Genomic DNA, 57671 nt, shown 5'->3' on the forward strand with positions numbered 1-57671 from the left:
AGCGCATCGGATTTGAGCTTGATCACGCCGTCGGCCGTGCGGTCCGCCCAGCGAAAATCGGTGTCGAGCCGCAGCCCGGGCGCGGTGAGTCGCTCGACCGGACCCTGCAGGTACAGGCCGGGATGCGTCATGCCGCGGACCTGGAAGCGGCCGTTATCTGCGGTCACGTCGAGGTCGGCGAGGCTGCCCCCGCCCAGCGTCGCGACGCCCTTACCCGCCCAGTGCTTCCAGTCGCCCTTGCCCTGCACCGTCGCCACCAGCGGCGCCTGCAGCTTGGCGAGGCCAGCGACGAGCCCGCCCTTGGGGGCGTTCAGCCGCAGGTCGATGTCGAGCCGATTGGCGGCAGGGACCGCGTCGAGCTTGAGGGTCACCCGGTCGCCGCCGGCGACGCCCCGTGCCGCGATCGTGCCCGCATCGGCGACGAGCTGCGCGCGACCGTCCGACAGATGTGCCGATCCACGCAACTGCGCGATGTGGCGCTGGCCATCCACCGCCGGGGCGATGTCGATCCGTGCGACGTTCAGCCGCGCAATGTCGATGTTGAGGTCAGGCAGCAGCGGCGCGTTGGGGTCGCCCGAGGGTTTGAGTTCCGGCAGGCGCGCGAGCCGGATTTCAGGGCTCTCTAGGTTGCGAATATCGATCCGGTTCTTGAGATAGGACAGCGGCCGCCAGTCGAGCCTGATCTCCTGCGCGGTGGCGAACACGCCCTTGGTGTCGCTCACCCGCACGTCGCGCAGCACCATGCCGCCATAGATCGATCCGTCGATCCGGCCGATGCGGAACCCGAGCCCGGACTCCAGCTTGAGCCGGGCAAGCTGATCCGCGATCAGCCGCCGCCCGGGCTGGGTATCGAGCCCCAGCACCGCCAACCCCGCCAGCGCGGCGAGCGAGACCAGCCCCAGCGCCACCCACTGGGCGATCTTCACCCAAAGCGGCTTGCCGGCACGCACGACCGTCACGGTCTCGGTTTCAGGCACTTCGTCCACCATCAGAATGCCTGTCCGATCGAGATGTAGAGCGCGATCTTGGATTCGTTCTTCTTGCGCGCGATAGGCGTCGCCACGTCGATGCGCAGCGGGCCGAAATTGGTGTAGAGCCGGCCGCCGATGCCCGCGCCGAAGCGCAGGTTGCTCCCCGTGGGCGCGGTGCCTTCGTAGACCTGCCCGGCATCGAGGAACGGCACGATGCCGTAATTGCCGAAGCGATAGCGCGCCTCGATCCCGAACTCGTTGAACGAGCGACCGCCGACCGGCTTGTCGTCGGGCGAGCGGGGGCCGAGTTCCTGATAGCCGAAGCCGCGGACCGATCCGCCGCCGCCGCCATAGTACCGCCGCGAGGGCGGAAGATCATCGCGTGAGATACCGCTGATCGAACCCACCCGCGCTCGTCCGGCCAGCACGATGCTGCTGGTGATCGGATAATAGCCGTCCACCTCGAGCATCGCCCGTGCATAGGGCCGCACCGAGCCGCGTACCGAGGTTTCGGCGCTCAGATTGCCCTTGATGCGGTAGCCGCGCGTCGGGTTGAGCAGGTCGTCCGAGGTGTCATAGCCGAGGAAGGTCGGGATCGCGGCGATCAGCCAAGTGCCGCGATCGCGCTTGCCGAGATTGTAATTGTACCGGTCCTCGTTCGAGCCGACCAGCTCGGCACCGTAATAATAGGTCCAGCGCTTCTGCCAGATCGGCGTGGAATCGCGCGAGATTCGGGCCGACAGCGTGCTGGTGAACGCTTCGAACGCGTCATAATCCTGGTGGTTGAGCGACGCGGTGACCAGGAAGGTGCGGTCGCGCTTGCCGGCATTGGAGCGGCGGAAGGTCGTGGTCAGCGCCTGCTCCTGCGTGCCGAGGATGCCGCTGACGGTCAGCGCGCCTTCGGGCGGGAACAGGTTGCGGTGCGCCCAGCTCGCCTGCAGTTTGACGCCCTGGCCGGTGCTGTAGCCGAGTTCTCCGGCCAGCGTGCGCGCCTTGCCCGCGACCTGGCGGACCAGCAGGTCGACCTGCTCGGTGCCGTCCGGACCCGGCTTGCCGGTGCGCTGCGGCTCGACCGAGACGGTGGAGAACAGCCCCGTCGCGATCAGCGCCTGGCGCAGATCGTCGACCTTGCGGCTGTCATAGATCTGGCCCTCGCGGTAGCGGCGGAAGATGTCGATATGCTCGGGCGTGAACACCTGCCGGCGCCCGGTCGTCTGGATCGCGCCGAAGCTGGCGCGCGGGCCGAGCGTTACCGGGAGCGTATAGTCGCCGGTGTGGGTGGCATCGTCGAGCACGATGTCGCGCTGGCCGAGCTCGATGAACGGATAGCCCTGTTGCGGCATCCGCAGCGACACATTGGCCTCGGCGCCGAGCACGCGATCGGCCTGGATGGGATCGCCCGGGTTGAGGTTCAGCTCGCGATCGAGCAGCCCCGGCGGGTTCGTGGGGTCGCTTTCGATCCGCACCGAACCCAGACGGTACAGCTTGCCCGGCGAGGCGATGATCGTCGCGCGCAGGTTGCCCGAATTGGGCGGATTCTGCGCGATCGAGGAGGTCGCGGTGCCGTCATAATAGCCGAGCGACTTCATCAGCCGGAGCGCCAGCTTCTCGTCCTCGCGGGCGCGGGCGGTGACCATCGCCGCATTGGCCGCCTTGCCCTTGCCGTGCTGGAGCGCGGACAGGCTGCGGAACTCGTCGTCGAGCCGCAGTTCGGCGAGCCCGTCGACCTCGGTGGTGTAGCGGATCGCGGGCGCCTTATCGCCTTCGTCGGCGGTGTCGGCGACCGGCTCCACCTTGAATTCGGCGAGCGGCGGCAACGGTGCGGCCATTTCGGGCGCTTCGGGTCCCGCCGGCGCAAAGCCCTGCGCGTCGCCGGCCACGGGCGGCTGCTGCGGCGAAGTGGCAGGCGTGGTCGAGGCCCCGGCGTTCGGCGTGGCTTTGGCGGGCTTCTGGAAACCGCCGATCGGCTCCAGCGGCGCGTTGATGTCGTCGCTCAGCTTGGGCAGCGCATCTTCGAACGCCTTGTCGGTGACGATCGGCGCGGCCTGCTGCGGATCGCTGGGGCTAGCATCCTTGGGCGCTTGCGGCGCGGATTGCGGGGCGCCCTGCCCCGGCTTGGGATCGTTCAGCTGGGCATGCGCAACTGCTGGCACGAACCCCGCCCCGGCCAGCGCCGCGACCCAAACCACCCGAACCCCTTTACCCACGCGCCTCCTTCGGGAGCCGCGATTGCGTCCGGCCCTCCCGTCTCCGTAACGGTCCGATGCCGATTTGGCTCCCCGCTTGCTGCGTTCCAAGCAATGGTTGCGATCAAACGCAAGGTTCAAGCGCCTTGGCGCGCGCTCGATAGCGGTGCAGCAAGGGCTCGGTATAGCCGTTCGGCTGATCGACGCCCTCGAAGATCAGCGCGCGTGCCGCCTGGAAGGCCAGGCTCTGCCGCTCCCGCCCGGCCATTGGCCGGTACAGCGGATCGCCGGCATTCTGCGCATCGACCTTCGCCGCCATGCGACGCAGCGCCGCGTCGACCTGCTCGGGCGTGGCGACCCCGTGGAGTAGCCAGTTGGCGATATGCTGCGAGGAGATGCGCAGCGTCGCGCGGTCCTCCATCAGCCCGACATCGTGGATGTCGGGTACCTTGGAGCAACCGACGCCCTGGTCGATCCAGCGGACGACATAGCCGAGGATGCCCTGGGCGTTGTTGTCCAGCTCGCGCTCGATTTCCTTGGCGCTCCAGTTGCGCCCCTCCGCAAGCGGCACGGTCAGAAGGTCGGTGAGCGGCGGCACCGCGGCCGGCAGCGCCCGCTGGCAGGCGGCGACATCGACCTGATGGTAGTGCGTCGCGTGGAGCGTCGCGGCGGTGGGGCTCGGTACCCAGGCGGTGGTGGCGCCGCTCTTCGGATGCGCGATCTTCTGCGCGAGCATGTCGGCCATGCGATCAGGGGCCGCCCACATGCCCTTGCCGATCTGTGCGCGCCCGGCCAGCCCGCAGTCGAGCCCGATGCGGACGTTGCGCGCCTCATAGGCGGCGATCCAGCGCGCGGCCTTCATCTCGCCTTTGGGCACCATCGCGCCCGCGCGCATGCTGGTGTGAATCTCGTCGCCGGTGCGATCGAGAAAGCCGGTGTTGATGAAGAACAGCCGGTGCCTCAGCGCATGGATGCACGCGGCGAGGTTCGCGGAGGTCCGCCGCTCCTCGTCCATCAGACCGATCTTGATCGTGTTCGGTCCAAGACCCAGCAGTCCCTCGATCGCGCCGTAGAGCCGATCGGCGAAGGCGCATTCCTCCGGGCCGTGCATCTTCGGCTTCACGACATAGATCGAGCCTGCGCGGCTGTTGCGATAGCGCCCCAGACCCCGCACGTCGTGCAGCCCGATCGCGCCGGTGACGATCGCGTCGAGAATGCCCTCCGGCGCCTCGCTGCCGTCGGGCAGCAGCACCGCGGGCGTGGTCATCAGATGCCCGACATTGCGGACGAGCAGCACCGCCCGCCCGGGCAACGTGGTACCGTCGCCCAGCACGCGATCGGGCGACAACGTGCGGGTGAGGTTGCGGCCGTTCTTCTCGAACATCTCCGCCAGTTCGCCGCGCATCAGCCCCAGCCAGTTGGCATAGCCCAGCACCTTGTCCTCGGCGTCGACCGCAGCGACCGAGTCCTCGAGGTCGACGATCGCGGTCAGCGCCGATTCGAGCAGGACATCCGCCACATGCTCGGGATCGTCGCGGCCGATCGGATGGCCGGGGTCGCGCACGATCGCGAAGTGCAGGCCGTTCGCGCCGCGATAATAGATGGTCTGCCGCGCGCCCTCCGCCGTGCTGCCGATCTCGACGGCGGACGGCAGCACCTGGTCGAGGAACGCCCGCGCCCAGGCGATCACCTGCGCACCGCGCGCCGCATCATAGCCGCCGGGGCTCGTCGCGCCCGGGACCGCATCGGTGCCGTACAGCGCATCGTACAGGCTGCCCCAGCGCGCATTGGCGGCGTTGAGCACGAAGCGGGCATTGAGCGCCGGGACCACCAGCTGCGGCCCGGCCAGCGTCGCGATCTCCGCATCAACATGGTCGGTCGCGATGGCGAACGGCGCCGGTTCGGGCACCAGATAGCCGATCTGTCGCAGAAAGGGCTCGTCCGCCGCCGCGCCGCTCGCCAGCCGCGCATCGATCGCCGCCTGGAGCGCATCGCGTGTGGCCAGCAGCGCGCGATTTACCGGGGCATGCTCAGCGAAGATCGCAGCGGCACCGGCCCAGAAGGCGTCCGCATCGATGCCGAGCGGTGGCAGCACCGCCTCCTCGACGAAGCGCACCAAGGGCGTGGCAACCTGCAGTCCGGCGCGATCGGCATAGTCAGTCAACGGAGTCCTCCTTGCGGTTCTTCGCTACACGCCTGGGGAGGGCCCGCTTTGCTTACGCGAGGCGACGCGGCGCGATCAACCCCCGTCGAATGCCGTAGCCGCCGCTTCGATCCGCGCGAGCATCGCCGCCAGCTGCACCTTCTCCTCTTCGGAGAAGCTGGCGAACAGCCGCCGCTCGAGCTCCAGTGCCTTGGGCGCGACCTGCTCGTACAGCTGCCAACCCTCGGGCGTGAGCGCGACGAGGTGCGAGCGCTGGTCGATCGGATTTGCCGCACGTGCGATCAGCCCGCGCTCGACCAGGCCGATCGCCGCGCGACTCACCGTCACCTTGTCCATGCGCGTCCGGCCGCACAGCGCCTGCTGGCTCATCGCCCCGCCCTCAGCCAAAACGGCGACGAGGCGCCACTCTGGAATGCGCAAACCGAAAAGGTTCCGATACGCGGTGGCCACCGCGTCCGACACGGCATTGGAGGCAATCGACATTCGATAAGGAAGAAAGTCGTTTAATTTCAATGCAGTCATCTAGCCCCCTAAGATCTGGTTAACCTTTACGCATGTGACAACGCTGGCAGGTTGCAATTTTTGCAATGATACCGGTAACAGTTCGCACTTGCAGCAGATACCCCTGCGGTGCAGAAAGATCGGGCCTTTCAGGCATCCTCTCCTAAGACTTTCAAAGGCCGCCCTTCGGGGCGGCCTTTTTTTTGCCCGCGTCGACACGCCGATCAATGCTCGATCGGTGCCAGCTGCCACGCCACCCCCTCCCCTGCCGCCGTCGGAGGCGGCACAAGCTGCGGGACGAGCCACACCGCCCAAGCCCCCAGCGCCAGCATCACGCCGAAGGGCAGACGGTCGCTGGCGCGCACGCGCCGCCCCGCCACCAGCATCGCCAGCACCGCCATCAGGCCGATCAGGCTCGCGGCCAGCAGCACCATCGGCAGATTTTCCCATCCGAGCCAGCAGCCGATCGCTCCGAACAGCTTGGGGTCTCCCCCGCCCAGCCCCTGCCGGCCGCGCAACACCTTGTAGCCCCGCGCCACCAGCCACAGCACCGCGAAGCCGGCAACCCCGCCGATCACGCGATCGAGCAGCGGCGCGCCTATGCCGGCCGCTCCGACGCCAAGCCCGACGACGGCGAGCGCCGCATTGAGCCTGTTCGGCAACCAGAAGGCCGCAAGATCCAGTGCTGCCAGCGCTAGCAGCAACCACCCGAACACCGCGCCCGCGGCCCCGTCGAGGCCCGGCGCGGCGAGCCCGGCGATCCCGCCGATCGCCAGCCCCACGACCTCGGTCAGCCAGTGGCTAGGCGCGATGCGTGCCGCGCAATGGCGGCACCGCCCCCGCTGCACGAGATAGCTGAGCACCGGCACGAGCTCGGCAGCACCCAATGTCGTGCCGCAGGAATCGCACGCCGAGCGCCCACGGGCGACGCCCCGTCCCTCGGGCCAGCGGATCGCGATCGTGGCGATGAAGCTGCCGAACACCGCGCCCAGCACGCCGAGCAGAATCGGCCCCCCCCAGAGTTCCAGCGGTGTCACGCGAAGGGCGCGCGCCGATCGGGGCGTCCCATCTGAAGGGGGCGGCAAGCGGTATGCACGGCGCCTTCCTGCGGGAACACCCCGGCTTTTGCAAACCCGCCGCCAACACCCTAGATCGGCGCCAAACATCATGAGAGGAACCTGCATGTCCGCCGACCCCATCGTCATCCTGTCCTATGCCCGTACCCCGATGGGGAGCTTCCAGGGCAGCCTGGCGGACGCCTCCGCGACGGATCTCGGGGCTACCGCGGTGGGCGCCGCAGTCGAGCGCGCCGGGCTGAAGGGCGAGGCGATCGAGCGCATCTATATGGGCTGCGTGCTCCCCGCCGGGCTCGGCCAGGCCCCTGCCCGCCAGGCCGCGCTCAAGGCCGGGCTGCCGCAGCACATCGAGGCGACGACGATCAACAAAATGTGCGGATCGGGCATGCAGGCGACGATCATGGCAGCCGAGGCGCTCGCCGCCGGATCGGTCGACCTGCTGATCGCCGGCGGCATGGAGAGCATGACCAACGCGCCGTACCTCTCGATGCGCCACCGCAGCGGCGCGCGGATCGGGCATGACGTGCTCAAGGACCATATGTTCCTCGACGGGCTGGAGGACGCTTATGAGCCGGGCCGGCTGATGGGCAGCTTCGCCGAGGAGACCGCCAAGGAATATCAGTTCACCCGCGAGGCGCAGGATGCCTTCGCCATCGCCAGCCTCGAGCGCGCCAAGGCCGCGCAGACCGGCGGCGCCTTCGATCGCGAGATCGTCCCCGTCGAGCTGCAGGGCCGCAAGGGCGTGGTGACGGTGGCGCTCGACGAGCAGCCGACCAAGGCCGATCCTGCCAAAATCCCGACGCTCAAGCCCGCCTTCGCCAAGGACGGCACGATCACCCCGGCCAATGCCTCGTCGATCTCGGACGGCGCGGCGGCGCTGGTGCTGGCCCGCGCCTCGGTGGCGGAGAAGCTGGGGCTTACGCCGATCGCGCGGATCGTCTCCCACGCCGCCCATGCCCATGCACCGGCACGCTTCACCACCGCGCCGGTGTTCGCGATGCGCAAGGCGCTGGAGAAGGCGGGCTGGGAAACCGGCGATGTCGACCTGTTCGAGGTCAACGAGGCGTTCGCCTGCGTGACGATGATCGCGATGCAGGAACTGGGCTTAAGCCATGACGCGGTGAACGTGCATGGCGGCGCCTGCGCGCTCGGCCACCCGATCGGCGCGAGCGGCGTGCGGGTGCTGGCGACACTGCTCTCCGCTCTCGAGACCAAGGGCCAGAAGCGCGGCTTGGCCTCGCTGTGCATCGGCGGCGGCGAGGCGACCGCGGTAGCCGTGGAGCTGATGGACTAGGTCGCGGCCTTGGCTGATCCTCGATAGCGCATGGCGACGTCGCATCGCGCATACCGTGCGCCATAGGTCGCCATGATTTCGGCATCATGCGAGAAGCCCAGCTTCTCGTAGAGGTGGATCGCCGCCACACATTGGCTGTTCGTCAGCAGATACAGCGGATCGGCGCCGAGCGCTGCTGCACGCTCAATGGCCGCATTAAGCAGGAACTCCCCTGCCTTGAGCCCCCGTGCCGACGAGCGGACACCCATCTTGGTTAGTTCGAAGCCGGTCGCGCTCGTCTTCTGCAGCGCGCACGTTCCGATAATCCCAATGCCCTTGGCCTCGACGAACAGGATCGCCCCTCCCCCATTAAGGATGCTGGCGCGCGGGTTGTCCAGGACATGTCTGTCGGTTGCTTCCAGACGGAACATGGCGCTGATCCACTCGGCGTTTATGTCGTGGAAATCACGAGCAAGCTCGTCAGAGAAGTCGCGTACGAAAAGGATTTCGGGATCGGTACGCGCTGCCAGTTGATCCAGCGGCGTCTCCGCGAGCGTATCTTCGATCTCGGTCAGCATCGCCAGCAACACATCGCTGCGCCCTGCGAGCAGGCGGTCGACTGCCTCACCCATCTGCGGCAAGACGTACATCTTCGCGCGTGCGATCGCGGCGGTTCCGGCTGGTGTCAGCGATATCGCGCGATGACGCTGATCCGCGCCCGGCTTCACCCGCACCAGGCCCATGCCGGAAAGCTGCGCCACAACCCGTGTGACGCCGGGCTGGCTCGTGCCGACCGCCTGCGCCAGCTGAGTGATCGTCAGGGTTCGCTCGTTGAGCGCAATCAGCACCGGCATCTGTGCAGGCTGCACCTCAAGCCCAGCATGCGCGAGCAGCTGCGCTGCGCCAGCCTGCATCCGCTCGCCCAAGCGCTTCAGGCGGCTGCCCAGAAAGACGGGACCTAGATCGCGGAGAACGTCACTCATGGCCACCCCATAACCGTGTATATATCCGGCTATACGATGCGTTACCGATGCCCTCAAGTTGCGCCATGCGGTCGCGTATGAACTCGCATTGGGGTTGGCCGGGGAGATTCAGTTAGAATTCGGTCCTACCGCACCGTCTCGCCCGGCTCGGTCCCCCAGATCCGCGCCTGTTCGACATAGCCTGCACGGCCACCGGCATCGAACCAGCACCAGCCGCCGCTGCATCCGCTGATCTTGCCGACCACGCCCGGCGCCGCGCGCCAGCTGATGTGCGAATCGCCCGAGGGGCTGCTGTGCAGCTCCGCCACCCCGCCGGCGACGATCGCGGTGCGCTTGTCGTCGAGCAGGTTCGCCTGCATCCAACCCTCCGCCCCATCGGGATCGCGCACCTTCACCCAGGCGCCGTAGCTGGCGAGCACCTTCACCGGCAGACCGCGCCGCTGGTAGAACCAGTTGGTGGGATAGTTGCGCCCCGGCCCGGTGCGCATCCGCGCCTTGCTCGCCTTGAGCGAGGCGTAATAAGGCGGCTTGCGCTCCGCATGCGCGGGGGTGGCCAGGGCGACGAGCGCCAGGGCTGCGATACCGATCGAGAAACGCCGCTGCTGCATGCGCCGTCTATCGACCAGCCGGCCCTGCGCTTCAACCGTTGACTGTACCCGCGCCACCGGCCAATCCTTTGCCATGGCCGATCCCAAGCGACCGTCCCGCCCCCGGGTGATCCTCACCCGCGCGCTGCCGCAAGCCAGCGAGGCGCGGATGGCGGCGCTGTTCGATTCGGTCGCCAATCCCGACGACACGCCGATGGACGCCGCCGCGCTTGCCGTTGCGATCGCCGATGCGGACGTGCTGGTACCGACCGTCACCGATCGTATTACCGCCGACCTGCTGGCCGCCGCGCCCGAGCGGCTGCGGCTGATCGCCAATTACGGCGCGGGCGTCGGCCATATCGATCTGAAGGCAGCGCGGGCGCGCGGGATCATCGTCACCAACACCCCCGGCGTGCTGACCGACGACACCGCCGACATGGCGATGGCACTGATCCTCGCCGTGCCGCGCCGGCTGGTGGAGGGCGACAAGCTGGTCCGCTCAGGCGCCTGGCGCGGCTGGAGCCCGACCAGCATGCGCGGCCATCGGATCGGCGGGCGCAAGCTCGGCATTCTCGGCATGGGCCGGATCGGCCAGGCGGTGGCGCAGCGTGCCCGCGCCTTCGGGTTGCAGATCCATTATCATGGGCGGCACCGCGTCCACGAGGTGCTCGAGCACCAGCTGGGCGCCACTTATCACGAGGATCTCGACGCGATGCTCGACGCGATCGACATCCTGACGATCCACACGCCGCACACCGCCGCCACCAACGGGCTGATCGATGCCCGGCGGCTCGACCTGCTCGGGCCCGACGCCTGGCTGGTCAACACCGCGCGGGGCGAGATCGTCGATCCGGAGGCGCTGGTGACGGCGCTGCAGGAGCGCCGCATCGCCGGGGCGGGGCTCGACGTCTATGTCGACGAACCCAGGGTCGATCCGCGGCTGATGGCGCTGGAGAACGTCGTGCTGCTGCCGCACCTCGGCTCGGCGACCTTCGAGGCGCGCGAGGCGATGGGGATGAAGGTCATCGCCAATATCCGCAGCTGGTCGGACGGGCACCGCCCGCCGGACCAGGTGTTCGAGGGGTGGTTGTGATCCATTATTTCTAAGCCCCTCCCCTTTAGGGGAGGGGTTGGGGTGGGGCAGGGTCTCGTAGAGACCGACAGGCGTTCTGGAATCCCTCCACCCCCAACCCCTCCTCCAAGGAGGAGGGGCTAGAAGTGTGTTCCTCAATCCCCGGTCAAAATCCGGTCGACCAGTTGCTTCACCGTCGGCACGAACCCGTTCGAATAGAAGGGATCGCGCTTGAAGTTGTACGCGGCGTGGCCCGCGAACATCAGGTTCTGGTCGGTATCGCCGCCATGGGCGATGTCCTGCAGCGTCTTCTGGATGCAGAAGCTGCGCGGATCGGCCAGGCGTCCGGTCGAGTTGGTCTCGGTATCCGCCCAGGACGAGAACTGGCACTGGCTGAGGCAGCCCATGCAGTCGGCCTGGTCCTTGCGGATCACCTGCTGGTCCTCGGGCGTCACGAACACCAGCGTGTTGTCCGGCGTCTTGAGCGCGCTGGTGAAGCCCAGGCCATGCCATTCGCGTGCGCGCAGCAGGTCGTTGCGGGTCACCCAGAAATTCTTGCCCTTCACGCCCACGTCGAGCTGGAAGGTGTGATCCCCCGCCGCCTCGGTCGAGTACGGAATCTGGCGCTCCGAGCGCGCTTCCAGATGGCGCAGGAACGGATTGCGCACCGCGCTGGAATAGAAGCCGGTGGGCGAGAAGCGGTGCAGCAGCACGTCGCCTTCCTCGATCTCCATCAGCTTGGCCTTCCAGCCATCGGGGATTGGGCTTTCCTTGGTGAGCAGCGGACGGGTGCCGAACTGGAAGGCGATCGCGCCCAGCTCGGGATTGTCGATCCAGTCGTTCCAGTCGCGTAGATACCAGACGCCGCCGGCCATCACGATCGGCACGCTGTCCGGCAGGCCGCCTTCTCGCATCACCTCGCGCAGCGCCTTGACGCGCGGATAGGGATCCTGTGGGGCGCGCGGGTCCTCGGCGTTGGACAGGCCGTTATGCCCGCCGGCGAGCCAGGGATCCTCATAGACCACCGCCGCCAGCCACTCCTGCGCCTTCGAATAGGCCCGCTTCCACAGCGCGCGGAAGGCGCGGCCGGAGCTGACGATCGGCAGGTAGCTCACCTCATGGTGCGCCGCGATCTCGCTCAGCTTGTAGGGCATGCCCGCGCCGCAGGTGACGCCCGCCACCATGCCCTTGGTGCGTTCCAGCACGCCCTGGAGGACGCGCTGCGCGCCGCCCATTTCCCAGAGCACGTTGATGTTGATCGCGCCCTTGCCGCCGGCGATCTCGAAGGCGCGCTTCACCTGCTCGACGGCGCCTTCGATGGCGTATTGGATCAACTCTTCATGGCGCTCGCGGCGCGTGAGGGCACGGTAGATCTGCGGGATGATCTTGCCATCCGCATCATAGCTGTCGGCGTTGACCGCGCTGACCGTGCCGATGCCGCCGGCGGCCGCCCAGGCCCCCGCACTCGCATGGTTGGTCGCTGCGACGCCCTTCCCGCCCTCTACCAGCGGCCAAACTTCACGGCCGTTGTAGCTGATGGGCGAAAGACCCTTGAACACATTGCCTCCACAAAAATTGCCGCGAGACGCTAGCCGGATTGGCTGCGACAAGCGAGTAACAAATCAACGCGGCCCGGTCTGCCCGGTCTCAGCCCAGCGCGCCCGGCCGCCCCATCGCCTGGGAATAGAGCCGCGCATAGGCCGCAACCATCTCGGCCTCGTCATACAACGCGGCAACCCGCAGCCGGTTCGCCTCGCCCAGCCGCTTCCGTTCGTCCGGATGCTGCGCCAGGATGTCGAGCCGATCCCGCAGCGACACTTCGGTGCGATCGGCCGAAAGATACGTGTGATTGGGTTCGGACACCATTGCCGCAATATCCCCTACCTGCGGAGCGACGATCGGCAGCCCCGCCGCCATCGCCTCCAGCACCGAAACCGGTGCCTGCTCGCTCTTCGACGACAGGGCGAAGATGTCGAACAACCCCAGATAGCGATGCGGATTGGCGATGAAGCCCGGCAGGAAGACCTGGTCTTCGATCGCCATCGCCTCGGCCTGGTCGAGGATCGCCTGGCGCTCCGGCCCCTCGCCCAGGATCACCAGCTTGAACCGCGACGACATGCCCGCCGCGGCGCGGACCAGCATCGGCAGGTCCTTGACCGGCCGCAGCCCGGCGAGACAGCCGATGAACACCTCGCCCTTGCGACGCTTGTCCAGCATCGGCAGCAGCGTCGGGTCGAGCTGGCCGGTGTAGCGCGCGGTCGGTACGCCATTGGCGATGCGGACCAGCCGCTCGGCCGGCTGCTTCCAGAACTTGGTGGCGACCTGCTCGAGCTTCTCGGAGGGAACCACCAGCGCATTGGCAGCGGGCAGCGCCATCCGGCGATACATGTTGCGGACGGTGCTCAGCTTCTCCGCCTCGTCGGCGTTGAACCCGTCCTCGTGGTGGATGATCGGCGGCAGGCCCTTGCCGAACACGCGCGCCGCCATCACCCCGTCGATCGCCCCCCAATTATAGGTGAGCACCAGGTCGAAGCGCCGCATGAAGCGCGCGATCTGCTCGTACCGCTTGACCGAGGGCCTGCCGGTGAGCGGCGGCGGGTCTAGCGCGATCTCGTACTTGATATGCTTGTCGATCGCCTCGCGGGCGCCGAGCTGGTCGGGCATCGCCGAGACGATGGTGTGCCGCGCGCGGTCCCCGAACGCGTTCATCAGCTGCACCGCCCGCGCTTCCTTGCCGCCGAGCGCGAAGGTGGAATGAAGATGGAGGATGTGGATCGACATGGGGGCCGGGGTGTAGCGGGCGATTGCGGCGGCGTCATCGGGGAAAGATCCTCCCCGGCCCGGGGAGGGGGACCAAGACGCGCAGCGGCTTGGTGGAGGGGGAGTGCGGCAAGGGGCACCCCTCGTGGTGAGCCCCCTCCACCACCGCCTTCGGCGGCGGTCCCCCTCCCCGTACCGGGGAGGATCTTAGCCTATCTTCGCCAGCAGCCGCTCGATCCCCGCCACCGCCTCCGGCTCGTCGAGGGTCGGCGCATGGCCAACCCGCGACACCGTCACCAGTTCGGCGCCGGGCACCCGCCCGACCATCTTCTCGGCCGTGTCGGCGCGCAGGATGTCCGAGCGCTCGCCGCGGACGACCAGCAGCGGTCGGCCGGCGAGCGCGTCGATCGTCGGCCACATGTCGGGACCCGCCTCGTTGCCCGGCACGCGAAACGGCTCGGCGATCTTCATGTCATAGTCGAGTACGATGCGGCCCTGGCTGTTCACCCGGTGGAGCCGCTTGGCCATCGCGAGCCAGTCCTCGATCGCATAGTCCGGGTACACGTCCGCATTCGCCTCGGCGACGCCGCGCGCCGCGTGCATCCAGGTCGGGTACCAGACCTGCTTGCCGACATAGGTGCGGATCCGCGCCAGCCCGGCCGGGTTCAGCTCCGGCCCGACATCGTTGAGCACCGCGCCCGCCAGCTTGCCGCCGTCGGTCGCGGCGAGCAGCATCGTCACGATGCCGCCCAGCGAGGTGCCAACCGCGACGAACTTCTCGATCTTCAGCTCGGCGAGCAGCGCCTCGACATCCTGCAGATAGACGAGCGGCACATAGCTCATCGGGTCCTTGGCATAGGCGCTCTCGCCGCGCCCCCGGAACTCGACGCACAGCACCCGCCACTCGCCCGAGAAGCGCTCGGCGAGGTCGGCGAAGTCGCGTGCGTTGCGGGTAAGGCCGGGAAAGCAGAGCAGCGGCGGACGGTCGTCGCGCCCCGGATAGTCGCGATAATGCAGTCGCAGGCCGTCTTTCGACCACCAAACGCCATCGGAGTAGTTGCGCCGATCACCCATCGCGCCCCATATCGCCGCATGGCCTTCGCTCCGCAACAGGCGATCCTCGAACTCGGGGATGGCTTCTACGATCCGGTGGCGCCCGCGCGCTTCCCCCAGACGATCCTCCGCTTCCGCAACGATCGCGCCGCCGCGACGGTGGGGCTGGAGGGGCTGAGCGACGAAGAATGGTTGGCCCATTTCGCCCGCTTCGAGCCGCTCAAGGGCAGCCTCCCCCAGCCGCTGGCACTGCGCTATCACGGCCACCAGTTCCGCGTGTACAATCCCGAGATCGGTGACGGCCGCGGCTTCCTGTTCGCGCAGATGACCGACGACATGGGGCGGCTGATGGACCTCGGCACCAAGGGATCGGGCCAGACACCGTACAGCCGCTTCGGCGACGGTCGCCTGACGCTCAAGGGCGGCGTCCGCGAAATCCTCGCTACTGAGATGCTGGAGGCGCTGGGCGTCGAGACCAGCCGCACTTTCTCGCTGGTCGAGACCGGCGAATCGCTGAACCGTGGCGATGAGCCCTCCCCCACCCGCTCCTCGGTGCTGGTACGGCTCAACCATGGCCATATCCGCATCGGCGTGTTCCAGCGCCTCGCCTATTTCCAGGACGTGGAAGGGCTGCGGAAGCTCACCGCCTATGTGCTGCGCCACTATTTCGGCGAGGAAGACGGGCCGGATGCGCCGGAGCGGCTGCTCGCCCATGTCGTCGCCCGCACCGCGCGACTGGCGGGGCAGTTCATGGCCGCCGGCTTCGTCCACGGCGTGCTCAACAGCGACAATATCAACGTCACCGGCGAGAGCTTCGACTATGGGCCCTGGCGGTTCGCCCCCAGCTGGGCGGCGAACTTCACGGCGGCCTATTTCGACCAGAACGGCCTCTATGCCTTCGGCCGCCAACCCGAGGCGATCTACTGGGACGTGATGCAGCTCGCCATTTCGCTGCGGCTGATTGCGGAGGAAGCGCCGCTGATCGCTGCGCTGGAGGGTTTCGCCCCCGCCTATCATCGCGAAGAGGCCAGGGCGGTGCTCTGGCGCCTCGGCGTCCAGCCGCGCGACGACGCGAGCGACCGCGCGCTCACCGAAGCCGTGGAAGTGGCACTCAACCAGATGGGTACGCTGCTCCACCTTTTCTATTTCGACGCGTTCGGCGGCACCCTGCCCGAACGCTATGGCGCGGAGTTCGCCGAGGTCCGCAGCCGCCTTGCCGGCTATCGCCCGCGAAAAGCCCGCGACCACGCCTATTGGCGCGGCGAGCCCTGCGCGATGCTGATCGACGAGGTCGAATCGCTCTGGTCCGCCATCGCCGAGCAAGACGATTGGGCGCCGCTTCATGCAAAGGTGAAGTCCATCCGGGTGATGGGCGAGGCTCTGGCCTAGCGCCGAGAAATCGGGCAAAGCGATCGTAACAGGGGCAACGAACCAGAAACAAGAAGGCCCATGCCGGACCAGGAACTCCTTTCGACCGAACCCGCAACCGGCGCCGTGCTCTGGCGCCACCCGATCGGGGATGCGGACACCGAAGTTGCCATCGCCCGCGCCAGCTGGGCAGCCTGGGCGGCGCGCCCGCTCGCTGTGCGGATCGAGGCGCTGCGGCGCTTCGCCAATGTCGTGCGGCAAAAGGCCGATGCCTTTACCGACCTGCTCGCCCGCGAGACCGGCAAGCCGCTTTGGGAAGCGCGCACCGAAGTGGAGACGGTGATCGCCAAGGTCGATATCTCGGTCACCAGCTATTCGGAGCGGACCGGCCAGCGGCGCATCGAAGCGCCGATGAACACGCGGCTCGCGCTGCGGCACAAGCCGCATGGCGTGCTGGCGGTGCTCGGCCCCTACAACTTCCCCGCGCACCTGCCCAACGGCCATATCGTGCCCGCGCTGCTCGCGGGAAATGCGGTGGTGTTCAAGCCGTCGGAAAAGACGCCCGCCAGCGGCGCCTTCCTCGTCGACTGCTTCCATGCCGCGGGCATCCCCGAAGGCTGTATCCGCCTGCTGATCGGCGGGCCCGACCAGGGCAAGGCGCTGGCCAGCCACCCCGATATCGACGGCCTCCTCTTCACCGGCTCGGCCAACACCGGCATCGCGCTCAACCGCCAGTTCGCCGCGCGGCCGGAAAAGATCCTCGCGCTGGAGATGGGCGGCAACAACCCGATCCTCGTGTGGAACACGCCGGACCTCTATTCGGCCGCGGTGCTGGTGGTGCAGTCCGCCTTCACCACTGCCGGCCAGCGCTGCACCGCCGCGCGCCGGCTGATCGTCGACGAGAAATTGTTCGAGCCGCTGATGGCCGAGCTCAACAAGCTGATCGGCCGGCTGATCATCGGCGAGCCGCATGCCGATCCCCAGCCCTTCATGGGGCCGGTGATCGACAACAATACCGCCGACATGCTCACCGAGAGCTTTCTCACGCTCTCCACCATGGGCGGCCGCCCGCTGCGGCACATGGAGCGGCCGATCGAGAACCGCCCCTTCCTCACCCCCGGCGTGGTCGACATGACCGAGGCGCGGGAGAAGGTGGACGTCGAGCTGTTCGGCCCGATCCTCCAGGTGTTCCGCAAGACGAGCTTCGAGGAGGCGATCGCCGAGGCGAACGACACCCGCTACGGCCTGTCCGCCAGCCTGGTGAGCCAGGATCCGCGGCTCTACGACCAGTTCTGGGCGAATATCCGCGCCGGCATCGTCAACTGGAACAAGCCGACCAACGGCGCCTCCTCGGCCGCGCCGTTCGGCGGCGTGGGCTGGTCGGGCAACCATCGGCCCAGCGCCTATTATGCCGCGGACTATTGCGCCTATCCGGTGGTCTCCTCGGAATCCGAGCAGGCGCGCGCGGCGATGGGCGTGGGGCTGCGCGACGCCTGACGTCCCGCGTTAGGCTTTTCGCAACCCTGCCGCTTAACCGCGGTTTCAGGCCCACGCCCCCATGATGCCCGCCTTCGGACGGGACAAACACATGGATTCGGGGCGCACGTCCGCGACGATCTTCAGCCTGACGCACGACCTGCCCGCACCGCGCGCGCCCAGCGCCGCGGCGGCGGACGGGCTCGATGCAGGCCAACTCGCCTGGGGCGGCGAACTGCTCGACTGCGGCATCCACTGGATCGGCCGGGCGGGCGCGCGGCTGCGCGTCGAGCGCGCGCTGGCCGAGGCGATGCCGATCCGGCTGCATCTTGGCAGCGCTGAACCGCTGATCGGCCGCACCCTCTGGTCGGACGGCAACGAGGCGGGGCTCGCCTTCGACGCGCCGGTGGACGTGCTGGGGATGGTCGCGCGCAACCTCGCTCGCGCCACCGCCGAGCGCCGCCGCCTGCCGCGTATCGAGCTGCGCCACACCGTCGGCGTGCATCGCGGCGGCGAGGTCGAGCAGCTTCGCACCCGCGACATCTCGCAAGGCGGCGTCGGCATCGAGGCGCGGGGGCTCGCCGTCGATGAGGCGGTGCAGCTGACCTTCGACGGGCTGCGTCCGCTCGAAGGGACGGTGCGCTGGATCGCGGGCGAGACCGCCGGCATCGTCTTCGCCGAGGAGCTGGGCTGGCAGACGCTCTTCCCCTGGCTCCGCGGCATCCAGCAGGCCCCCGCGCCTCAGGCCGGCGGGACCGATGCCGACGGGTTGCTGCAGGACAAGCTGGCGTTCCGCCTCGACCTGCCCGGGCGGGTGCGCGAGGGCGTGGGTTGGTGGAATTGCCGGATCCATGCGCTCACCGCCCAGCAGGTCGAGTTCGAGGCGCGCCAGGCCTTCGCGCCGGGTACGGCGCTGTGGGTGGCGCTGCCCGAGATCGGCGGCGGCCCGGCGCGGGTATTGCAGGCGCGGTCCGGCCGGACGCTCGCCGAATTCCGCATGCCGCTGCGCGACAGCGACCTGCGCCTGCTCACCGCGAGCCGCCGCGCCGGCTGAAGCCGCTTGCATCGACGCGCCGCCGCGCCCAATCGGACGCCATGGCACTTCTTCCCATTGCCGAGGCCCAGGCGCGGCTGCTCGCGCTCGCCGGCCCCACGCCCGTCGAGATGGTCCCGCTGGCGAACGCCGTCGGCCGCTGGGCCGCCGAGCCAGTGGCTGCCCTGCGCACCCAGCCGGAAACCGATCTCTCGGCAATGGACGGCTATGCGATCCGCTTCGCCGACCTGCCCGGACCTTGGGCCGTGATCGGCGAAAGCGCCGCAGGGTCTGGCTTCGTGGGCACGGTCGCGCCGGGGGAAGCGGTGCGGATCTTCACCGGCGCGCCGATGCCCGCGGGCGCGGACACCGTGCTGGTCCAGGAAGAAGCCGCGCGTGATGGCGACCAGCTGCGCCTCGCGGGCGAAGGCCCGCCCACGCTCGGCCGCAACACACGCCGCCGCGGCCTCGACTTTGCCGAGGGCGACGCGCTGATCGCGGCAGGCGAGCGGCTCACCCCTGCCCGCATCGCGCTGGCGGCGATCGGCGGCCATGCGGCACTGCCCGTCCGCCGCAAGGTCCGCGTCGCGATCGCCGCGACCGGGGACGAGCTCGTGCCGCCGGGCACGCCGATCGGGCCCGCCCAGCTGCCCGAATCGAACCGCACCATGCTCGCCGCGCAGCTCGCCGATCTGCCGGTCGAGATCGTCGATCTCGGCATCCTGCCCGACGATCTGGCCGCCCTCACCCATGCCTTCGCCACCGTCGAGGCGGACCTGCTGATCACCAGCGGCGGCGCCTCGGTGGGCGACCACGACCTCGTGCGGCCGGCGCTGGAAGCCGCCGGCGCGACGATCGACTTCTGGCGGATAGCCCTCCGTCCGGGCAAGCCGATGATGGCGGGCACGCGCGGCGACATGGTCGTGCTGGGCCTGCCGGGCAATCCGGTGTCGGTGTTCGTCACCGCCCTGCTCTTCGCCAAGCCCTTGATCGCGCACCGTTCCGGTGCCGCCGATCCGTTCCCGCGGGGCCGCACGGCGATCCTCGGCGAGCCGCTGCCGGCCAATGGCCCGCGCACCGATTACCTGCGCGCCGCGCTGATCGAGGGGCGCGTCCATGCCTCGGCGATCCAGGACAGCTCGATGCTCCGCACGCTCGCCCGTAGCACCTGCCTGATCGTGCGCCAGCCGCATGCGCCAGCCGCAAATATCTCCGACTCGGTGGAAATCCTCGACATCGCTTGACAGCGCCTCGGAACATTGCATAAACGTTCCCAGTCTGTTCTGGACCCCGGAGGATTGGATGCTCACGCGCAAGCAGCACGAGCTGATCTGCTTCATTTCCGACCGTCTTGCCGAGACGGGCGTATCGCCCTCGTTCGAGGAAATGAAGGAGGCGCTCGATCTCAAGTCGAAATCGGGCGTGCACCGCCTGATCAGCGCGCTGGAGGAACGCGAGTTCATCCGCCGCCTGCCCAACCGCGCCCGCGCGCTGGAGGTGCTGCGCATGCCCGAACGCGGCGAGCGCAAGCCTGCGGCCAAGACGCTCAAGCCGGCGAGCACCGCCGCCGCCCCTGCCTCGCTGCCCACCCCGGCCAACGACGTGGTGGAGATCCCGCTGCACGGCCGCATCGCCGCCGGTACGCCGATCGAGGCGCTCGAGGGCTCGACGATGCTGCCGGTGCCCGCCGCACTGCTCGGGGCGGGCGAGCATTATGCGCTCGAAGTCGCGGGTGATTCGATGGTCGAAGCCGGCATCCTCGACGGCGACTATGCGCTGATCCGCCGCACCGAGACGGCGCGGGACGGCGAGATCGTCGTCGCGCTGATCGACGATGCCGAGGCGACGCTGAAGTATTTCCGCAAGGAAGGGGCGATGGTTCGGCTCGACCCGGCAAACCGCGACTATACGCCGCAACGCTACCGTCCGGACCAAGTGCGCGTGCAGGGCCGGTTGGCGGGATTGCTGCGCCGCTACTGACCGTCCTCGTCGAGCCGGGCACCGGGCGGCGTCGCCTTCCTCCGCATCAGGCGGGTCATTTCGAAGGGTACGCGCCCTTGGCTGCAGCAACTTCTTCCGGCAATTCTCCTATGCTATGATCCATAGCTCAGGCGAGGCGAACGGTTGGGAGAGACGATGCGTGCAGCTCTGCTAGCGGGTATTCTGGGATTGATGATCCCTGCTCCGGTAGCGGCGCAGCAAGCCTCATTGCTGCCCGCGACCACGCCCGTGCCGCGCGCGCCGCAGGAATCCGGCGATCCGATCGTCGTCACCGGCAAGTCGGCGCCGCACCGCGCGGAGGTTCGATTGCTCACCGATGCGGTAACCCCGACGAGTCCGTGGGGCGAGCCGCTGGCACGATTTCGTGCCCCGCTGTGCGTCGGCAGCGCCGGGCTCGACCGGCGGACGCTCGAGCAAATTGGGCAGCGGCTGGCACGCAACGCGGTGGCGGCCGGCATTCCCCTCGCGGGCGCACGGTGCGCGCCGAACATCTTCATCCTGTTCGTCGATGGTGCCGATGCCGAAATCGCGCGGCTGCGGCGATCGTCGCCCGGGCTGTTCGGGGATCGGACGCCGCGCGAGATCGCGGCGCTGCTGGAAGAGCGGGGGCCGGTACGGGCGTGGAGCAACAGCGAAACCCGCAGCAGCGACGGCGACCCCATAAGCTTCCGTCGCTCGCTGATCGTTCCGATCGCGTCGATTCTCGCAACGCCGATCCGTCGGGACGTGCTAGGCGCCGTGGTGGTGGTCGAACGGTCAGCCGCCCTGGGCAAGACGACCGACCAACTGGGGGACTATCTCGCCATGCGCGCGCTGGCCGGAGTCCGTCCGCAACGGGCGCAGGGCAAGGCGACGATCCTCACCCTATTCGACTCCGCCGCATCGCCCGCGCCTGCCGCGATGACGGCGTTCGACCGTGGCTATCTCCAAGGCCTCTACGCCGATGCGCCCAATGCGGAGGCGTCCACGACCAAGAAGAGGATCGTACGATCGATCCTGGCCGCTGAAACAAGACAAGTGGACGCCGCCGACAAGTGAGGTGCGGCAGGGGCGCGACGACTGCGGTTTTCGACCGGCCCGCCCGCCGATCGCGTGGCTCTCCGCCTGCCGCATACGTCTCGCGTGCGCCGCTATGGCTGGCGAGCGGCTGCCTCGAACGCCTTCTGCGCCGCATCCACCCGGCGCGCGAGTTCGCCCGGATCGACGAACGCCTCGGCATCGCCCGCAAGTTGCTTGGCGCGCTTGGCGGCGAGATCGAACTGCTCGGCGTGGAAGCTGAGGAACACGTCCGCCTGCGTGGCGCGCAGCTTGGCGAAGGTGGCGCGGAAATCGGCGGGTGCCGCGTCATAGCCATGGCCCGGCGTCAGCGGCTGGTCGGCGACGCTGAGGCTGCAGGCGAACAATACTGTCAGGCTGTCCCCGCCCGAGGGCACCTGCATCGTGAAGCTGGTGCAGCCCTTGGTGTGCCCCGGCGTCAGATGCGCGACCAGCGTGTTGGTGCCGAGCCGGATCTCCTCGCCGTCCTTCAGCTGGCCGTCGACCTTCACCGGCGGCGCGGCGATGCTGATATCGGGGCGATAGTCGGACTTGCCCGCCTCCAGCGCCGGGGTGTCGGCCGCGCTCGCCAGCAGCCGGGCGCCGGTGCGGCGCTTGAGCTCGGCCAGGCCGCCCTCATGGTCCCAATGCGCGTGGTTGATCAGCAGGATCTTCACGTCGCCGAGCTTGAATCCCAGCTTCTCGATGTTCGCGGCGATCAGCGGCGCGCTTTCGGGCATGCCGCCGTCGATCAGGATGTGCCCCTGCGGGCTGGTGATCAGATAGGCCGAAATGCCCGCGGTGCCGACATAGTGGACATTGCCGAGGATCCGGAACGGCGCCATGGTCTGATTCCATTCGGCGCGGGTCTTGGCCCAGTCGGTGCCCTGCGCCAGCGCCGGGGACGCGAGGCCAAGTGCCGAGGCCGCAAGCAGAATCCGGATCATCGTCGATCTCCCTTCGCGGCGCTGAATGGGGGCTGGACGGTGGGCGGGTCAAGCCATGGCTGGTGCGCCGCCGCGTGCACGGTGCGGACCGCCCCACCCGCGAACTCCACCGCGACCCCACCGGTGGCATCGAGCACCCGCCGGTCGAGCCGCAGCCAGCGGGGCTTGCAGGCACGCGGCAGCCGCCGTTCGCTCACCACGATGTCGCTCGACGCGCAGACCGCGACCAGTTCGCGCCACGCCACGGGATAGACGCTGCGCGTAGCCGCGACGCGCCAGCGCCGCCCGCCCTGTACCACCTCCGCCACGCAGACATCGGGGCTGCACCGCGCATCGGGCCGCTCGGCGAGCGCCGCCAGCGCATCGGCCTCCACCCCGCCATTCTCGCCGAGCACCTGCCGGGTGAAGTCGCCCGCGCGGTCGCGCAGCAGCGCGAGACTGCCGTCCGCCATGCGGAGTGCGACGTGCCGCCCATCCCCGGTGACCAGAAGGTCCGGGCCGGGCGTCGCCAGCGCCCACAGCCCTCCGGCGAGCAGCGGCACCAGCCCCGCGATCCGCACCCGCGTCCGCCACAGGCCCAGCCACAGCCCGCCGAGCACCATGCACGCGAAGGCGCCCGCGGGCATCACCGGCAGCGCCGCGACCGATCCGGGCGCGCTCGCCACGCTGTGCGCGATCCACAGCAGCAGCGCCATCGCCTTGCCGGTCAGCCACCAGAAGGGGGCTCCTATCCCGATCAGGTCGCCCAGCAACGCCAGCGCCTCGAGCGGCATCACCACGAAGGTGGTGAGCGGGATCGCGGCGATATTGGCCACCGCGCCGTAGATGCCGCCCTTGTGGAAATGGAACAGCCCGATCGGCATCAGCGCCAGCTCGACCAGAATGCCGGTGAGCAGCAGCGATCCCGCCCCGCGCGTGATCCGCCGTGCCAATCCCTCCTCGCGCGCCTCGAACCAGCGGCGCATGTACGGGCTTTCGTGCAGCGCGACGATCGCGGCCACTGCGGTGAAGCTCAGCTGGAAGCTGGGGCCCGCGAGCGACTCCGGCCACAGCAGCAGCACCACCATCGCGCCAGCGGCGACCAGCCGCAGCGTCAGTGCCTCGCGCCCCAGGCTGAGCGCCACCAGCACCAGCAGCGCGGCGACGCAGGAGCGGATCGTCGGCACCTGCCCGCCGGTGAGCCAGGTATAGCCGATCGCCGCCAGTGCCCCCGCCCCCGCCGCAACCAGCGGCAGCCGCACGCGCAGTGCCAGCCATGGGCTCAGCGCGAGCAGCCGCAACACCACCAGCATCGCCGCGCCGGTGACGGCGGTAACGTGCAGGCCGCTGACCGACAGCAGGTGCGCCAGGCCGGCGCGCCGCATCGCCTCGCTGTCGTTCTCGGAAATCGCGCCTTCGTCGCCGGTGGCGAGCGCACTGGCGATGCCGCCTGCACTGCCCGGCAGCCGCGACTCGATATGCGCGGACAAGGCGGCGCGCAGGTCCTGCCCGGCCTTGGGCGGCGCCCGGAGCAGCGTTACCGGGTCGAGCGCCTTGCCGGTAGCGCCGATCCCGTCGAACCAGGCGACCCGCCGGAAATCATAGGCCCCAGGCACCGATGGCCCCGGTGGCGGGACCAGTCGCGCCCGCAACGCCACCAGCGCGCCCGCCACGAGCCCGGGCGGCACCGCCGCCGCGTCTACATTCACCCGCAGCCGCGGCGGCAGGTCGGCGCGGCGCACCGGCGCGAGCACCAGCCGCACCAGCCCTCGCGCCGGGCGCGACTCGACCCGCAGCACGGCGGCGTCGAACTGCGCCACCTGCGGCCGCGCCAGCACCGGCGCGGCGCAATGCTCGGCTCGCCACCAGATCGCGCCGCAGCCCGCAGCGACCAGCAGTCCGCCCACCAGCATGGCCCGCCCGCTTCGGCCGCGAAGCACGGCGCCGAAACCCGCCACCCCCAGCGCGGCGACGACGAAGCCGATCCATTGCCGTGGTCCGGCAAGCAGGAACCAGCCGCTGATTCCGGCCCCGAAGGCGATCGGCACCCACAGCGGCAACTGGCCCCGCTCTGCCTCCAGCCAGCGCTCCACCACCCCCCATACGCTGGTAGGTCGCTTGGGGAATCGCCACCAGCCCCCCAAGGGAAGGCTGGACATCCCCGGGTTCGGGGCTGCAGCGGCGGGACTGGCCATGGCGCGAAAGACTGCGGACATACGCGCAGGTGCGCAACAGAAGAAAACAGCGTACCGCGCAGGCAAACGCCCGAGCCACGCATGATCTTCCCATCTGCACACCATATTGGCTCAAATCTTCGGAGAGAGTGAACCGCTACGGTTTTCTTGCGGTGATCGTCGGATGTCGGGCACCGGGGCGCGAACACGGGGAGGATATTGGCTCCGTCCAACGACGAGTCGGGATAGGTAATTTGCACCGCAGCATAGGTGCAAATCGGTGTTCCGTTCGGATTTTCCAGCGTTGCGCCCCCTCTCCGGCCCTTCTTTTTCGCATGCGCGCACGTACATTGGACGAAGCGGCAAGCGCTCTGCTAGAGGGCGAGCCGCGCCCCCGCGCTCCTCGGTTGCATCCCGCGCTTGACGGATTGGTAACGTGGGATACGGAGGCACTCGAAGCGGCGGTACGCACCGTCGCGGACGAAGCGGGCGGGAAGCCGGCGACCTGGGGAAGCCGCTGCGTGCGGCGTTAACCGGCCGCCGACCTTCTCCGGCTAATTCCGGCGCCCAGGCGACGCCGGGAACCGAAGGGCCTCTCCCCGCTTCGCAGATCAGATGCGTACGCCCGCCTGAAAACGGGTCGAAGGAAAGGACGACTACATGAGCGATACCGCCAAACTGCAGATTGCGGGGAAAGACGTAGAATATCCGGTCCTCAAGGGCAGCACCGGCCCGGACGTCGTCGACATCCGCAAGCTCTATGCGCAGACCGGCGCCTTCACCTACGATCCGGGTTTCACCTCGACCGCGAGCTGCGAGTCGGGCCTGACCTTCATCGACGGCGATGAAGGCGTGCTGCTCCACCGCGGCTACCCGATCGGCCAGCTGGCCGAGAATTCGAGCTTCATGGAAGTCTCGTACCTGCTGCTCAACGGCGAGCTGCCGACGCAGGACGAGCTTACCAAGTTCGAGAGCACGATCACCCGCCACACCATGCTGCACGAGCAGCTGGCGACCTTCTATCGCGGCTTCCGTCGCGACGCGCACCCGATGGCGGTGATGTGCGGCGTCGTCGGAGCGCTTTCGGCCTTCTACCACGATTCGACCGACATCACCGATCCGACGCAGCGCATGATCGCGTCGCACCGCCTGATCGCCAAGATGCCGACGATCGCAGCGATGGCGTACAAGTACAGCGTCGGCCAGCCGTTCCTCTATCCGAAGAACGACCTGAGCTACACCGGCAACTTCCTGCGCATGACCTTCGGCGTTCCGGCCGAGGAATATGAAGTGAATCCGGTGGTAGAGAAGGCGCTCGACCGCATCTTCATCCTCCACGCCGATCACGAGCAGAACGCCTCGACCTCGACCGTGCGCCTCGCCGGTTCGTCGGGCGCCAATCCGTTCGCCTGCATCGCGGCCGGCATCGCCTGCCTGTGGGGCCCGGCGCATGGCGGCGCCAACGAAGCGGCGCTCAACATGCTGCACGAGATCGGCCGTCCGGAGCGCATCCCCGAGTTCATCGCCCGCGCGAAGGACAAGAACGATCCGTTCCGCCTGATGGGCTTCGGCCACCGCGTGTACAAGAACTACGATCCGCGCGCTACGGTCATGCAGAAGACCGTGCGCGAAGTGTTCGCCTCGCTCAACGTTTCGGACCCCGTGTTCGAGGTGGCGCTGCAGCTCGAGGAAATGGCACTCAAGGACGACTACTTCGTCGAGAAGAAGCTGTTCCCGAACGTCGACTTCTATTCGGGCGTGATCCTGTCGGCGATCGGCTTCCCGACGACGATGTTCACCGCGCTGTTCGCCCTAGCCCGCACCGTCGGCTGGGTGGCGCAGTGGAACGAGATGATCTCGGACCCCGAGCAGAAGATCGGCCGTCCGCGCCAGCTCTACACCGGCCCCACGCAGCGCGACTACGTGCCCGTCAGCCAGCGCTGAGCGTTGCGTCCGGGGTTCGCCCCGGACCAGGCTTGGAAAAAACGGCGTCCCGCATCCGCGGTGGCGCCGTTTTTCTTTGGCCCGCGCCCGCTGGACAGGCGCATGCCCTGCGCGCATCGTGCCGCGATCACGCCTGCACGTGACGGAGGACCGTCGATGATCCGTCTGGCACTGCTGCTTGTCGTCCCCCTCCTAGGCGCCTCTACCCTGCAATCGTCGCAGACACGGCAGACCATGGCGCCGCCGGACATCGCAGACGACGAAATCGTCGTTACCGGCACGGTACCGCGCTGCTGGCCGCGCACGGACGATCCGCAGGACGCAGTCGACCGGGACGCGGGCACGGGACCGCGTGGTCGCCAGCTGATCTGGCGCGACGTCACCAAGCAACGTTATGCGCTCGTGCCGGACCATTTCCCGACCGCCGATCCGATGCTCTGGCAACGGGCCGGCGTGAGGCTGAAGGACTTCGTGTTTCGCGTGCCCGAGGATGGCGAAAAGGTCTGTATCGGCGCGCGGAACCGGTTCGGCGGCGGCGTCGCGCAGTTGCGGCGCGGCTTCGACGCCAGCCCCTATTGGGGTAGATATATGATCCTCACCGCCAATGTCGCCGCCCGGAAGGCAGGCCGCGTCGACATGTGGATCGCCGCCGGTGCCGAGGACCCTCGCCCGATCGATCACGCCAATCTCGGTCGGGACATCGTCGCGGGCGGCTTCAAGCAGGTTCCCATCTCCGGCGACTTTGCCTGGAAGCGGGTGCGGTTCCTGATCGGCCCGATCCCCTGCATGGCGGCGCAGATCAGCTATGGTATCCAGTTGCAGGACGGCGGCGATGCCTGGATGGCGCGACCGCGCTTCGTCGAGGTGCCGGAGGAACGGCTCTCGCCGTCGATGCGGCGGGTGTTGCATGGGGCGGCGATGTTGTGGGCCGATCCGATCTGCCGCTACCAGCTGCAGAACGCGCCGCTCTACACCTTCGAGGGCAAGCGTCCCGTTCTGCTGGCCCCGGGCTCGCCGGTATATCCCAGAATGCGCATTTCCGCACCGCAGCCCAATGGCGCGCTCCGCGGCGTCGACTATCGCGCGCGCTTCGCCCCGGGCATCATTGAATTTTGACGTCCCGATGGGCGGAGACGGCAGGCTTCAGCCCGCCGCCTGCCGCTCCACCACCCGCAGCGGCGGACGCGCGCCGATACCGAACATCCGCAGCGCGGTGCCGGCGACGAAGCGGGGGAACTCGCGGCGCTCGACCGGGGCGTCCAGCCCCTCGGCCTGCAGCGCCCAGAGCCGCTGGAACGCGCCGCCCGCGCGCAGCAGCGACAGCGGAGCGCCGTCCTCGACGATCCGGCCATGCTCGACGACGATGACGCGGTCGAAGCCGACCACCGTGGACAGGCGATGCGCCACCGCGAGCACGGTGCGATGCGCCATCAGAGCATCGAGCGCCTGCTGCACCTCGATCTCCGAGCCCGTGTCGAGCGCCGAGGTCGCCTCGTCGAGCAGCACGATCGGCGCCTTGCTGAGGAATGCGCGGGCGATGCCGATGCGCTGGCGCTGGCCGCCCGACAGGTTGGTCCCGCGCTCGCCGACGATCGTGTCATAGCCCTTGGGCAGCAGCGCGATGAAGCCCGCGCAGTGCGCCGCCTCCGCCGCCGCGCGAACCTCGGCATCGGTGGCTTCGGGGCGGGCGAAGCGGATATTCTCGAGGATCGAGCGGTGGAACAGCAGCACCTCCTGCGGCACCACGGCGACGGCCTGGTGCAGGCTGTCCTGCGTCACCTGGTCGATCGGCTGCCCGTCGATCAGGACGCGTCCCGCCTGCGGATCGTGCAGGCGCTGTACGAGTTGGAGGATCGTCGACTTGCCGGCACCCGAGGGGCCGACGATGCCGATCTTCTGCCCGGGTGTGACCTCCAGCGATAGGTCGTGCAGCACCGGGCGACCGGGATGATGCCCGAAGGTGAGGCCCTCGATGCGGACCTCGCCCTCGGTTGCCTGCAGCGGCACCGCGTCGGGGGCGTCTTCCAGCGCATGGGGGGCGCCGACGATCTCCAGCGTCTCGCGCAGATAGCTGAACTGCTGGCTGGTATCGATCAGCGCCATGGCGAGATCACGCGAGCCGTTGAGCATGCGGAAGGTCATCGCGCTGACGACGACGACGTCGCCCGCGGTGATGCCGCCGGCGATCCAGCGCTCGACCGCCCAGACCAGCGCGCCGCCGACCAGGATGACCAGCGCCACGTCGTGGAGGACGCGGATGCGCTCGACGAACATCCAGCCGCGCTTCTGCGCCGCCGCCTCGGTCTGGAAGAAGCCGGCGAGCCGCTCGGACTCGCGACGCCGCGCGCCGAACGACTTGATCGCGGCGATGTTGCCGACCAGATCGACCAGCTCGCCGCCGCTCTCACTGGCGGCGCGGGCGAAGGCCTTGTGGTATTTGTCGCCGCGCATGCCGAGGAAGACCAGGCCGGTGCTCGCCGCGACGAAGATGCCGGTGATCGCCACCGCCATCCGCCAGTCGATCGCGAGGAAGATCAGCAGCGCGCCGCCGAACGCGATCAGCGGCGGCGTGATCTCCATCAGGATGCGGTGGGTGAGCGCCTGGAACGAGCCGGTCAGCGCGCCGACGCGGTGCCCCAGCGAGCCGCCGCGCTGATTCTGGAAGAAGCCGATATGGTGGCCGGTCAGATAGTGGAACATGTCGAGACGGATACGCACGCCGCTCGCCACGGTGATGTTGCACAACAACATCGCCGCGCCGCGAACCAGCCCGTTCTCCAGCGCCACAAGGCCGACAAATGCGGCGAGCGCGAAGTACACGGCGGCGTGCGAGGGCGCCGCGACCGTCATCGAATCGATCAACAGCTTCATCGCGTACTGCACGCCCACCGCGCTGGAGGCGCCGCCCACGACGAGCAGCGCGAGCAGCGCGAAGGCCAGCGGCCGCCGCGTGACATAGTGGAGCAGGAACCGAGCCGGGCTCTTCAAAAACGGCATGTCGTTCCCCTTCGGGTTTTCCGGGCGCTGCATTGCAACAATCATGCGACCGAAAAGACCCATCGGGCCATGAACCCTGGGTGAACTTTGCGACAACTGCAGGTGAGCGGTGAAATAGCGGCGACGAAATGCGGCAGAATCTGGGCAGCCGCTGCCTGGATCAGCGCTCCTGAAACACCGCCACTGCCCCGCCGGTTGCTGCGAGGTTGAGTGTCAGCGGCGTATCCTTCGACACGCGTTTCGTCTCCACCTGCACGGCATCGGGCGCCGCCCCGTCGCTCCAGATCCGCGCCTCGGTACCGCGCGCGCCAAGGAAGTCGAGCGGCACGGAGACGGTCCGCGCCTTCTCGTCGTTCATCGCGCCGAGATACCAGGTCTTCCCCTTGCGCCGGGCCAGCACGATGTAGGCGCCCGTCTCCCCGGCGAGGAAGCGCGTCTCGTCCCAGCTGGTCGGCACCTGCCGGATGAAGTCGAAGCCCGCCGGGCTGGCCGCATAGGTGTCCGGGCTGTCGGCCACCGCCTGCAGCGGCGAGAGGAATACGACATACATCGCCAGCCCGTGCGCGCGGGTCGACTGCACCATGGGCAGGTCGCCGCGCATCCGGAAATCGGCGGGCGTGACGTTGCGGAAGCCGCCGGGGGTATAGTCCATCGGCCCCAGCAGCCCGCGCGTATAGGCGAGCATCACGTCGTTGCCCGCGGTCGCGCGGCTGCTCCACTTGTTGTATTCTGCGCCCATCACGCCTTCCAGGGTGACGAAATTGGGCCAGGTGCGGGTGAGCCCGCGCGGCGCGAAGGCACCGTGCAGGTCGACCATCAGATGGTGCCGTGCGGCCGCGCCGAGCAGCTTCTGGTACCAATTGACCATCCACTGGTCGTCGCGTTCCATGAAATCGATCTTGATGCCGGCGACACCCAGCTTCTCGTAGAGCGCGAGCGCGTCTTCCATCTGCTCGTCGAGCGCCTGCCAGTGCGCCCAGAGCCACAGCCGCACCTTCTTGGACCGGGCATAATCGGCGACCTCCTGGAGGTTGATCGCATCGGCCCATTTGGTGATGTCCACGCCCGGGCGCCGCACCCCGCCGCCGCCCGCGCCGGCATACCAGCCCTCGTCGATCATCGTGTAGGGCATGCCATTGGCTGCGGCGAAGTCGATGAACGCCTTGGCCACCGCCGTCGTGGTGCGCTGGCCGGGGAGCTTGGCGATCGAGGGCCCGCTCCACCAGTCCCAGCTGGTCAGCCCCGGCTGGATCCAGCTGGTGTCCTCGATCCGGCTTGGGGTGGAGAGGCTGGCGAGCAGCGTCGATTCCTGCAGCGTGCCGAGCCGGTCGGCGAGCATCACCACCCGCCACGGCGTGACGATCGGGCTGCCGATGCGGGTGTGCACCGCGACGCGCGGGTCGTCGAGCGAGGGCGAGAGCTTCACCTGCAGCCCCGGCCCACCGTCGCCGCGGCCGGTGAGATACATCGCGGCGAAGTCGATCAGGTCGGCCTCGGCGATGGCGAAGGCGCCCTTCCCCGTCTCGCACGCGAAGGGCACGTCGAACAGGTTGTGGTCGCGCAGCCGCGTGGTGTCGACGGGGTCGAACTCGCCTTCGTGGCTGGAGCCGAACCGACCGACATTGAACCCCCAGCATCTCCACGGCTGCGGGAAGTAGAAACCCGTGCGTTCGTAACGCACCACCGCCGCGGCGGTCGCCGGCTGCACCGGCACCAGCGTGCGGAAGGCGATGCCGTCGTCATAGGCGCGCAGGATGATGTCCATCCGCCGCTTGGCGCCGCCGCGTTCCTGCAGGTGGATGATGCGCTGGTTGTAGTTGTCGCGCCCCTCGGCCGCCTTGCCGAGGACGATCTTGTAGCGCGTGTCGGCGCTGCTCGCCTCGCTGCCGGTGACGGCCATGCCCCAGCCGAGCATGTCGCGATCCAGGTCGAGCGCAATCGGTGCGGGGGCCAGCACCAGCTCGCCCTTTCGCTGCACCGTGTAATTGGGCACGCCCTGCCGATCGAGCGCCACCACCACGCGGTTGGCGCCGTCGGGGGAGACCACCTCCAGCGTCTGCCCGGCGGCCGGAGCCGCGATCAGCAGCGCCGCCGTGCCGAGCAGCCACTTCACGCGTGACGGGCTTTCAGGATCGGTTCGATCACCGTCGCCATCGCATCATAGCCGGCTTCGGTGGGGTGCACGCCGTCCGACGCAAGGCCCGGCTTCATCGCGCCCTTCGCGTCGCCCAGCACCGGGGTGTAATCGACCCAAGTCAGCCGCTCGGCCTTGGCATAGCCCTGCAGCCAGGCGTTGATCTCGCGGATCGGGCCGACCACGTCGAGCCCCTCGCGCCAGGGGAAGTGATCCGCGGGCGGCACCGATGCGAGGATCACGCCGATGCCGTTCGCCTTGGCGATCTGGGTCATCATGCGGAAATTGTCGTAGCTCTGCGCGCGCGTCATCGGGCCGGTATTGCCGGCGATGTCGTTGGTGCCCGCCATGATATGGACGTAGCGCGGCTTGAGATGGACGACGTCCGCCATCATCCGCAGCACCATCTGCGGCGTGGTCTGGCCGCTGATGCCGCGCCCGACGCGACCCGGGGTGAAGAAGCCCGGGCGCTTGCTCTTCCAGCCCTCGGTGATCGAATCGCCCATGAAGACGATGTTCACCTTCTCGCCCGCCGCCAGGATGCGGGCATTGTCGGCGGCGTAGCGGCTGAGTTCGGGGAAATCCTCGTGCAACAGGCGTTCCTTGCGCTGCTGATAGGTCTCCTGCGTCTGCGCGCGGGCGACGAGGGGCAGCGCAAGTACGCCGGCGAGCAGCGAACGGCGGCGGAGGGACATCCCGATTCTCCTGGAGAAGGTCTTGGTCGTTGGGGGCCGAGCGTGGCGCAACGCTGCGGGAGCGTCAAACCCTCGCCCGGCCCCTTTCGATCAGTGCAGCGAAGCGCCGCCGCCCGCGCGCACCGGCTTGGCGCGGCCCGCGGCGATCGCGAAGCCGCACAGCACCACGTAGCAGAGCGCGGGCACGATCAGCGCGAAGGCATAGCCGTGCAGATCCGCCACCTTGCCGACCAGCAACGGCAGCAGCGCGCCGCCGACGATTGCGGTGCACAGCAGGCCCGAGGTCGCCTCCTCGCTGGCGCCCGACCGTTCGAGCGTCAGGGTGAAGATCACGGGGAACATGATCGAGTTGAACAGGCCGATCGACAGCGCGACGAAACCCGCGGTGACGCCGCCGACCGCGACGACATAGAGGCACATCGCCGCCGCGATGACGGTGAACAGCGCGAGCAGCTTGTCGGCGCGGACACGCGTGAGCAGCAGCGAGCCGAGCGCGCGGCCGACCATCGCCCCGCCCCAGTAGAAGGCGACGGCCTTGCCGGCTTCCTGGAGCGACACGCCGTGCACGCCGTCGCTGCCCATTAGCGTACCAAGGATCGGCACCCCGAACGGCGCGTCGGACTGGCCCCAGATGCTGTTGTCGTTGAGGAATAGCGCCATCTGGGTGCCGATCGACACCTCGGCGCCGACATAGAGGAAGATGCCGAGCGCGCCGAACAGCGCCCAGCGCGACGAAAAGGCGTCGAACAGGCCCGTTGTGCCCTTGTGCGCGGGCGCGGCATCGCTGACGACGCGGCGGCTGACGAAGAAGAACAACGCGAGCGCGAGGATCAGCCCGCAGATCCACAGATAAGCGGTATCGATGCCCGCCAGCGCCTCGGCGCGGACCGCCGGATCCACGACCGCGCCCGACTTCACCTCGACGCCCTTGAGGAACAGATGCGCGCCCAGCAGCGGGCCGAGGAAGGTGCCGAAGGAATTGAAGGTCTGGCTCAGCACCAGCCGGAAATGGCTGCGCTGCGGATCGCCGAGCGCCGCCGCCAGCGGATTCGCCGCGACCTGGAGCACGGTGATGCCGCTCGCCAGCACGAACAGGCCGAGCAGCACCAGCCAGTAATTGGCGAGGTTGGCCGCGGTCAGCATGATGAGGCAGGCGACCGCCATGGTGCACAAAGCCAGCAGGATCGACGGCACCGCCTTGAGCCGCGAAACCAGCGCGGCGGCGGGCAGCGAGACGACGAAATAGGCGAAGAAGAAGGCGAAAGCGCTCGCCTGCGCCTGCAGATTGGTGAGCGTGAAGATGCCCTTCACCGCCGCGACGAGCGGATCGACCAGCGAGGTGATGAACCCCCAGGCGAAGAACAGCGTTGTTACCGCGGCGAATGCCAGCGTGGTGTGCGTCGAACGTGCGGTGGCCAAGCGATCCCTCTCCTGCCCTGGTGGCGATGTGGGCGCGACGCTTCCCGACAACGTTGGCAAAAGTCAAGCTGAGCGGGGGATGGGTTTTCCTTCTCGCATGTTCGTGCGGGCATCGCCTATAGGCCGATGCGTTGATAGACGACGCGGCGAGTGGAGTATTGCGCGTGGACGAAGTGAAGAAGCCGGTGGGAACGAAGTTGGTGATGAAAAAGGGGGTGGCAATCGTGGCGCTGGCAAGCGCGATCGCTTCGCCTGCCATGGCCCAGTTCCGGCTGATTCCGAAGCCCAAGCCGAGCCCGACTCCCACCGCCCAGCCGACGCCGACGCCGGTAAGCCAGACCCAAATCCAGGCCCCGGCGCGCACGCAGACGCCGCGACCGGCGGCGACGCCCGCGCAGCGTGCATCGCAGGCGCAGACCCCGCGCGCACCGCAGGGCCAGACTCCGGCGGTGCAGGCGCCCCGCCCGACGCTCGCGCCGCCCCAGGTGCAGCCGACTCCGCTCGCCCCCGCGCCGCTGGTCGCGGCGACCCCGCTGCCCACGCTCAGCGGCAAGCAGATCGGGGAACTCCGCCAGCTCCTCACCGACGCCGGCCTGTCGCAGGGCCTGCGCCGCATGACCAGCACGGTCACCCTGCCCAACGATAGCGACGGCATGGCCCGGGCCGCGCTCGACTATGCCCGCGCCGTCCATTCGGGCCGGCTCGATTCGAGCGACTTCATCAACGACTGGGGCCTGCGCCCCGCCCCGTTCGATCCCGCCCCCGGCTTCGCCGATGCGGTGAAGCGCGATCGCCTCGCCGCCTGGATCCGCTCGCTGCCGCCGCCCTATGCCGGCTATGACGGGCTGGAGAAGGGCCTGGTCGCCTACCGCGCGATCCTTACCTCGGGTGGCTGGCCCAAGCTCGCGCCCGGGCCCGACCTCGCCAAAGGCGCCAGCGGCGCGCGGGTGAAGGCGCTGCGCAAGCGGCTCGCGGTCGAGGACAAGCAGGTCTCGGCCAGCGGCGACGTGTTCGACCAGGACCTGCAGGACGCCGTGCTCCGCGCCCAGCGCCGCTACGGCCTGCGCCCGACCGGCGTCGTCTCCACCGGCACGCTCGCCGCGCTCAACGTGCCGGTCGAGGCGCGCGTGCGCCAGATCATGGCGAACATGGAGCGCTGGCGCTGGCTGCCGCAGACGCTGCCCGCCAAGCGCATTCAGGTGAACATCGCCGCCGCGGTGATGACGGTGTTCGAGGGCGACAGCCCGATCGCCTCGATGAAGGCGGTCACCGGTCGCCCGGGCAACGAGACGCCGATGCTCCAGTCGCGCATCCATTCGATCGTGCTCAACCCGCCGTGGAACGTGCCGAGCGGGATCGCGGCGAAGGAACTGTGGCCCAAGGGCGAGGCCTATCTGAAGGCGCATGGCTACCGTGTGATCGGCACCGGGCCGGATCGCCGCCTGCAGCAGGAATCGGGTTCGCGCAGCGCGCTCGGCCGCTACAAGTTCGATTTCGACAACCCGTACGCCGTCTATCTGCACGACACGCCGGTCCAGTCGGGCTTCAACAGCTATAGCCGGCTGGACAGCCATGGCTGCGTCCGCCTGGAAAAGCCCGGCCCGCTCGCCGAACTGCTGCTGAAGAACGATCCGGAGTGGCAGCCCGAGGCGATCGCCGCGCAGCTGGAAGGCACCAAGACGGTGCGAGTCCGCCTTGCCGATGCCGACCAGGTGGCGGTCTATCTGCTCTACTGGACCGCGTTTGCGAGCGGCGACGGCACGATGAACTTCCGCGACGATCCCTATAGCTGGGACAAGCTGCTCGCCGAGAAGATCGAATCGCGCGCGGCGGTCAGCGTCGCCACCGCCTCCTGAACCCGAACGCCAAGGAACATCCGATGAAACTGCGCACTTTCGCGATCCTGGCCGGCGCCGGCCTCACCCTCGCTGCTTGCGGGAGCAAGGACGAGGCCCCGAACGCGCCCGACGCCAACGTCACCGAGATCACCGTGCCGGAGACGCCTGCGGACGTGAACGTCTCGACCCAGGAACCCGCCGCGGCCGAGCCGGTGAACGCCGCGCCCGTCCCCGAGGCGACGCCGACCGAGAAGCCGAAGCCGTTCAGCGACCGCGAACAGACCGAGTCTGACGCAGCCGCCACCGGCATGACGTCGCGCATCGATCGCAACGCCGACAGCGAGAACCAGGAAAAGAAGCAGCAGTAAGCGAGGACGACGGCGCGTCCCGCGCTTAGCGGGCGCGCCCCTCGTTGAGGGCCGAACGGCCTTCGCTCACCCGCGCGAGCAGCAGCTCGAGATGCTCGAGCGAATAGCCCGAGGCGTGGAAGGCGGCGATTTCCTGCTTCGGCAGCGCATAGCCCTTGTGCCAGGCGAGCACCGCGATGCGGCGCAGCGCCTCCAGCTTGGAGTCGGCCAGCCGCGGGCTTGCGCGGTCACCACCGAAGAAGATCGCGAGGAAGCGCGCCCAGCGGCTCGGCGCCTGCAGCGAGGAAAGCCGATCGCGCTGGGCGATCGCGACGACCTGCCATTCCAGCGGGGTCAGCGCGGCAGGTGCCTGCGCCGTGACAGGCTGACGGTCGAAGCCGGAAAGATCGAGATACGCCATCGCCTGCACTCCCTATACGCGGCGGATGCAGGCCTTCCCCGGGCGAGACCAACAGGCCTCGCCGGCCGTTCCGCAAAATACGTTCCACCTTGACCCCGCGCCGGACTGCCGGGGATCCCCCCATCGTTCCGCCGCGAGAACTACCGGTATATCCCGGCTCCCTGAACCCACGCTGTCCATCTGGCGCGAAGGTCGTTTCGGTATGCGCCCCCATCTACGCCTGTGCGCCGTAACGTCAAGCTAAAATCGTACTACACAGTACTACAATTTACATCGTCGCGTTGCTGTTGCGGATTTGCCGCAGTGCGGCGACGCGCCGGGCATGATGCGAAGATGAACCGCCGCCTACAAACCGGTTCAGGCTTGGGACGCGTCGACTCGCTTAGTCCTTCTCCATCGAAACGAGAAAGGACACCCCGATGAAACTGGTTCAATGGATCGCCGCCGCCGGCTTCGTCGCCACCGGGCTGGTCGGCGCCACCGCCGCCCAGGCGCAGGACTGGCGCTACCGCGATCATCACGAGCGCCGCTGGGATCGCCACGATCGCCATGACCGCTGGGAGCGCCATCGCGGCTGGGATCGCGGCCGTCACTATGGCTGGGATCGCGGGCGTCCGGGTTGGGACCGCGGCGGCTATGGCTATCGCAGCCGTACCGTCTGCTGGGACGAGTGGCGCCACGGCCGCCGCATCGAAGTCTGCCGCCGCCGCTGACGGCTCAGGGAGCGCCCGCAGGAGGAGGCGGGCGCTCCGGATCCTCGACCAGCGGCAGCATCAGCACGAAGCGCGCACCCATGCCGGGCGCGCTGTCGACGATCAGGTCGCCGCCCATCGCCCGGGCGAGCCGCCGCGCGATGTAGAGCCCAAGCCCGCTGCCGCCCGGCTCGGAAGGATCGACCCGGGCGAACTTCTCGAAGATGCGCGCCTGGTCGTCGAGCGCGATGCCCTTGCCCTGATCGGCGACGATCACGCAACCCATCCCGCCCTCGCTTTCGAGCCGGATCCACACCGCCGCTCCGCGCGGGCTGTAGCGCAGCGCATTGCCAATCAGATTGACCAGCACCTGCAGTGCCCGGCGGAACTCGCCGCGCACCCGCAGCACCGCGTCGGGTCCGGGGCGATCGATGCGCACCCCCGCCTCGCCCGCGCGCATCGCCAGCAGCCCCGCCGCGCGCCGCGCCACATCGGCCAGGTCGATCGTCGACCGCATCGTGGCGAAATCCTCGCGCTCGATCGCTTGGAGGTCGACCAGATCCTCGACCAGCGCGAGCAGGTGCCGCCCGGCGCTGGCGATATCCCCCGCATAGCCGGCATAGTCGCCGCGGATCGGCCCCTCCCCCTGCGCGCCGATCGCATCGGCATTGGCGATGATCCGCGCGAGCGGCCCGCGCAGCGCCCGCTCCAGCCGCTTGCCGAAGCCGCGCGGGAAGCCGCTCCCGGCGACGGGCGGGACGAGCCGCGGCGAGTCGGCGCCCTCGCCGTCCAGCACCCGCGCCGCGCCGATGAACCCGGCGAAGCGGCCGAGCGGATCGTGCCGGGGCGTCGCGGCGAGCCGCACCATCCGCCCGGTCCCGCGCACCTCGGCCCGCTGCCCGTCGAAGCGCGCTTGGGCGGAGACCGCCGAGAGGATCGGCAACTGCCCGGCATCGTCCTGCGCCAGCGCGAACAGCCGGGTGAGCGGCTGGCCGAGCATATCGCGGATGTCGAAGCCGTGGCGCTGGCCCGCCTCGGGCGAGAGGAAGGTCAGTCGCAGCGCGCCATCGGTCTCCCACAGCCAGTCGCCGGCGGCACTGAGAAAATCGCCGTCACGCGCGGGATCGCCGGACGGGCGCCAGGCCGGGCGCGTCCGCCAGCCGCTCACCTCCAGCCGCACGCCGCCACGATCGGGCCCGGCACGCACCCAGAGGTCGATCTCCTCCTCGCCGTCCGCCGCGACGACGCTGCGCGAAATCGCGATGCCCAGCCGATGGGCGAGCTGCGCGATCGCGGCCACGCCCGGCAAGGCAAGGGGCTCCCCGATCCCGCCGCCGGCGCGATCGTTCAGCGCGCGCAGCCGGGGCTCGGCGTCGATCAGCCGCCCGCCGGCATCCAGCCGCGCCACCGCCAGCGGCACCACCGGATCGAGCGAGGGGATCGCGATCACCGCGCGCGAACCCCACGCAGCGCGGCGCGGGCCTCGCGATAGTCGGGCGGCAGCCGCAGTTCGGCGAGCAACTCGCGCGCCTTGGCGACGTCGAGCGCCGCCAGCATGTCGATCGCATCCGCCAGCGCGGCGAGATCGCGCCGCGGATCGGCGTCGCTCAGCAGGAAGCAGAGTTCGGCGATGGCTTCGCGGGGCAGGTCGAGCGCGTGCAGCACCAGCAGCAGTCGCTCGGCACCGGGATCGAGCAGCAGCGCGCGCGCATCGGCGAAGGCGATGCCTGCCGCTTGCGCCAGCACCGCCAGGAACAACGCTACGTGCCGGTCGCGCAGCGCCTCCAGCAACACGCGGGCACGTTCGCGCGGCTCGGGGGCGATCGCCGCGGCGAGGCGGAGCGCCACCGCTTCCACCTGCTCCTCGGCGCAGTGCTCGGCCAGCGCGCATTCCGCCGCGACCGCGGCGCAGAGCGCCTCGTCCAGTGCCACGCCCGCCAGGGTTCCCGCTTGCTCGCGCATGGCGGATGCAACCCACCAAAGCAGCCGGTGGTGCAAGGTTAACGGCAGCCGCCACCGTCCCGCTTCAGGACTCCGCGCGCGGCTCTCGGCGAGCAGCAACGCGCGGGCGGCCTCCGACAGTTCGGGCGCCGGGTGTTCGGCGAGGCGGCCGAGCAGACTGGGGCGCGCCGGATGTTCGGCCGCGCGATGGGGCAGGCCGGCCGCAAGCTGGTCGATGCGGATGCGGGCGAGCAGCTCGTCGACCAGCGCCCGGTCGGCCGCCAGCCCGGCGGTGTGCAGCAGCGGCAGCGTCGGGCCGATGCCGGGGAAGCCCTCCGGCACCACCGCGCGGCGCAGGCCGGCCTCGATGGCGCCGATGATCTGTTCGAGCGCGATCAGCATCGCGGTGCGGGTCCGCTCGTCGAGACGCAGGCTTTCGGGGATCGCCAGGTCGCGTGCGGTCGCCGCGCCGAGCGCGCGTTCGTGCGCCGCCGCTGCCGCTGCGCGCGCCAGCAGATCCTGGGCGTCGATGGCCGGGCCACCACGCGGTTCGGGAGCGCCCTGCGCCATGTATCAGGTACATAGCGCAGCCAGCTTAATCGGAGGCTAAGACTTGCCGCGCAAGCTTTCGATTGCCGCGGTTAGCGTCGCGAACCCGTAGACCGTCACCGCCGCCAGCCCCAGCGTCGCATGGCCGACCAGCGCGAAGGAGGTGAAGACGAGCATCTGCGCCGCCGCGTTCGCCCACCAGCGCCGGCGCGGCACGGGTACGCGCTCGGCGAGCAGTTGCAGCCCCACGCCGCCCGCCGCGAGCAGCAGCGGCGTCGCGTTGCCGATCGCGCGGAACTCGCGCCAGCCGCCGGCCGCGAGCAGCAGCACGAACAGCCCAAGGATCGCGACTTCGATCTGCCGTGCGCGCGGCTCCTCGCCGCGTAGCGCCGCGTGCGAGGCGGCGGTGGCGAACGCCAGGGTCGCGAGCAGCGCCACCAGCGCGCCGATCCCTTCCCAGCCCGCCAGCACGGTGAGCAAGGCGGCGACCGACACCACCCCGCCAAGCGCCACCGGGGCCCAGTCGGGGATGTTGCGCGCCATCATCTGCGGCAGCACGAGCCGCGCGGCGCGGCTGAACACCCAGCGATCGGCCCAGAGCGTGCGGCGATCACTCAGCGCCACCAGCACCGCGTCGTTGCGCGCCGCCAGCCCCTCGCCGCTCCGCTCCACCGCATGGCCGGCGCGCGCCCAGCCCGGCGCCAGCGGCACCTGCAGCGCGCCCGATTGCGCCGCGACGCGGAGCAGCGCCGACTGGAAATCGTAGTCCTCCGGCATGTTGGCGATGTGCGCCAGGTGCCGCGTCTCGATCCGCGCGATCCCCGCCCAGCAATGCCGCATGTCGAGCCGCTCGATCGCGGCGGGCGATTCGGAATCGTCGGTCACCAGCAGCGCGGCATGCGGCTCGGCGGCCATCCGCTCCATCACCGGATCGATGGTGACGAGCCCGTCGGCCAGCACCAGCACATCGGCGTCGCGCAGCACCTTCTCGGCGGCCTCCTCGGCCGAGCGGACGATGTCGATCTTCAGCCGCCCGCGCCCCGCGCGCTCGATCGCGCCGAGGAACTGCGGGGTCACCTTGCCGACCGCGACCAGCACCTGCTCGGCACCAATGCCCGCGAGCAGGCGGATCTGGTATTCGAGCAGCGTCATGCCGCCGAACGGCAGGCTGGCGACCAGCGTGCCGGGACGGTCCTGCGCCTCCTCCACCGCGAAGATCAGCCCGCACAGCGCGCGTTCGGGTGCCACCATCGAGCCCTCCATCAGTAGAGCAGGTGCGGCTGGCGTGCCGCGATCCACGCCGCTTCGTCGGGCAGGGTCAGCGCATCGAGATCGGCCGGGGTGGCGGCGGCATCGTCGACCCACTCCCGCAGGCCGGGGCCGCCGTTGATCACGTCGATCGCCAGCTTGTCGAACACATATTCGTACGGGAAGTCGCGCCAGAGGTCATAGTCGGAATAGAGCGCGCGGATCGCCTTGAAGGCCAGCGCCTGCACTCGCCAGGGGCGGAAGGCCTGGTGGTCATAGCTCGGCCCCTCGGCGTGGAGGAACACGCCCGCGCAAAGCTGGCCGACATGCTTGTGGAAGGTCGGCTGGAACCACATGCCGCGCAGGGTGCAACCGGCGAGCCAGTCGGGCGCAAGGCGCCGCATCTCGGCGATCACCGCGCGCGCATCGATGTCGGGCGCGCCGAACAGTTCGAGCGGGCGCGTGGTGCCGCGGCCCTCGGACAGCGTCGTCCCTTCGAGCATCACCGTGCCGGCATAGGCACGCGCCATGTTGACGTTGGCCGCATTGGGGCTCGGGTTGATCCACGGGCGCTCGGCCGGCCAGCCATAGCCGGGTGCCGCCTCGGGCTGCCAGCCCTGCATCGCGATCACGCGAAACTCCACGTCGAGGCCATAGTGCGCGATGAACCAGTGGCCGAGCTCGCCCATCGTCATGCCATGGCGCATCGGCATCGGACCCGCGCCGACGAAACTTTCCCAACCCGGCAGCAGCGTCAGCCCCTCGACGGGGCGGCCGGCGGGATTGGGGCGATCGAGCACCCAGACCGCCTTGCCGTGCTTCGCCGCGGCTTCCAGCACATAGAGCAGCGTCGTCACGAAGGTGTAGATGCGGCAGCCGACATCCTGCAGGTCGACCAGCATCACGTCGAACGTGGCCATCGACGCGTCGGTCGGCCGGCGCACCTCGCCGTACAGGCTGAACACCGGCACGCCGTAGCGCGGATCGGTGAAGTCCGGCGACTCCATCATGTTATCCTGCAGGTCCCCGCGCACGCCATGCTGGGGCCCGAACACCGCCGAGATGTTGACGCCCGCCGCGACCAGCGCGTCGAGGCTGTGGGTCAGGTCCGCGGTGACCGAGGCGGGATGGGCGAGCAGCGCCACGCGCTTGCCCTGCAGGGCCGCGCGCAGATCCGGTTCGGCGAGGAGGCGATCGATTCCGAAGAGCATGTCAGTCTGCTGGCGGCAGTTGGGCGACAAAGCAATCGGGATCGTGGAAATCCGGCGCATCCCCGCCATGACGCAGCGCCCAATAGGATTTGGTACCGTCCGTCTCCTCGATCACGGCGGTGATGCCGAGGCGGAGCGGGCCCGTGCCGGCATCCGGCAGGTGGATGGCCACCAGCGTCGCATCCTCGCCCTGGCGAGCCTCTATTCGCGGGGGCGCGCGCATCGGAAGCGCCGCCATTCCCGTTCGCCGCGCCACGAACGCATAGGCCGCCCATGCACCGGACGGCGAGAAATTATACTCGCGATACGCCTCGCCTGCGTCCCCGACGAAGAGCTCCATGCAGGTCGTTCGCCACAGCCCGTCGGTGCGCTCCTGCCCTGCGCCCGGAGCGAGCAGCAGCGCGCCCGGCGCACCTGCGATGGTGTAGCGCAGGTTCAGCGCGGCACCGTCGCGCCGCAAGGTGCACGCCACGGTCGCGATCGAGCGCGGCGGTGTTGTCGGGTGGGGCAGCAACAGAACGTCCATGGCCCAGCCTAGCGCGGGAACACCGCCGGTGTCAGCCGCCTCGCTGGGGAACCGCCGGGACGGCAGCGGTTGTCGGGCACCCGAGGTTGTATTGCACGTCCCACGACTCCGCTGGATCGGACACGGTAACCATCCCTTCTGGCACGCCTCGCGTCGCGCCGGAGCCGTGCATGCCGCAACCGTCCTGCTGGCAGGTCCACACCTCGCCGCCGTCACCAACGGCGTTGATCGTGACGGTCTGGTCGCGGGGCAAAAAGGACGTAGCGGGCACGAGGTCGAACCCATCGCGCTTCTGGCGCATCGCATGCAGGTTCCCGACCAGCACGAGCACCAGGCCGTTCGGCGCCGGCACCGCATGCTGCCACGCCTGCGCCATCCCGGCATCCCAGCTCTTGCCGTCGGCGACGTCGGCCGCGTCCGAAGCGACCACAGCCTGGATCCGGCCAGCCTGCTTCAGCCGGCGCAATTGTTCGAACAGCCGCAGAAATGCGACACTGCTGCGGCCATCCTGAAAATCGCGATGCCAGAACGGCATGGCGAGCAGTGCCGTGCGGGCCGCCGCGGAACCGTCCGATCGCATCCAGGCATCGATCACGGGCTGGGTGTCCGCATCATACTCCAATGCGACGGTGACCGGCCGCCCGCTCTCGGCTGCCAGGCAGGCGAGATTGGCAAGCGCGGCCGGCGTCTCGTTGGTCCCATGCACTTCGCCGACGACCACATATCGAGTGCTCGGCGCCCAAAGGCGATCAGCACCGGGCACCGGATGGCAATCGGCCGCGCCAAGGAAGAGGAACGGCAGCAGGAAAGACGTGATCATATAACGTACCCCCCAATAGGCCGAAACTATGCCTTTCATGCCGTACCCGCAACGCACTTGTCGCGGTCCGATTGGCGCCATGGTAGCGCAACGAAACCGTCCTAGAGCCGCAGCCATGAAGTTCCTCCACACCTTCCACCTCGCCGCCTATTGCGACACGCTCCTCAGCTATGCGCTGGCGCTGATCCTCGGCGCCGCGATCGGCGCGGAGCGGCAGTTCCGCCAGCGCACCGCCGGCCTGCGCACCAACGCGCTGGTCGCGCTCGGCTCGGCGGCGTTCGTCGATCTCGCCCAGCGCATAGCCGGCGATCTCGAAGCGGTGCGGGTGATCTCCTACGTCGTCTCGGGCATCGGCTTTCTCGGCGCGGGCGTGATCATGAAGGAGGGGATGAACGTCCGCGGCCTCAACACCGCGGCGACGCTCTGGTGCTCGGCGGCGGTCGGCGCGTGTGCGGGCAGCGACATGGCAGCGGAGGCGGCGACGCTCGCGGTGTTCGTCATCGCCGGCAACACGCTGCTGCGGCCGGTGGTCAACGCCATCAACCGGGTGCCCCTTGCCGGCGGCCAGGTGGAGGCGACCTATTTCGTCACGCTCACCACCGTGCCGGCCGAGGTCGACCGGCTGCGCGACCTGCTGACCGATCATCTGGAGCTGATGCGCTATCCCGTCGCCGAGATCGAGACGATCGAGCGCCCAGACGACCGGATCGAGCTGCGCGCCCGGCTCGTCTCCACCGCTGCACTCGATGCCGAGCTGGACAGCATCATCGCGCATCTCGCCAAGCGTCACGACGTGCAGCATGCCAGCTGGGAATTGCAGACGCAGGACTGAGCGGCCCGGGGATGACGCGGGCGCGCGCATTGGCTATGCGCGCTCGCATCATGACCGAATACAGCTCCGATCTGCTCCGCCTGCTCGCCTCGCGCGGGTATATCCACCAGGTGACCGACGCCGCGGGCCTCGACGCGCTCGCCGCCAAGCAGATCGTGCCCGGCTATATCGGCTTCGATCCCACCGCGCCCTCGCTCCATGTCGGCAGCCTGGTGCAGATCATGCTGCTCCGCCGCCTCCAGCAGGCGGGCCACAAGCCGATCGTGCTGATGGGCGGCGGTACCGGCAAGATCGGCGACCCGAGCTTCAAGGACGAAGCCCGCAAGATGCTGACGCTCGACACGATCAGCAGCAACATCGCCTCGATCAAGACGGTGTTCGAGAATTTCCTGACCTTCGGCGACGGGCCCAGCGACGCGGTGATGGTCGACAATGCCGAGTGGCTCGACAAGCTCGAATATATCCCGTTCCTGCGCGACATCGGCCGCCATTTCTCGATCAACCGGATGCTGAGCTTCGATTCGGTGAAGCTGCGGCTCGATCGCGAGCAGTCGCTGAGCTTCCTCGAGTTCAACTACATGATCCTCCAGGGCTATGACTTCCTGGAGCTGTCGCGGCGCGCGGACTGCCGGCTGCAGATGGGCGGATCGGACCAGTGGGGCAACATCGTCAACGGGATCGAGCTGTCGCGGCGCGTCGACGGCACCGAGGTGTACGGCGTCACCACGCCGCTGATCACCACGGCGGACGGCGGCAAGATGGGCAAGACCATGTCGGGCGCGGTGTGGCTGAACCCGGAACAGCTGCCGCATTACGACTATTGGCAGTTCTGGCGGAACACCGACGATCGCGACGTCGGCCGCTTCCTGCGCCTGTTCACCGACCTGCCGCTCGACGAGATCGCCCGGCTCGAAGCGCTGGAAGGCGCGGAGATCAACGAGGCGAAGAAAATCCTCGCCAACGAAGCGACCGCCATGTGCCGCGGCCGCGCGGCAGCCGAGGAAGCCGCCGAGACCGCGCGCAAGACCTTCGAGGAAGGGGCGGCCGGCGGCGCACTGCCGACGCTGGCGGTCAGCGGCGGCAGCATCAGCGTGGTCGATGCGCTGGTCGGCCTGGGCTTCTGCGCGTCGAAAGGCGAAGCGCGGCGGCTGATCAAGGGCGGCGGCGCGCGCGTCGAGGGCGAGAAGATCGACGACGAGGCCGCGACGATCGCCGTTTCTGGCGAGGTCCGCCTCTCGGCCGGCAAGAAGCATCACGGGCTGCTGACGCCGCAGGGCTGAGGCCGATCGACGCGGGAGCCCCCCTCTCCACATACGTCATCCCGGCGAAAGCCGGGATCCATTCGCACCTCGGGATCAGCAGGAGCGGTGACGTAGACCCCAATGGATCCCGGCTTCCGCAGGGATGACGGGCTGGCGAGGGCGGCAAGCTTCTGGCATCGCGCTGGTTTCGACACCGTTAACCGGCTTCGTTCGGCACCTGTTCACTGCCCCAGGTTACCGTGTTTGCGGTCCTCCAGTGTGTGGAGAGGGGCGTGTGAGCGTGACGGGTGCCAAGCTGGCGAGCGCCGACGATCGTCTGGTGCATCGCGACGAAGTCGAGCATCGCACCCGTGCGGTGGGCCCCGACGCGCGCGCCGCTGCCTTCCTGGTCGTCAACGTCTCGCCGCAGGGGCTGATGGCGCGCTGCGAGGCGCCGTTCGAGGCCGGGGACCTGCTCCGCATCCAGCTGCCGATCCTCGGCGACACCGGCGCGGAGGTGCGCTGGGTGCTCGGCGGCCGGATCGGCTGCCAGTTCCTCCAGCCGATCGCCGACGCCGACTATGTACCGGTCGTCACCGCGATGCGCACCCGCTGATCAGCCCGCGCGGAGCAGCCCCACCGCTGCATCGCGCTCGAACAGGTATAGCGCCACCCGCGCCGCCTGCCCCCGCTCGCCCTTGAGCCCGCCGTCGCGATCGACCAGCAGCCGCGCGTCGCCATTGGCCGCGGGCAGCAGCGCGCCGAGCATGTCCGGTTCCGCCAAGCGGAACTGCATGTCGCCCGATTGCCGCGTGCCGAGAAGTTCGCCCGCGCCGCGCAGCCGCAGGTCTTCCTCGGCAATGCGGAAGCCGTCATTGCTCTCGCGCATCAGTGCCAGCCGCGCGCGCGCCGTCTCGCTCGGGTAATTGCCGCGCAGCAGCACGCAGACCGAGCGTCCTCCGCCCCGCCCGACCCGGCCGCGCAGCTGGTGGAGCTGGGCCAGGCCGAAGCGATCGGCATGCTCGATCACGATCAGCGTCGCATTGGGTACGTCGACGCCGACCTCGATCACCGTCGTCGCAACCAGCACGCCCAGTTCGCCGGCGGAGAAGCGCGCCATTACCGCGTCCTTCTCCGGCCCCTTCATCCGGCCATGGATCAGCCCGACCTTGTCGCCGAAATGCGCCTGCAGCTCGGCCGCGCGCGCTTCCGCTGCGGCGAGGTCGCTCTTCTCGCTCTCCTCGACCAGCGGGCACACCCAATAGGCCTGCCCGCCCCCCGCGAGGTGCCGCCCGAGCCCGCCCACGACTTCACCCAGCCGCTCCTCGGAGATCACGCTGGTCTCGATCGGCTGGCGCCCCGGCGGCATCTCGTCGAGCCGGCTGACGTCCATCTCGCCATATTGGGCAAGCGTCAGCGTGCGCGGGATCGGCGTGGCGGTCATCACCAGCAGGTGCGGCGGGCGCTCCGCTTTCGCCTGCAGCATCATCCGCTGCGCGACGCCGAAGCGATGCTGCTCGTCGACCACCACCAGGCCGAGGTCGCGATAGGTCACGCCCTCCTGGAAGATCGCGTGCGTGCCGATCAGGATGTCGATCTTGCCCGCGGCCAGCCCCATCAGCGTCGCCTCGCGGGCCTTGCCCTTGTCGCGGCCGGTGAGGATCGCGACGTTGACGCCGAGCGGGGTAAGCGTGCGGCTGAGCGTCTCGTAATGCTGGCGCGCGAGGATCTCGGTCGGCGCCAGCAGCGCGCCCTGCGCACCGGCTTCCGCCGCGATCAGCAGCGCCATGGTGGCCACCAGCGTCTTGCCCGAGCCGACATCGCCCTGCAGCATCCGCAGCATCGGCTGGGTCTGCGCCATGTCGCCTTCGATCTCGGCAATGGTGCGGCTCTGCGCGCCGGTGGGAGCGTAGGGCAGCTTCAGCTTGTCGCGCAGCCGGCCGTCGCCGGCAAGCGGACGCCCCCGTTTCGCCCGCGCCTCGCCGCGGACCAGCAGAAGCGCGAGCTGGTTGGCGAACACCTCGTCATAGGCGAGCCGCTCGCGTGCCTTGGCATCGGCGGGATCGGCATGGATGCGCGCGATCGCCTCGCGCCAGTCGGGCCAGCCCTTCTGCGCCTTGAGGCTGGGTTCGATCCATTCGAGGAGTTCGGGCGCACGCTCGATCGCCTGCGCGGCCAGGGCGGCGATGCGTCTGGAGGTGATGCCTTCGGAGCAGGGATAGATCGCCTCGCGCCCGCCGACGCTTTCGACCTGGTCGAGCGGCAGCACATGGTCCGGATGGACCATCTGCAATTCCTGCCCATAATGTTCGAGCTTGCCCGAGACCCAGCGCGGCTCGTTCAACGGCAGCAACTTCTTGGCCCAGCCGGAGCTTCCGCCGAAATAGACGAGGGAGACGTGATTGCCCTTGGCGTCGACCGCCTGCACCCGCGCCGGCGAGCGTGCGCCGCCGCCGAAGCGATATTGCACGGGCGTGAGCGTGATCGCGATCACCTTGCCCGAATCGGCCATGTCGAGTTCGTCGCGGGGGAGTCGATCGACGAATCCGGTCGGCAGGTGGAAGGCGACATCGACCACCCGCGCCAGCCCCAGCTTCTCCATCGGCTTGGCCAGCGCCGGGCCGATGCCCTTCAGCGCAGTGACTTCGGCGAACAATGGGTTGAGGAGCTCGGGACGCATCGCCCCGCCCTATCGTGCGGCGGGGCGGCTGACAAATGGCGCTGCACCGGCGGCAGCGCCCTTGTCGTGGTTCAGGCGTTGAGGAAGATGGGGCTGTGGCTGGCGAGCGCGGCCTCGATCGCCTTCACGACTTCCGGCACCGACGAACCGATCACGACTTCATGATCCTTGCCGAACGAGATGACGCCCACGTCCTCGCCCGCCATGTTGATCGTGGTGACCGTGCGTACCGCCGCGATGTTGACGATCATCGGCTCGCCATTGATCGCCTTCAGCATCACGAAACGCAGCTTGTTGGTCAAAGTGTCGCTCATCGTACCCTAGCCTTTTAACCCCAAAGAGACGCCGACCCTATCTGCCTTCGGTTAACAAGCCTTCCACACCACTACCCGGAAGACCACGCTGGCCTTTCGGTAGCGGCATCCCTATCTGCCGGGCTCGTGATCAACCGCGTGTCGGCCGCGCCCTGGCGTGCAGCCGTGCGCCTGCCGTTGGGAAAGCCCGCCATGGACCGAGAAACCCGCCTCAAGCGCCTCCGCTTCCGCAGCTGGCACCGCGGCACCAAGGAAGCCGATCTGCTGATCGGCGGCTTCTTCGACCAGCATGGCGAGCGCTGGAACGACGAAGAGATCACGCTGTTCGAGACGCTGCTGGAAGAGCAGGACGTCGACATCATGGCCTGGGCGATGGGAACCGACACCGCGCCGGAGCGCTACCGTGGCACGATCCTGGATGCGCTGAAGACCCTGAATTACGTGCCAATTTCCAAGTGACCCTCCGGATCTCCTAGCCTGCCCGCACCCCGTGCGGACGCGGAGATCGAGCCGACCGAGACCCCATGCCCGACCTGAAGACGATCCTCTCCGCCAAGCACCCGCTGACCCTCGCCGGCGTGCCTAGCGGCTTCCTGCCTTGGATGCTGGCCGATGTCGCGCGCGCCAGCCGGATGGCGGTGTTCGTCGCCGCCGACGAGGCGGGCATGCGCGCGGTGGCGAGCACCGCCACCTTCTTCGCGCCCGAGCTGGAGGTCCTCAGCTATCCCGCCTGGGACTGCCTTCCCTATGACCGCGCCAGCCCCACGCTGCGGGTGATGGCCGAGCGCCTGGCCACCCTCCACGCACTCCAGGGCAAGAGCGACAAGCCCCGCCTCCTCGTCACCACGGTCAACGCCGCGACCCAGCGCACGCTCACGCCGTTCCGCATCCGCCAACTGGTCGCGCGACTCGCCCCCGGCGAGCGCATCGGCCTCGACAAGCTCGCCTATCTGCTCCAGGCGAACGGCTATGTCCGTGTCGAGACGGTCAACGACCATGGCGAGTTCGCGGTGCGCGGCGGCCTGGTCGACCTGTTCCCCAGCGGTGCCGAACAGGCGCTACGACTCGATTTCTTCGGCGACGAGATCGAGAGCGTCCGCACCTTCGATCCGCAGGACCAGCGCACCACCGGACGCGTCGACGGCTTCACCCTGCTGCCCGCCAGCGAGGCGCTGCTCGACGAGGAAAGCATCAAGCGCTTCCGCAGCGGCTATCGCGACCGCTTCGGCGCGACCGCCACCGGCGACCCGCTCTACCAGGCTATCAGCGAGGGCCGTCGCCTCGCCGGCATGGAGCATTGGCTGCCGCTGTTCGAGGAACGGCTGGAGACGCTGTTCGACCACCTGCCCGACCATGCGGTGATCGTCCGCGACAGCGGCGCGCCGGCTGCCGCCGAGCAGCGCTTCGAGGCGATCAAGGACTATCAGGACAACCGCATCCGTGCGCAGTCGGCCGATCCGGGTAGCTACCGCCCGCTCAAGGCCGGCGACCTCTATCTGCTCGCCAAGGAATGGCAGGCCCGGATCGACGACGCGCCGATGCACTTGGCAACGCCGTTTCACGAGCCGGAGTCGGACCGCGTCGTCGAGTTCGGCGTCGACGGCCCGCGTGACTTCGCGCCCGAGCGCGCCGCCGCCAGCAACGTCTACGAAGCGGTGGTCGCGCACCTCAAGGCGGTGCGGGCGCAGGGCAAGAAGCCGGTACTCGCCAGCTATTCGATCGGCGCGCGCGAACGGCTGAAGGGCCTGCTTGAAGATCACGGCCTCACCGGCGCGGTGCCGGTGGACGGCTGGCAGCCGGCGCTCGGCGCCGCCAATCCGAACGGCAGCGGGCTGCAGGTGGCGCTGCTGGTGCTGCCGCTCGACCATGGCTTCACCACGCCGGACGTGGCGGTGCTCACCGAGCAGGACATGCTCGGCGACCGGCTCGTCCGCCGCGCCAAGCGCCGCAAGAACACCGACGCCTTCCTCCATGAACTGGCGACGCTCTCGCCCGGCGACCTCGTCGTCCACCTCGACCACGGCATCGGCCGCTACGAGGGGCTGACCCAGATCCCGGTGCAGAAGGCGCCGCACGATTGCGTCGCGCTCGAATATGCCGGCGGCGACAAGCTCTACGTGCCCGTCGAGAATCTCGAAGTGCTGAGCCGCTACGGCTCGGGCGAGGAAGGCGCGACCCTCGACCGCCTCGGCGGCGAAGCCTGGCAGCGCCGCAAGGCGCGGATGAAGGAGCGGATCCGCGAGATTGCGGGCGAACTCATCGCCACCGCGGCCCTGCGCGCAACCCGCGGCGCCGAGATCGCCGAGCCCGATCATGGCGGCTACCCGGCCTTCGTCGACCGCTTCCCCTTCGAGGAGACCGACGACCAGGATCGCGCGATCGGCGACGTGCTGGGCGACCTTGCCGCCGGGCGCCCGATGGACCGGCTCATCGTCGGCGATGTCGGCTTCGGCAAGACCGAGGTCGCGCTGCGTGCCGCCTTCGTCGCGGCGATGGCGGGCATGCAGGTGGCGGTGGTGTGCCCCACCACCCTGCTCGCCCGCCAGCACTACAACAACTTCAAGACCCGCTTCGAAGGCTTCCCGCTCGAGATCGGCCGCCTCTCGCGCCTGGTCACCGCGGGCGAGACCAAGAAGGTGAAGGACGGTCTCGCCGCGGGCACGATCGACATCGTCGTCGGCACGCACGCGGTGCTGGCGAAGAATATCGACTTCAAGCGGCTCGGCCTCGTCATCGTCGACGAGGAGCAGCGCTTCGGGGTCACCCACAAGGAGCGGCTGAAGGCGCTCAAGACCGACGTCCACGTCCTCACCCTTACCGCCACCCCGATCCCACGCACGCTGCAGATGGCGATGAGCGGGCTGCGCGAGCTGTCGGTGATCCAGACCCCGCCGGTCGATCGCCTCGCCGTGCGCACCTATGTGATGCCCTGGGATCCGGTGGTGCTGCGCGAGGCCTTGCTGCGCGAACATTATCGCGGCGGGCAGAGCTATTTCGTCACCCCGCGGATTGCCGACCTGCCCGAGATCGAGGAATTCCTCCGCAACGAGGTGCCCGAGGTCCGCTATGTCGTCGCGCATGGCCAGATGGCGCCGACCGAGGTCGAGGAGCGGATCTCCGCCTTCTACGACCGCAAGTTCGAGGTGCTGGTCTCGACCACCATCGTCGAGAGCGGGCTCGACATCCCGAGCGCCAACACGCTGATCATCAACCGCGCGGACAAGTTCGGCCTGGCGCAGCTATACCAGCTGCGCGGCCGCGTCGGCCGGGCCAAGACGCGTGCCTATGCCTATATGACCACCCCGCCCCAGCGGCAGATGACCGAGGCGGCGGAAAAGAGGCTCAAGGTCCTGTCCGACCTGGAAAGCCTGGGCGCCGGCTTCCAGCTCGCCAGCCACGATCTCGACATTCGCGGCGCGGGCAATCTGCTCGGCGACGAGCAGTCGGGCCACATCAAGGAAGTCGGCTACGAACTCTATCAGTCGATGCTGGAAGAGGCGATCATGGACGCCAAGGCCGGTGGCATCCGCGACGACGCGCGGCCGAAGGATCTGTCGCCGCAGATCACCGTCGACGCGCCGATCCTCATCCCCGAGGACTATGTCCCCGATCTCGACCTGCGCATGGGCCTGTACCGCCGTCTCAACGAGATCGAGGATACCGACGGCATCGAAAGCTTCGCCGCCGAGCTGATCGACCGCTTCGGCAAGCTGCCCGAGGCGACCGACAATCTGCTGCGGCTGATCGAGACCAAGCTCAACGCCAAGAAGGCGTGCATCGCCAAGCTCGACCTCGGGCCCAAGGGCGCGCTGGTCTCGTTCCACAACGACAACTTCCCCAACCCCGCGGCGCTCATTGCCTATGTGGAGAAGCTGGGCGAGACGGCGCGGCTGCGGCCGGACATGAAGCTGGTGATCAACCGCGCCTGGGCGAACCCGGCGGCGCGGCTGCACGGCGCGCTGCAGCTCTCCCGCGGGCTGGCACGCGCCGCGGGCTGAGCCGGCTCAGCTGCTGTGATCGGCGACGATCTTCCACCCGCCGGCTTCGTGATGCAGCACGACGCTGGTGGGCCCGGACGCGCTGTGCCCGTCCGGATAGCGCAGCGTATAGCGGCCGATGTACAGCGCATAATCGCGCCCGAGCGGGCGATAGTCGAGCCGCTCGATCGTCAGCGTGCCGCGCTTGGCGGGATCGGCGAAGTCGTATTTGGCCTGATAGCGGACCTTCATCGCGGCCTTGCCGCGCACCAGCCCCTCGCCTGCGACGAAGCTGGTCGTCGGATCGTCCGAATAGACTTGCATGAAGCGATCAATATCGCCCGCGTTCCAGCCGGCAACGCTCTGCGCCATTGCGCTATCGACTGCGCCCGCTTCCGGATCCGCGCCGATCAGTAGAAGTGCCATCAGCATCCGCGTTCCCTTTCATTCTTGAAACCTGCTATCCTGTTCCGCGCCTTCATCGTTGCACACCTGCCGAAGCCACCGTTCGCCACCATAAGCAGCGACAACTACGCCGGATTCATCTTCTCGAAACGGCCGCGAATGCCGGCGCCCACCGGTATTCTACTTAGCCGCACCACCTGTCCCTTGGGACATACTATGATGCCTAGGATTGGCTTGCCGCATGCCCGGCAGCCGCGTTGGCAGGTCAGGAAAGGATGCGCCCCGTGCCCGAACAAATGAAGTCGCGGCTCAGCTTCATGGAGATGGACGAGGCCCAGCGCAACACGCTGCGCGCCACCCAGCCATGGGTCGAGGCGACGCTGGGCGACGCGCTCGACCGCTTCTATGCGCGCGCCTCGGCCACGCCCGAGACGGCCCGCTTCTTCCGCGATCAGGCGCACATGCGGCACGCAAAGGCTGCCCAGGAAAAGCATTGGGCACGCATCGCCGCCGGCGAGTTCAACCACGACTACCACGCCAGCGCCCGCCGCATCGGCGCCACCCATGCCCATATCGGGCTGGAGCCGCGCTGGTATGTCGGCAGCTATGCGATCGTGCTGCAGGGGCTGATTTCCGGTGTCCACCGTTTCAACAACCCGCTGAAGCGCCTGCTGCGCCTGTTCCGCGGGCCGAGCACCGAAAAGGCGACGATCGCGCTGGTCAAAGCGGCGCTGCTCGACATGGAAGTGTCGCTGTCGATCTATTTCGAGGAGGCCCAGGCCGAGCGCAACGTGGCCATCACCGCATTCGAGAACGCCCTCACCGCGCTGGCGGAGGGCGACCTCACTAACGAGCTGAGCGGCCTGCCGTCGAGCTTCGCCGCGCTCGAGAAGAGCTACAACAAGACGCTGGACCGCATCCGCGAGATGATCGCGTCGGTCAGCGACGGCACGATGCGGATCCGCTCGGGCATCAACGAGATCTCGCAGGCGGCCGAAGACCTGTCGCGCCGCACCCAGGGCAATGCCGCGAGCCTGGAAGAGACCACCGCCGCCGTCTCGCAGATGGATGCGCGCTTCCGCTCGACCGCCGAGGCGTCGCGCCACACCGTCGCGCGTGCCGACCAGGCGCTCAGCACCGTCAGCCAGGGCCGCGCGATCGCCGACGAGGCCTCGCAGGCAATGGGCCGCGTGTCCGAAGCCGCAAAGGGCACCGACAGCGTGATCGAGGGCCTCGACAAGATCGCCTTCCAGACCCGCGTGCTTGCGATGAACGCCGCGGTCGAGGCGGGCCGTGCCGGCGAAGCGGGCCGCGGCTTCGCCGTCGTCGCCGATCTCGTCTCGGCGCTGGCGATGCGGGCCGAGGAAGAAGCCGGCCGCGCCCGCGAACAGCTCACCATGACCCAGGCCGAGATCGTCACCGCGGTGGACGCGGTGCAGAAGGTCGACGGTGCGCTCGCCAATATCTCGGGCGACGTCGGCCAGGTCCACGACCTGCTCGGCAGCATGGCCAAGGACAATGGCGCCCAGTCGACCGCTATCAGCGAAATCTCCAACGCGGTGGGCGCGATGGACCGTGCAACCCAGCAGAACGCCGCGATGGTCGAGGAAACTTCGGCGGCCGCGCAGAACCTCGCCAACGAGGTGAGCGATCTCGCCAACCTCGCCGCGCAATTCCGCACCGAGAAGGCCGGATCGCGCTTCGGCGGCTATCGCCCGCTGCCGCCTGCGGCCGTTCCCGCCCTTACCCGCCCCGACCTTTGAGGGCCGCGCCGGCGCTCACCAGTCGCGCACCAGCGCGGCGAGCGCCGGCACGTCGATCGGCGGCGAGCACAGGAAGCCCTGGAAATACTGGCAGCCTTCCTTGGCGAGCAGGTCCAGCGCCGCCTCGGTCTCGACCCCTTCCGCCACCACTGCCAGCCCCAGCGACCGCGCCATGTCGATCACGCCGCGCACCACGATCCGGTCGCGCGGCGAGCCGGTGATCTCGTTGGACAGCTTCTTGTCGATCTTGAGATAGTCGAGCGGCAGCGCCTTGAGATAGGCGAGGCTCGAATAGCCGGTGCCGAAATCGTCGATCGCAACCCGGCACCCCGCCGTGCGCAGGCCGGAGAGCAGCGCCGCCGCCTCGCTCAGATCCGCCATGATGCCGCTTTCGGTGATCTCCAGCGTCAGCCGCTGGCGGGGGAAGCCGGTGGCATCCACCCAGCGCAGCAGGCTCTCGCCGAAGCCCGGCCGCCCGACATCGCCGGCGGTGACATTGATCGACAGCCGCAGGCTGCTCAACGACCGCGGCCAATGCGCGGCGATGGTCAACGCGCGTCGCTGGACATGCTCGCTCAGAACCCCCACCAGCCCGGCCCGCTCGGCGGCGGCGAACAGCGGCTCGGCGCCGATCTCGCCATGCTGGGGATGCTGCCAGCGCGCGAGCGCCTCGACCCCGGTGATCTGCCCGGTGGCGACCGCGACCTGCGGCTGGAACAGTACGCCGATCTCGCCCCGCTCGATCCCGCGGCGCAAGTCACCGATCAGCGACTCGATCGAAGGTCCGCTCCCCGGCCGTGCCACGCCTTCGCCGAGCAGCGTCTCGCTCGCCCGCCGCAACAGGCTCGCGGCACCATCCCCGGCGACGCTCTCGGTGAGCACCACCTTGGCGCCGAGATGGACCAGCTCGCCCGCCGCGACGAAGGGCCGCGCCAGCGCCTCCTCGATCTTTCGGGCTGCGGTCCGCAGCGCCGACGTGCCCGGGTCCACCGCCGCCGCGAGGAAATCCGATCCGCCGATCCGCGCGACGACCACGTCGGCGCCCAGCGTCTCGCGTGCCGCCTCCGCCACCCGTCGCGAGACGCTGCGCAGCAGTTCGTCGCCTGCCGGGCGGCCATAGGCGGTGTTGATCGTATCGAAGCGGGTAAGGCCCACCAATACCAGGCCGATCCGCTGACCCTTCTCCATCGCGCGGTCGATCCAGCGCCGCGCGCTGGGGGCGTCGCGGGCACCGGTCAGCACGTCGCGCACCGCCGCGCCGGCATCAGGGGTCATCCCCAGCGGCTCGACCAGCGCGTCGATCTGGCCGGTCTCGGCGTCATATTGCAGATGCTGCACCACCCGGCCCTTGCCGGGCAGGTCGTGCGCGAAGGCGGTCGAGCCTGCCTCGCGCAGCCGCCGCAGCGCCGCCCAGGCGAGCCGCCGGTCGGACAGCGCTAGCCGCCCGAACAGCGCGCGCGGCCCCGGCGCCTCGGGCAGGTCGAGCAACTGGGCCAGCGCGGGCGTGAGTTCGATCGAGCCCGCAGCCGGATCGAATCGCCAGCCCAGTGGATTGGAATTGCTCGTCCCCTGCCCCGCCCAGCCCGACAGCCGCTCGACATAGCGCTCGGCGAATCGGATCGCGTGGGCGATCGCGGCGGAGGACATCGGGCTGCCGAGGAAATGCGTCGCGCCCGCATCGTAGAAGCGGCCCATGTGCACGGTATCGCTCTGCGAGACGAGGATCAGCAGCGCCGCGCCGTACGCCTTGATCGTCGGTCCGAGCAACCGGGCGGCATCGAGCCCCTCGGTCATCGCACCGCGCGCGTCGATCACTGCGACCGAGGCGCCGCTCGCCAGGAAGCGCGTCTCCAGCCCCTCGCTGCGCCGCGCCGCCACCACCCGCCAGCCCCCGCCCGCGGCGGCGGCGGCGACTTCGTCGCGCTGGCGGAACGAGAGTACGAATACCGGCACCTCGGGGGCAGGCGCAGTGCCCTGGACGATCGTGAACCCTTCTTCCATGCCGACCTCGATAGCGGCTCCCTGCACACTCCGCCATCCAAGCCTTGTGCGGCGCGGGTCAACGCCTTACCTCCAGCCCCTATGGCCAGCGCCCCCGCCCTCGCGACGCCGCCCACGCTGGTCGATCGCCACAACCGCGCGATCCGCTATCTGCGTATTTCCGTCACCGATCGCTGCGATCTGCGCTGCCGCTATTGCATGGCGGAGCACATGACCTTCCTGCCGCGCGAGGCGGTGCTCAGCCTGGAGGAGCTGGCGGCGATCGCCGGGCGCTTCGTCGATCGCGGCGTGACCAAGATCCGGCTGACCGGCGGCGAGCCGCTCGTCCGCCGCAACATGATGACGCTGGTCGAGCAGCTCGGCGCGCGGATCGGCGACGGGCTCAAGGAACTTACCCTCACCACCAATGCGACGCGGCTGGCGCAATATGCGCCGCAGCTCGCTGCCGCGGGCGTCCGCCGCCTCAACGTCAGCCTCGACAGCCGCGATCCCGAGACCTTCCGCTACATCACCCGCCATGGCGACGTGGCGCAGGTATTGGACGGCATCGCCGCAGCGCAGGACGCGGGGCTGCGGGTGAAGATCAACATGGTCGCGCTGCGCGGGCTGAACGAGGACGAGATCGCACCGATGCTCGCCTGGGTCGCGGCGAACGGCATGGACCTTTCGCTGATCGAGACAATGCCGATGGGCGTGATCGACGAGGACCGCGCCGATCGCTTCCTGCCGCTGCCCGAGGTGCTGGCGCGACTGAAGGGCGAATTCGAGCTGGTCGCCGATTCGTACGACAGCGGCGGCCCGGCGCGCTACTGGCGCGTGGGGGGGACGGACAGCCGGCTGGGGCTGATCTCGCCGCTCACCAACAATTTCTGCGCAAGCTGCAACCGCGTCCGGCTCTCGACCGACGGGCGGCTGCACATGTGCCTGGGGCATGAGGATTCGGTGGATCTGAAGGCAGCGATTCGCGAAGGCGGGCTGGAGGCGGTGGACGCGGCGATCGATCGCGCGCTCGCCGCAAAGCCCGAACGCCATGATTT

At 68.9% G+C, this 57671-nt stretch carries 47 protein-coding genes (2 of these 47 running past the window's edge); 20 read left to right on the forward strand and 27 right to left on the reverse strand.

The window, feature by feature from the left end; translation table 11 throughout:
• From ABIC65_RS04115 to ABIC65_RS04135, 5 genes are all read right to left on the reverse strand, one after another.
• On the reverse strand, positions 1–989 hold the start of the coding sequence (locus ABIC65_RS04115) for a translocation/assembly module TamB domain-containing protein (RefSeq protein WP_354306958.1). It extends 3229 nt beyond the left edge of the window; 989 of the gene's 4218 nt are visible here — the first part of the coding sequence; the start codon lies at positions 987–989; its stop codon lies beyond the left edge, outside the window.
• Complete coding sequence (locus ABIC65_RS04120; protein WP_354306960.1) at positions 989–3178, reverse strand: BamA/TamA family outer membrane protein; 2190 nt, start codon at positions 3176–3178, stop codon at positions 989–991. The genes ABIC65_RS04115 and ABIC65_RS04120 overlap by 1 nt, the downstream gene beginning before the upstream one ends.
• Positions 3179–3281: 103 nt before the next feature.
• Complete coding sequence (locus ABIC65_RS04125; protein ID WP_354306962.1) at positions 3282–5321, reverse strand: malate synthase G; 2040 nt, start codon at positions 5319–5321, stop codon at positions 3282–3284.
• 75 nt (positions 5322–5396) lie between these two features.
• Positions 5397–5843, reverse strand: a complete 447-nt coding sequence (locus ABIC65_RS04130) for a MarR family winged helix-turn-helix transcriptional regulator (protein ID WP_354306964.1) — start codon at positions 5841–5843, stop codon at positions 5397–5399.
• 203 nt (positions 5844–6046) lie between these two features.
• Positions 6047–6850, reverse strand: coding sequence for a prepilin peptidase (locus tag ABIC65_RS04135; RefSeq protein ID WP_436286712.1), 804 nt, complete (start codon positions 6848–6850; stop codon positions 6047–6049).
• Between the two features lie 154 nt (positions 6851–7004).
• On the opposite strand from ABIC65_RS04135, the gene ABIC65_RS04140 reads away from it, so the two are divergent.
• Complete coding sequence (locus ABIC65_RS04140; protein ID WP_354306968.1) at positions 7005–8192, forward strand: acetyl-CoA C-acyltransferase; 1188 nt, start codon at positions 7005–7007, stop codon at positions 8190–8192.
• On the opposite strand, the gene ABIC65_RS04145 is transcribed toward ABIC65_RS04140, so the two are convergent.
• Positions 8189–9154, reverse strand: a complete 966-nt coding sequence (locus ABIC65_RS04145) for a bifunctional helix-turn-helix transcriptional regulator/GNAT family N-acetyltransferase (RefSeq protein ID WP_354306970.1) — start codon at positions 9152–9154, stop codon at positions 8189–8191. The genes ABIC65_RS04140 and ABIC65_RS04145 overlap by 4 nt on opposite strands.
• A 125-nt stretch (positions 9155–9279) precedes the next feature.
• Complete coding sequence (locus ABIC65_RS04150; protein WP_354307777.1) at positions 9280–9762, reverse strand: SH3 domain-containing protein; 483 nt, start codon at positions 9760–9762, stop codon at positions 9280–9282.
• 73 nt (positions 9763–9835) lie between these two features.
• Here ABIC65_RS04150 and ABIC65_RS04155 point away from each other — a divergent pair, with 73 nt between their 5' ends.
• Positions 9836–10834: a 2-hydroxyacid dehydrogenase gene (locus ABIC65_RS04155; protein WP_354306972.1), complete on the forward strand. Its 999-nt coding sequence runs from the start codon at positions 9836–9838 to the stop codon at positions 10832–10834.
• 134 nt (positions 10835–10968) lie between these two features.
• On the opposite strand, the gene ABIC65_RS04160 is transcribed toward ABIC65_RS04155, so the two are convergent.
• From ABIC65_RS04160 to ABIC65_RS04170, 3 genes are all read right to left on the reverse strand, one after another.
• The gene (locus ABIC65_RS04160; protein WP_354306974.1) at positions 10969–12372 is read right to left on the reverse strand and encodes an NAD(P)H-dependent flavin oxidoreductase; all 1404 of its coding nucleotides are present in this window, start codon (positions 12370–12372) and stop codon (positions 10969–10971) included.
• An 88-nt stretch (positions 12373–12460) separates the two neighbouring features.
• Positions 12461–13594, reverse strand: coding sequence for a glycosyltransferase (locus ABIC65_RS04165; protein ID WP_354306976.1), 1134 nt, complete (start codon positions 13592–13594; stop codon positions 12461–12463).
• A gap of 186 nt (positions 13595–13780) precedes the next feature.
• Positions 13781–14647, reverse strand: a complete 867-nt coding sequence (locus tag ABIC65_RS04170; RefSeq protein WP_354306978.1) for an alpha/beta fold hydrolase — start codon at positions 14645–14647, stop codon at positions 13781–13783.
• Between the two features lie 18 nt (positions 14648–14665).
• Here ABIC65_RS04170 and ABIC65_RS04175 point away from each other — a divergent pair, with 18 nt between their 5' ends.
• The 6 genes from ABIC65_RS04175 to ABIC65_RS04200 all read left to right on the forward strand — a co-directional run bounded on the left by ABIC65_RS04175 (position 14666) and on the right by ABIC65_RS04200 (position 21542).
• The gene (locus tag ABIC65_RS04175) at positions 14666–16015 is read left to right on the forward strand and encodes a protein adenylyltransferase SelO family protein (RefSeq protein ID WP_354306980.1); all 1350 of its coding nucleotides are present in this window, start codon (positions 14666–14668) and stop codon (positions 16013–16015) included.
• Between the two features lie 60 nt (positions 16016–16075).
• Positions 16076–17491, forward strand: coding sequence for a succinylglutamate-semialdehyde dehydrogenase (gene astD / locus ABIC65_RS04180; RefSeq protein ID WP_354306982.1), 1416 nt, complete (start codon positions 16076–16078; stop codon positions 17489–17491).
• Between the two features lie 91 nt (positions 17492–17582).
• Positions 17583–18524, forward strand: coding sequence for a PilZ domain-containing protein (locus tag ABIC65_RS04185; RefSeq protein WP_354306984.1), 942 nt, complete (start codon positions 17583–17585; stop codon positions 18522–18524).
• 41 nt (positions 18525–18565) lie between these two features.
• A complete protein-coding gene (locus ABIC65_RS04190; protein WP_354306986.1) occupies positions 18566–19747 on the forward strand; it encodes a molybdopterin molybdotransferase MoeA in 1182 nt (393 codons plus the stop codon).
• A gap of 58 nt (positions 19748–19805) precedes the next feature.
• Entirely contained in the window at positions 19806–20483 is a 678-nt protein-coding gene (gene lexA, locus ABIC65_RS04195) for a transcriptional repressor LexA (protein WP_354306988.1), read from the forward strand.
• A gap of 156 nt (positions 20484–20639) precedes the next feature.
• Positions 20640–21542: a hypothetical protein gene (locus tag ABIC65_RS04200; protein WP_354306990.1), complete on the forward strand. Its 903-nt coding sequence runs from the start codon at positions 20640–20642 to the stop codon at positions 21540–21542.
• Between the two features lie 92 nt (positions 21543–21634).
• On the opposite strand, the gene bla is transcribed toward ABIC65_RS04200, so the two are convergent.
• Positions 21635–22486 (reverse strand): subclass B3 metallo-beta-lactamase, encoded by an 852-nt coding sequence (gene bla, locus ABIC65_RS04205; RefSeq protein ID WP_354306992.1) that lies wholly within the window; start codon positions 22484–22486, stop codon positions 21635–21637.
• Complete coding sequence (locus tag ABIC65_RS04210) at positions 22483–24558, reverse strand: ComEC/Rec2 family competence protein (RefSeq protein ID WP_354306994.1); 2076 nt, start codon at positions 24556–24558, stop codon at positions 22483–22485. The genes bla and ABIC65_RS04210 overlap by 4 nt, the downstream gene beginning before the upstream one ends.
• Positions 24559–25299: 741 nt before the next feature.
• Between ABIC65_RS04210 and ABIC65_RS04215 the strand changes: the two genes are divergently transcribed.
• Entirely contained in the window at positions 25300–26583 is a 1284-nt protein-coding gene (locus tag ABIC65_RS04215; protein WP_093295578.1) for a citrate synthase, read from the forward strand.
• 156 nt (positions 26584–26739) lie between these two features.
• Positions 26740–27699 carry a hypothetical protein gene (locus ABIC65_RS04220; protein WP_354306996.1) on the forward strand — a complete coding sequence of 320 codons (960 nt, stop codon included), beginning with the start codon at positions 26740–26742 and terminating at the stop codon, positions 27697–27699.
• Positions 27700–27726: 27 nt separating this feature from the next.
• Here the strand turns inward: ABIC65_RS04220 and ABIC65_RS04225 are convergent, their stop codons facing one another.
• The 4 genes from ABIC65_RS04225 to ABIC65_RS04240 all read right to left on the reverse strand — a co-directional run bounded on the left by ABIC65_RS04225 (position 27727) and on the right by ABIC65_RS04240 (position 33828).
• Positions 27727–29580, reverse strand: a complete 1854-nt coding sequence (locus ABIC65_RS04225; protein ID WP_354306998.1) for an ABC transporter ATP-binding protein — start codon at positions 29578–29580, stop codon at positions 27727–27729.
• Positions 29581–29740: 160 nt separating this feature from the next.
• Complete coding sequence (locus tag ABIC65_RS04230; RefSeq protein ID WP_354307000.1) at positions 29741–31693, reverse strand: glycoside hydrolase family 97 protein; 1953 nt, start codon at positions 31691–31693, stop codon at positions 29741–29743.
• Complete coding sequence (locus ABIC65_RS04235) at positions 31690–32409, reverse strand: GDSL-type esterase/lipase family protein (RefSeq protein ID WP_354307002.1); 720 nt, start codon at positions 32407–32409, stop codon at positions 31690–31692. Before ABIC65_RS04235 ends, ABIC65_RS04230 begins: the two co-directional genes overlap by 4 nt.
• A 90-nt stretch (positions 32410–32499) precedes the next feature.
• Positions 32500–33828 carry an MFS transporter gene (locus ABIC65_RS04240; protein WP_354307003.1) on the reverse strand — a complete coding sequence of 443 codons (1329 nt, stop codon included), beginning with the start codon at positions 33826–33828 and terminating at the stop codon, positions 32500–32502.
• Positions 33829–33992: 164 nt separating this feature from the next.
• Between ABIC65_RS04240 and ABIC65_RS04245 the strand changes: the two genes are divergently transcribed.
• Positions 33993–35684, forward strand: coding sequence for a L,D-transpeptidase family protein (locus ABIC65_RS04245; RefSeq protein WP_354307005.1), 1692 nt, complete (start codon positions 33993–33995; stop codon positions 35682–35684).
• Between the two features lie 23 nt (positions 35685–35707).
• A complete protein-coding gene (locus ABIC65_RS04250; protein WP_354307007.1) occupies positions 35708–36034 on the forward strand; it encodes a hypothetical protein in 327 nt (108 codons plus the stop codon).
• 25 nt (positions 36035–36059) lie between these two features.
• Here ABIC65_RS04250 and ABIC65_RS04255 read toward each other — a convergent pair whose 3' ends face one another.
• Positions 36060–36434 (reverse strand): hypothetical protein, encoded by a 375-nt coding sequence (locus ABIC65_RS04255; protein ID WP_354307009.1) that lies wholly within the window; start codon positions 36432–36434, stop codon positions 36060–36062.
• Positions 36435–36853: 419 nt separating this feature from the next.
• Between ABIC65_RS04255 and ABIC65_RS04260 the strand changes: the two genes are divergently transcribed.
• A complete protein-coding gene (locus tag ABIC65_RS04260) occupies positions 36854–37147 on the forward strand; it encodes a hypothetical protein (RefSeq protein ID WP_354307011.1) in 294 nt (97 codons plus the stop codon).
• Between the two features lie 4 nt (positions 37148–37151).
• On the opposite strand, the gene ABIC65_RS04265 is transcribed toward ABIC65_RS04260, so the two are convergent.
• From ABIC65_RS04265 to ABIC65_RS04290, 6 genes are read right to left on the reverse strand one after another with little or no spacing between them, the layout of a single operon-like run.
• Positions 37152–38576, reverse strand: coding sequence for a PAS domain-containing sensor histidine kinase (locus tag ABIC65_RS04265; protein ID WP_354307013.1), 1425 nt, complete (start codon positions 38574–38576; stop codon positions 37152–37154).
• On the reverse strand, positions 38573–39637 hold the full coding sequence (locus tag ABIC65_RS04270) for a DUF2336 domain-containing protein (protein WP_354307015.1): 1065 nt from the start codon (positions 39635–39637) through the stop codon (positions 38573–38575). The genes ABIC65_RS04265 and ABIC65_RS04270 overlap by 4 nt, the downstream gene beginning before the upstream one ends.
• A 36-nt stretch (positions 39638–39673) precedes the next feature.
• Positions 39674–40867 carry a hypothetical protein gene (locus tag ABIC65_RS04275; RefSeq protein ID WP_354307017.1) on the reverse strand — a complete coding sequence of 398 codons (1194 nt, stop codon included), beginning with the start codon at positions 40865–40867 and terminating at the stop codon, positions 39674–39676.
• Positions 40868–40878: 11 nt separating this feature from the next.
• Entirely contained in the window at positions 40879–42075 is a 1197-nt protein-coding gene (locus ABIC65_RS04280; protein WP_354307019.1) for an exo-beta-N-acetylmuramidase NamZ family protein, read from the reverse strand.
• Position 42076: 1 nt separating this feature from the next.
• A complete protein-coding gene (locus ABIC65_RS04285; protein WP_354307021.1) occupies positions 42077–42601 on the reverse strand; it encodes a DOMON-like domain-containing protein in 525 nt (174 codons plus the stop codon).
• 31 nt (positions 42602–42632) lie between these two features.
• Positions 42633–43421: a hypothetical protein gene (locus ABIC65_RS04290; protein WP_354307023.1), complete on the reverse strand. Its 789-nt coding sequence runs from the start codon at positions 43419–43421 to the stop codon at positions 42633–42635.
• 115 nt (positions 43422–43536) lie between these two features.
• Between ABIC65_RS04290 and ABIC65_RS04295 the strand changes: the two genes are divergently transcribed.
• The 3 genes from ABIC65_RS04295 (at position 43537) to ABIC65_RS04305 (ending at position 46110) form a co-directional block, all read left to right on the forward strand.
• Complete coding sequence (locus ABIC65_RS04295; RefSeq protein WP_354307024.1) at positions 43537–44253, forward strand: MgtC/SapB family protein; 717 nt, start codon at positions 43537–43539, stop codon at positions 44251–44253.
• 50 nt (positions 44254–44303) lie between these two features.
• The gene (tyrS, locus tag ABIC65_RS04300) at positions 44304–45533 is read left to right on the forward strand and encodes a tyrosine--tRNA ligase (RefSeq protein WP_354307026.1); all 1230 of its coding nucleotides are present in this window, start codon (positions 44304–44306) and stop codon (positions 45531–45533) included.
• A 256-nt stretch (positions 45534–45789) separates the two neighbouring features.
• On the forward strand, positions 45790–46110 hold the full coding sequence (locus ABIC65_RS04305; protein WP_354307028.1) for a PilZ domain-containing protein: 321 nt from the start codon (positions 45790–45792) through the stop codon (positions 46108–46110).
• Here the strand turns inward: ABIC65_RS04305 and recG are convergent, their stop codons facing one another.
• Both recG and ABIC65_RS04315 read right to left on the reverse strand, forming a co-directional pair.
• Complete coding sequence (recG, locus tag ABIC65_RS04310; RefSeq protein WP_354307030.1) at positions 46111–48174, reverse strand: ATP-dependent DNA helicase RecG; 2064 nt, start codon at positions 48172–48174, stop codon at positions 46111–46113.
• Between the two features lie 71 nt (positions 48175–48245).
• Positions 48246–48488, reverse strand: coding sequence for a hypothetical protein (locus ABIC65_RS04315; protein WP_093295602.1), 243 nt, complete (start codon positions 48486–48488; stop codon positions 48246–48248).
• 192 nt (positions 48489–48680) lie between these two features.
• Between ABIC65_RS04315 and ABIC65_RS04320 the strand changes: the two genes are divergently transcribed.
• Positions 48681–48947, forward strand: a complete 267-nt coding sequence (locus ABIC65_RS04320; protein ID WP_354307778.1) for a succinate dehydrogenase assembly factor 2 — start codon at positions 48681–48683, stop codon at positions 48945–48947.
• Between the two features lie 65 nt (positions 48948–49012).
• The gene (gene mfd / locus ABIC65_RS04325; RefSeq protein WP_354307032.1) at positions 49013–52486 is read left to right on the forward strand and encodes a transcription-repair coupling factor; all 3474 of its coding nucleotides are present in this window, start codon (positions 49013–49015) and stop codon (positions 52484–52486) included.
• 6 nt (positions 52487–52492) lie between these two features.
• On the opposite strand, the gene ABIC65_RS04330 is transcribed toward mfd, so the two are convergent.
• Positions 52493–52891 carry a YybH family protein gene (locus ABIC65_RS04330; RefSeq protein ID WP_354307034.1) on the reverse strand — a complete coding sequence of 133 codons (399 nt, stop codon included), beginning with the start codon at positions 52889–52891 and terminating at the stop codon, positions 52493–52495.
• A gap of 275 nt (positions 52892–53166) precedes the next feature.
• Here ABIC65_RS04330 and ABIC65_RS04335 point away from each other — a divergent pair, with 275 nt between their 5' ends.
• Positions 53167–54633 carry a protoglobin domain-containing protein gene (locus tag ABIC65_RS04335; protein ID WP_436286713.1) on the forward strand — a complete coding sequence of 489 codons (1467 nt, stop codon included), beginning with the start codon at positions 53167–53169 and terminating at the stop codon, positions 54631–54633.
• A 15-nt stretch (positions 54634–54648) separates the two neighbouring features.
• Here ABIC65_RS04335 and ABIC65_RS04340 read toward each other — a convergent pair whose 3' ends face one another.
• Entirely contained in the window at positions 54649–56634 is a 1986-nt protein-coding gene (locus tag ABIC65_RS04340; protein ID WP_354307038.1) for a putative bifunctional diguanylate cyclase/phosphodiesterase, read from the reverse strand.
• An 81-nt stretch (positions 56635–56715) separates the two neighbouring features.
• On the opposite strand from ABIC65_RS04340, the gene moaA reads away from it, so the two are divergent.
• Positions 56716–57671 carry the 5' portion of a GTP 3',8-cyclase MoaA gene (gene moaA / locus ABIC65_RS04345; RefSeq protein WP_354307039.1) on the forward strand. Its footprint extends 61 nt past the window's final position, so 956 of the gene's 1017 nt are visible here — the first part of the coding sequence; the start codon lies at positions 56716–56718; the stop codon falls past the right edge of the window.

The organism is Sphingomonas trueperi, from assembly GCF_040545665.1.
In the GTDB taxonomy this organism is placed as follows: Bacteria; Pseudomonadota; Alphaproteobacteria; order Sphingomonadales; family Sphingomonadaceae; genus Sphingomonas; species Sphingomonas trueperi_B.

Bases quoted from the DNA above. Each gene is read 5' to 3' on its own strand.
- ABIC65_RS04315 (WP_093295602.1), bottom strand. From the start codon at position 48,488: ATGAGCGACACTTTGACCAACAAGCTGCGTTTCGTGATGCTGAAGGCG.
- ABIC65_RS04190 (WP_354306986.1), top strand. From the start codon at position 18,566: ATGGCACTTCTTCCCATTGCCGAGGCCCAGGCGCGGCTGCTCGCGCTC.
- ABIC65_RS04235 (WP_354307002.1), bottom strand. From the start codon at position 32,409: ATGTCCCTCCGCCGCCGTTCGCTGCTCGCCGGCGTACTTGCGCTGCCC.
- ABIC65_RS04215 (WP_093295578.1), top strand. From the start codon at position 25,300: ATGAGCGATACCGCCAAACTGCAGATTGCGGGGAAAGACGTAGAATAT.
- bla (WP_354306992.1), bottom strand. From the start codon at position 22,486: ATGATCCGGATTCTGCTTGCGGCCTCGGCACTTGGCCTCGCGTCCCCG.
- ABIC65_RS04260 (WP_354307011.1), top strand. From the start codon at position 36,854: ATGAAACTGGTTCAATGGATCGCCGCCGCCGGCTTCGTCGCCACCGGG.
- ABIC65_RS04220 (WP_354306996.1), top strand. From the start codon at position 26,740: ATGATCCGTCTGGCACTGCTGCTTGTCGTCCCCCTCCTAGGCGCCTCT.
- ABIC65_RS04225 (WP_354306998.1), bottom strand. From the start codon at position 29,580: ATGCCGTTTTTGAAGAGCCCGGCTCGGTTCCTGCTCCACTATGTCACG.
- ABIC65_RS04200 (WP_354306990.1), top strand. From the start codon at position 20,640: ATGCGTGCAGCTCTGCTAGCGGGTATTCTGGGATTGATGATCCCTGCT.
- ABIC65_RS04270 (WP_354307015.1), bottom strand. From the start codon at position 39,637: ATGGCGCAGGGCGCTCCCGAACCGCGTGGTGGCCCGGCCATCGACGCC.
- ABIC65_RS04250 (WP_354307007.1), top strand. From the start codon at position 35,708: ATGAAACTGCGCACTTTCGCGATCCTGGCCGGCGCCGGCCTCACCCTC.
- lexA (WP_354306988.1), top strand. From the start codon at position 19,806: ATGCTCACGCGCAAGCAGCACGAGCTGATCTGCTTCATTTCCGACCGT.
- ABIC65_RS04155 (WP_354306972.1), top strand. From the start codon at position 9,836: ATGGCCGATCCCAAGCGACCGTCCCGCCCCCGGGTGATCCTCACCCGC.
- ABIC65_RS04295 (WP_354307024.1), top strand. From the start codon at position 43,537: ATGAAGTTCCTCCACACCTTCCACCTCGCCGCCTATTGCGACACGCTC.
- ABIC65_RS04330 (WP_354307034.1), bottom strand. From the start codon at position 52,891: ATGGCACTTCTACTGATCGGCGCGGATCCGGAAGCGGGCGCAGTCGAT.
- ABIC65_RS04275 (WP_354307017.1), bottom strand. From the start codon at position 40,867: ATGGTGGCACCCGAACGCGCGCTGTGCGGGCTGATCTTCGCGGTGGAG.
- ABIC65_RS04130 (WP_354306964.1), bottom strand. From the start codon at position 5,843: ATGACTGCATTGAAATTAAACGACTTTCTTCCTTATCGAATGTCGATT.
- tyrS (WP_354307026.1), top strand. From the start codon at position 44,304: ATGACCGAATACAGCTCCGATCTGCTCCGCCTGCTCGCCTCGCGCGGG.
- astD (WP_354306982.1), top strand. From the start codon at position 16,076: ATGCCGGACCAGGAACTCCTTTCGACCGAACCCGCAACCGGCGCCGTG.
- ABIC65_RS04170 (WP_354306978.1), bottom strand. From the start codon at position 14,647: ATGGGTGATCGGCGCAACTACTCCGATGGCGTTTGGTGGTCGAAAGAC.
- ABIC65_RS04320 (WP_354307778.1), top strand. From the start codon at position 48,681: ATGGACCGAGAAACCCGCCTCAAGCGCCTCCGCTTCCGCAGCTGGCAC.
- ABIC65_RS04290 (WP_354307023.1), bottom strand. From the start codon at position 43,421: ATGATCACGTCTTTCCTGCTGCCGTTCCTCTTCCTTGGCGCGGCCGAT.
- recG (WP_354307030.1), bottom strand. From the start codon at position 48,174: ATGCGTCCCGAGCTCCTCAACCCATTGTTCGCCGAAGTCACTGCGCTG.
- ABIC65_RS04150 (WP_354307777.1), bottom strand. From the start codon at position 9,762: ATGCAGCAGCGGCGTTTCTCGATCGGTATCGCAGCCCTGGCGCTCGTC.
- ABIC65_RS04185 (WP_354306984.1), top strand. From the start codon at position 17,583: ATGGATTCGGGGCGCACGTCCGCGACGATCTTCAGCCTGACGCACGAC.
- ABIC65_RS04140 (WP_354306968.1), top strand. From the start codon at position 7,005: ATGTCCGCCGACCCCATCGTCATCCTGTCCTATGCCCGTACCCCGATG.
- ABIC65_RS04145 (WP_354306970.1), bottom strand. From the start codon at position 9,154: ATGAGTGACGTTCTCCGCGATCTAGGTCCCGTCTTTCTGGGCAGCCGC.
- ABIC65_RS04285 (WP_354307021.1), bottom strand. From the start codon at position 42,601: ATGGACGTTCTGTTGCTGCCCCACCCGACAACACCGCCGCGCTCGATC.
- ABIC65_RS04340 (WP_354307038.1), bottom strand. From the start codon at position 56,634: ATGGAAGAAGGGTTCACGATCGTCCAGGGCACTGCGCCTGCCCCCGAG.
- ABIC65_RS04280 (WP_354307019.1), bottom strand. From the start codon at position 42,075: ATGCTCTTCGGAATCGATCGCCTCCTCGCCGAACCGGATCTGCGCGCG.
- ABIC65_RS04335 (WP_436286713.1), top strand. From the start codon at position 53,167: ATGAAGTCGCGGCTCAGCTTCATGGAGATGGACGAGGCCCAGCGCAAC.
- ABIC65_RS04165 (WP_354306976.1), bottom strand. From the start codon at position 13,594: ATGTCGATCCACATCCTCCATCTTCATTCCACCTTCGCGCTCGGCGGC.
- ABIC65_RS04255 (WP_354307009.1), bottom strand. From the start codon at position 36,434: ATGGCGTATCTCGATCTTTCCGGCTTCGACCGTCAGCCTGTCACGGCG.
- ABIC65_RS04175 (WP_354306980.1), top strand. From the start codon at position 14,666: ATGGCCTTCGCTCCGCAACAGGCGATCCTCGAACTCGGGGATGGCTTC.
- mfd (WP_354307032.1), top strand. From the start codon at position 49,013: ATGCCCGACCTGAAGACGATCCTCTCCGCCAAGCACCCGCTGACCCTC.